At 76.2% G+C, this 56876-nt stretch carries 52 protein-coding genes and 1 tRNA gene (1 of these 53 running past the window's edge); 33 read left to right on the forward strand and 20 right to left on the reverse strand.

The features are described from left to right. Positions 1 to 39 precede the first annotated feature (39 nt). The 4 genes from MF406_RS02815 to MF406_RS02830 form a co-directional block, all read right to left on the reverse strand. Complete coding sequence (locus MF406_RS02815) at positions 40 to 723, reverse strand: hypothetical protein (protein ID WP_242896502.1); 684 nt, start codon at positions 721 to 723, stop codon at positions 40 to 42. Between the two features lie 125 nt (positions 724 to 848). Then, positions 849 to 1226 carry a hypothetical protein gene (locus MF406_RS02820; RefSeq protein ID WP_242896503.1) on the reverse strand — a complete coding sequence of 126 codons (378 nt, stop codon included), beginning with the start codon at positions 1224 to 1226 and terminating at the stop codon, positions 849 to 851. Positions 1227 to 1452: 226 nt separating this feature from the next. Continuing rightward, positions 1453 to 2406 (reverse strand): metallophosphoesterase, encoded by a 954-nt coding sequence (locus MF406_RS02825; RefSeq protein WP_371744647.1) that lies wholly within the window; start codon positions 2404 to 2406, stop codon positions 1453 to 1455. Beyond that, positions 2403 to 4859, reverse strand: coding sequence for a transglycosylase domain-containing protein (locus tag MF406_RS02830; RefSeq protein WP_242896504.1), 2457 nt, complete (start codon positions 4857 to 4859; stop codon positions 2403 to 2405). Before MF406_RS02830 ends, MF406_RS02825 begins: the two co-directional genes overlap by 4 nt. Before the next feature lie 246 nt (positions 4860 to 5105). On the opposite strand from MF406_RS02830, the gene MF406_RS02835 reads away from it, so the two are divergent. The 3 genes from MF406_RS02835 to MF406_RS02845 all read left to right on the forward strand — a co-directional run bounded on the left by MF406_RS02835 (position 5106) and on the right by MF406_RS02845 (position 6542). Beyond that, a complete protein-coding gene (locus MF406_RS02835; protein WP_242896505.1) occupies positions 5106 to 5447 on the forward strand; it encodes a WhiB family transcriptional regulator in 342 nt (113 codons plus the stop codon). A gap of 472 nt (positions 5448 to 5919) precedes the next feature. Continuing rightward, positions 5920 to 6084 carry a DUF4177 domain-containing protein gene (locus tag MF406_RS02840; protein WP_242896506.1) on the forward strand — a complete coding sequence of 55 codons (165 nt, stop codon included), beginning with the start codon at positions 5920 to 5922 and terminating at the stop codon, positions 6082 to 6084. Next, complete coding sequence (locus MF406_RS02845; RefSeq protein WP_242896507.1) at positions 6081 to 6542, forward strand: RidA family protein; 462 nt, start codon at positions 6081 to 6083, stop codon at positions 6540 to 6542. The genes MF406_RS02840 and MF406_RS02845 overlap by 4 nt, the downstream gene beginning before the upstream one ends. Positions 6543 to 6625: 83 nt before the next feature. Here MF406_RS02845 and MF406_RS02850 read toward each other — a convergent pair whose 3' ends face one another. Beyond that, positions 6626 to 7303 (reverse strand): Crp/Fnr family transcriptional regulator, encoded by a 678-nt coding sequence (locus tag MF406_RS02850; RefSeq protein ID WP_242896508.1) that lies wholly within the window; start codon positions 7301 to 7303, stop codon positions 6626 to 6628. A gap of 216 nt (positions 7304 to 7519) precedes the next feature. Between MF406_RS02850 and nth the strand changes: the two genes are divergently transcribed. Further along, positions 7520 to 8221: an endonuclease III gene (gene nth / locus MF406_RS02855; protein WP_242896509.1), complete on the forward strand. Its 702-nt coding sequence runs from the start codon at positions 7520 to 7522 to the stop codon at positions 8219 to 8221. A gap of 90 nt (positions 8222 to 8311) precedes the next feature. Here the strand turns inward: nth and MF406_RS02860 are convergent, their stop codons facing one another. The 5 genes from MF406_RS02860 to MF406_RS02880 form a co-directional block, all read right to left on the reverse strand. Beyond that, entirely contained in the window at positions 8312 to 9223 is a 912-nt protein-coding gene (locus MF406_RS02860; RefSeq protein ID WP_242896510.1) for an alpha/beta fold hydrolase, read from the reverse strand. 114 nt (positions 9224 to 9337) lie between these two features. Beyond that, positions 9338 to 9661 carry a branched-chain amino acid transporter permease gene (locus tag MF406_RS02865; protein ID WP_242896511.1) on the reverse strand — a complete coding sequence of 108 codons (324 nt, stop codon included), beginning with the start codon at positions 9659 to 9661 and terminating at the stop codon, positions 9338 to 9340. Further along, complete coding sequence (locus MF406_RS02870; protein WP_242896512.1) at positions 9654 to 10505, reverse strand: AzlC family ABC transporter permease; 852 nt, start codon at positions 10503 to 10505, stop codon at positions 9654 to 9656. Before MF406_RS02870 ends, MF406_RS02865 begins: the two co-directional genes overlap by 8 nt. A gap of 35 nt (positions 10506 to 10540) precedes the next feature. Further along, on the reverse strand, positions 10541 to 12526 hold the full coding sequence (acs, locus tag MF406_RS02875; protein ID WP_242896513.1) for an acetate--CoA ligase: 1986 nt from the start codon (positions 12524 to 12526) through the stop codon (positions 10541 to 10543). 263 nt (positions 12527 to 12789) lie between these two features. After that, the gene (locus tag MF406_RS02880) at positions 12790 to 13860 is read right to left on the reverse strand and encodes a hypothetical protein (RefSeq protein WP_242896514.1); all 1071 of its coding nucleotides are present in this window, start codon (positions 13858 to 13860) and stop codon (positions 12790 to 12792) included. 89 nt (positions 13861 to 13949) lie between these two features. Between MF406_RS02880 and MF406_RS02885 the strand changes: the two genes are divergently transcribed. Beyond that, positions 13950 to 14873, forward strand: coding sequence for a cell filamentation protein Fic (locus MF406_RS02885; protein WP_242896515.1), 924 nt, complete (start codon positions 13950 to 13952; stop codon positions 14871 to 14873). A 108-nt stretch (positions 14874 to 14981) separates the two neighbouring features. On the opposite strand, the gene MF406_RS02890 is transcribed toward MF406_RS02885, so the two are convergent. Both MF406_RS02890 and MF406_RS02895 read right to left on the reverse strand, forming a co-directional pair. Next, positions 14982 to 16142: a YeiH family protein gene (locus tag MF406_RS02890; RefSeq protein ID WP_242896516.1), complete on the reverse strand. Its 1161-nt coding sequence runs from the start codon at positions 16140 to 16142 to the stop codon at positions 14982 to 14984. 64 nt (positions 16143 to 16206) lie between these two features. Next, positions 16207 to 16662: a helix-turn-helix domain-containing protein gene (locus tag MF406_RS02895; protein ID WP_242896517.1), complete on the reverse strand. Its 456-nt coding sequence runs from the start codon at positions 16660 to 16662 to the stop codon at positions 16207 to 16209. A gap of 378 nt (positions 16663 to 17040) precedes the next feature. Here MF406_RS02895 and ssd point away from each other — a divergent pair, with 378 nt between their 5' ends. The 6 genes from ssd (at position 17041) to MF406_RS02930 (ending at position 22160) form a co-directional block, all read left to right on the forward strand. Next, entirely contained in the window at positions 17041 to 18033 is a 993-nt protein-coding gene (gene ssd, locus MF406_RS02900; protein ID WP_242896518.1) for a septum site-determining protein Ssd, read from the forward strand. Continuing rightward, on the forward strand, positions 18030 to 20117 hold the full coding sequence (locus MF406_RS18990) for a TadA family conjugal transfer-associated ATPase (RefSeq protein ID WP_371744582.1): 2088 nt from the start codon (positions 18030 to 18032) through the stop codon (positions 20115 to 20117). The genes ssd and MF406_RS18990 overlap by 4 nt, the downstream gene beginning before the upstream one ends. Positions 20118 to 20232: 115 nt before the next feature. After that, the gene (locus MF406_RS02910; RefSeq protein ID WP_242896519.1) at positions 20233 to 20736 is read left to right on the forward strand and encodes a type II secretion system F family protein; all 504 of its coding nucleotides are present in this window, start codon (positions 20233 to 20235) and stop codon (positions 20734 to 20736) included. A 331-nt stretch (positions 20737 to 21067) separates the two neighbouring features. Then, positions 21068 to 21289: a DUF4244 domain-containing protein gene (locus tag MF406_RS02915; RefSeq protein ID WP_242896520.1), complete on the forward strand. Its 222-nt coding sequence runs from the start codon at positions 21068 to 21070 to the stop codon at positions 21287 to 21289. Further along, the gene (locus tag MF406_RS18835; protein WP_305852982.1) at positions 21286 to 21708 is read left to right on the forward strand and encodes a TadE family type IV pilus minor pilin; all 423 of its coding nucleotides are present in this window, start codon (positions 21286 to 21288) and stop codon (positions 21706 to 21708) included. Before MF406_RS02915 ends, MF406_RS18835 begins: the two co-directional genes overlap by 4 nt. Next, complete coding sequence (locus MF406_RS02930; RefSeq protein ID WP_242897666.1) at positions 21705 to 22160, forward strand: Rv3654c family TadE-like protein; 456 nt, start codon at positions 21705 to 21707, stop codon at positions 22158 to 22160. The genes MF406_RS18835 and MF406_RS02930 overlap by 4 nt, the downstream gene beginning before the upstream one ends. Before the next feature lie 86 nt (positions 22161 to 22246). Here MF406_RS02930 and MF406_RS02935 read toward each other — a convergent pair whose 3' ends face one another. Further along, positions 22247 to 24997, reverse strand: a complete 2751-nt coding sequence (locus tag MF406_RS02935; protein WP_242896521.1) for a DEAD/DEAH box helicase — start codon at positions 24995 to 24997, stop codon at positions 22247 to 22249. 248 nt (positions 24998 to 25245) lie between these two features. Here MF406_RS02935 and MF406_RS02940 point away from each other — a divergent pair, with 248 nt between their 5' ends. Next, positions 25246 to 27558, forward strand: coding sequence for a sodium-translocating pyrophosphatase (locus tag MF406_RS02940; RefSeq protein WP_242896522.1), 2313 nt, complete (start codon positions 25246 to 25248; stop codon positions 27556 to 27558). Positions 27559 to 27701: 143 nt separating this feature from the next. Here the strand turns inward: MF406_RS02940 and MF406_RS02945 are convergent, their stop codons facing one another. Continuing rightward, on the reverse strand, positions 27702 to 29537 hold the full coding sequence (locus MF406_RS02945; protein WP_242896523.1) for a BCCT family transporter: 1836 nt from the start codon (positions 29535 to 29537) through the stop codon (positions 27702 to 27704). Positions 29538 to 29683: 146 nt separating this feature from the next. Between MF406_RS02945 and MF406_RS02950 the strand changes: the two genes are divergently transcribed. After that, positions 29684 to 31252, forward strand: a complete 1569-nt coding sequence (locus MF406_RS02950; RefSeq protein ID WP_242896524.1) for a methyltransferase — start codon at positions 29684 to 29686, stop codon at positions 31250 to 31252. A gap of 258 nt (positions 31253 to 31510) precedes the next feature. Here MF406_RS02950 and MF406_RS02955 read toward each other — a convergent pair whose 3' ends face one another. Beyond that, positions 31511 to 32380, reverse strand: a complete 870-nt coding sequence (locus MF406_RS02955) for a DUF2382 domain-containing protein (protein WP_242896525.1) — start codon at positions 32378 to 32380, stop codon at positions 31511 to 31513. A gap of 376 nt (positions 32381 to 32756) precedes the next feature. On the opposite strand from MF406_RS02955, the gene MF406_RS02960 reads away from it, so the two are divergent. Next, positions 32757 to 33260, forward strand: coding sequence for a GNAT family N-acetyltransferase (locus MF406_RS02960; RefSeq protein ID WP_242896526.1), 504 nt, complete (start codon positions 32757 to 32759; stop codon positions 33258 to 33260). Between the two features lie 143 nt (positions 33261 to 33403). On the opposite strand, the gene MF406_RS02965 is transcribed toward MF406_RS02960, so the two are convergent. Beyond that, a complete protein-coding gene (locus MF406_RS02965; RefSeq protein ID WP_242896527.1) occupies positions 33404 to 33994 on the reverse strand; it encodes a sugar MFS transporter in 591 nt (196 codons plus the stop codon). Between the two features lie 281 nt (positions 33995 to 34275). Between MF406_RS02965 and MF406_RS02970 the strand changes: the two genes are divergently transcribed. The 7 genes from MF406_RS02970 to MF406_RS03000 all read left to right on the forward strand — a co-directional run bounded on the left by MF406_RS02970 (position 34276) and on the right by MF406_RS03000 (position 42780). Beyond that, the gene (locus tag MF406_RS02970) at positions 34276 to 34458 is read left to right on the forward strand and encodes a hypothetical protein (protein ID WP_242897937.1); all 183 of its coding nucleotides are present in this window, start codon (positions 34276 to 34278) and stop codon (positions 34456 to 34458) included. 55 nt (positions 34459 to 34513) lie between these two features. Next, complete coding sequence (locus MF406_RS02975) at positions 34514 to 34801, forward strand: hypothetical protein (protein ID WP_242896528.1); 288 nt, start codon at positions 34514 to 34516, stop codon at positions 34799 to 34801. Positions 34802 to 34929: 128 nt separating this feature from the next. Then, on the forward strand, positions 34930 to 35778 hold the full coding sequence (locus tag MF406_RS02980) for an SDR family oxidoreductase (protein ID WP_242896529.1): 849 nt from the start codon (positions 34930 to 34932) through the stop codon (positions 35776 to 35778). A gap of 52 nt (positions 35779 to 35830) precedes the next feature. Then, entirely contained in the window at positions 35831 to 36544 is a 714-nt protein-coding gene (locus MF406_RS02985) for a YqjF family protein (RefSeq protein ID WP_242896530.1), read from the forward strand. A 581-nt stretch (positions 36545 to 37125) separates the two neighbouring features. Beyond that, positions 37126 to 38052: a phosphatase PAP2 family protein gene (locus MF406_RS02990; protein WP_242896531.1), complete on the forward strand. Its 927-nt coding sequence runs from the start codon at positions 37126 to 37128 to the stop codon at positions 38050 to 38052. A gap of 232 nt (positions 38053 to 38284) precedes the next feature. Further along, complete coding sequence (gene topA, locus MF406_RS02995) at positions 38285 to 41029, forward strand: type I DNA topoisomerase (RefSeq protein ID WP_242896532.1); 2745 nt, start codon at positions 38285 to 38287, stop codon at positions 41027 to 41029. A gap of 257 nt (positions 41030 to 41286) precedes the next feature. Beyond that, positions 41287 to 42780, forward strand: a complete 1494-nt coding sequence (locus MF406_RS03000; protein WP_256463928.1) for a peptide MFS transporter — start codon at positions 41287 to 41289, stop codon at positions 42778 to 42780. Positions 42781 to 42869: 89 nt separating this feature from the next. Here the strand turns inward: MF406_RS03000 and MF406_RS03005 are convergent, their stop codons facing one another. Further along, on the reverse strand, positions 42870 to 43589 hold the full coding sequence (locus MF406_RS03005; RefSeq protein ID WP_242896533.1) for a hypothetical protein: 720 nt from the start codon (positions 43587 to 43589) through the stop codon (positions 42870 to 42872). 295 nt (positions 43590 to 43884) lie between these two features. On the opposite strand from MF406_RS03005, the gene MF406_RS03010 reads away from it, so the two are divergent. From MF406_RS03010 to MF406_RS03045, 8 genes are all read left to right on the forward strand, one after another. Beyond that, on the forward strand, positions 43885 to 44934 hold the full coding sequence (locus MF406_RS03010) for a Gfo/Idh/MocA family protein (protein WP_242896534.1): 1050 nt from the start codon (positions 43885 to 43887) through the stop codon (positions 44932 to 44934). Positions 44935 to 45112: 178 nt separating this feature from the next. After that, on the forward strand, positions 45113 to 45793 hold the full coding sequence (gene tmk, locus MF406_RS03015) for a dTMP kinase (protein WP_242896535.1): 681 nt from the start codon (positions 45113 to 45115) through the stop codon (positions 45791 to 45793). Beyond that, positions 45790 to 46959: a DNA polymerase III subunit delta' gene (locus tag MF406_RS03020; protein WP_242896536.1), complete on the forward strand. Its 1170-nt coding sequence runs from the start codon at positions 45790 to 45792 to the stop codon at positions 46957 to 46959. The genes tmk and MF406_RS03020 overlap by 4 nt, the downstream gene beginning before the upstream one ends. Before the next feature lie 185 nt (positions 46960 to 47144). Continuing rightward, complete coding sequence (locus MF406_RS03025) at positions 47145 to 48635, forward strand: alpha/beta hydrolase (protein WP_371744648.1); 1491 nt, start codon at positions 47145 to 47147, stop codon at positions 48633 to 48635. Positions 48636 to 48813: 178 nt separating this feature from the next. Further along, positions 48814 to 48889: transfer RNA gene (locus tag MF406_RS03030), tRNA-Thr, on the forward strand. Positions 48890 to 49702: 813 nt separating this feature from the next. Next, a complete protein-coding gene (locus MF406_RS03035) occupies positions 49703 to 49861 on the forward strand; it encodes a hypothetical protein (RefSeq protein ID WP_242896538.1) in 159 nt (52 codons plus the stop codon). A gap of 113 nt (positions 49862 to 49974) precedes the next feature. After that, positions 49975 to 50328, forward strand: a complete 354-nt coding sequence (locus MF406_RS03040; RefSeq protein WP_242896539.1) for an Lsr2 family protein — start codon at positions 49975 to 49977, stop codon at positions 50326 to 50328. A 331-nt stretch (positions 50329 to 50659) separates the two neighbouring features. After that, complete coding sequence (locus tag MF406_RS03045; RefSeq protein WP_242897668.1) at positions 50660 to 51397, forward strand: phosphoglyceromutase; 738 nt, start codon at positions 50660 to 50662, stop codon at positions 51395 to 51397. 153 nt (positions 51398 to 51550) lie between these two features. Here the strand turns inward: MF406_RS03045 and phoU are convergent, their stop codons facing one another. Further along, positions 51551 to 52240, reverse strand: a complete 690-nt coding sequence (gene phoU, locus MF406_RS03050; protein ID WP_242896540.1) for a phosphate signaling complex protein PhoU — start codon at positions 52238 to 52240, stop codon at positions 51551 to 51553. A 154-nt stretch (positions 52241 to 52394) separates the two neighbouring features. On the opposite strand from phoU, the gene MF406_RS03055 reads away from it, so the two are divergent. Together MF406_RS03055 and MF406_RS03060 are read left to right on the forward strand one after the other, a co-directional pair. Further along, complete coding sequence (locus tag MF406_RS03055) at positions 52395 to 53678, forward strand: cell wall metabolism sensor histidine kinase WalK (RefSeq protein ID WP_242896541.1); 1284 nt, start codon at positions 52395 to 52397, stop codon at positions 53676 to 53678. Then, a complete protein-coding gene (locus MF406_RS03060) occupies positions 53675 to 54367 on the forward strand; it encodes a response regulator (protein ID WP_242896542.1) in 693 nt (230 codons plus the stop codon). Before MF406_RS03055 ends, MF406_RS03060 begins: the two co-directional genes overlap by 4 nt. A 118-nt stretch (positions 54368 to 54485) precedes the next feature. Here the strand turns inward: MF406_RS03060 and MF406_RS03065 are convergent, their stop codons facing one another. Then, a complete protein-coding gene (locus MF406_RS03065) occupies positions 54486 to 54968 on the reverse strand; it encodes a hypothetical protein (RefSeq protein ID WP_242896543.1) in 483 nt (160 codons plus the stop codon). A gap of 395 nt (positions 54969 to 55363) precedes the next feature. Here MF406_RS03065 and MF406_RS03070 point away from each other — a divergent pair, with 395 nt between their 5' ends. Both MF406_RS03070 and ispD read left to right on the forward strand, forming a co-directional pair. Then, positions 55364 to 55846, forward strand: coding sequence for a CarD family transcriptional regulator (locus MF406_RS03070; RefSeq protein ID WP_242896544.1), 483 nt, complete (start codon positions 55364 to 55366; stop codon positions 55844 to 55846). A 31-nt stretch (positions 55847 to 55877) separates the two neighbouring features. Then, complete coding sequence (gene ispD, locus MF406_RS03075) at positions 55878 to 56666, forward strand: 2-C-methyl-D-erythritol 4-phosphate cytidylyltransferase (protein ID WP_242896545.1); 789 nt, start codon at positions 55878 to 55880, stop codon at positions 56664 to 56666. A gap of 84 nt (positions 56667 to 56750) precedes the next feature. Here the strand turns inward: ispD and MF406_RS03080 are convergent, their stop codons facing one another. Next, positions 56751 to 56876, reverse strand: the 3' portion of a protein-coding gene (locus MF406_RS03080; RefSeq protein WP_242896546.1) for a hypothetical protein. Its footprint extends 57 nt past the window's final position; only the last 126 of its 183 coding nucleotides appear in the window; its start codon lies off the right edge, out of view; the stop codon is at positions 56751 to 56753.

Consider the following 56876-nt stretch of genomic DNA (forward strand, 5'->3'; position numbering starts at 1 on the left):
AGGAGGCGCCGGCGGGCCGGGCGTGGGATCGGTGGCCAGTCAGTAGCGCAGCGCGCCGGGGAGCACCTCGAGCTCCCAGTCTGTGGTGACGGCGCGGAACGGGGCGCCGTCGATGTTGAGGTCGTCGATGGTCTTGGGGTCGTTCTGTCCGGGCGTGAGGCCGTCGTCGGCTCTGCGGTCCCACCAGGCCCAGCAGGTGCCGTACCCGGTCGTGGAGGTGAACTGGATCCCGAGCGGGAGCGAGCCGTCGAAGAGCGTCTGGCCGCGGACGTGCTGCGCGAGGAGGGTGGTGACGGCACGGTTCTCACTGGTGGTTCCACTGAGAGTGAGCAGCGGGACCCCGGCCTGTCGTAGCGGTTCGGCAAGGTCCAGCCCAAGACGGTTGAGCGTGGTCCTGTGGTGGATGTGGACCCACCAGCCCTCGGCTGGCATGGCGACTCGGTGCAGGGAGCGGCTCATCTGCCAGTCCGCACTGACGGCCCAGGGGCGTTCCCGGCCGTTGACGGCAGCCTGGTCGCAGACGTTGGCGATGTACTCCTCCACGCTCATGCCGATGGCGTCGGCATCAGCCTGCAGGGCGACGCGGGCGGCCCGGAAGTCCTGGAGGACCTCAGCAAACGCGGTGCTCGCCCGCTCGGCGAAGTAGACCGTGCGCCCGATGGTGTCGAACCGGCCCCGTCGGTCGGGCAGCTCCGCGGGCAGCGGTCCAACATGCTCGTTCACGCGCACGGCAAGGATGCCGCCGGAGCGGGTGTAGCGCTCCTGGGCGACGCGCCAGCCGTCTTGGCCGCGGGCCGGCACGAGATAGAGGCCGGTGCAAGGACAGACACGGGACCGTGGGGCGGCGCTCACGCCGCCGGGGATCCGTCGATGAACGCCAGGGCGGCCCCGATCACCTCGGCGCTCTTGAGGTCACGCACGGCAGAGACGGGAGTGGTCTCACCGAGTCGTGGGTTGGCGCCAACGAGCCAGGCGAGGGCGACGTTACGTCCCTCTGCCTGGGCCATGAGGTGCCAGACGCGGTAGCCCAGTCGTAGCTGGTTGACCGTCTTGAGGCGGGGCTCGGGACCGTCGGCGCGCGCCCACGCGGCGGGCTGGCCGCGGTCCTTGGCGCCGGTCATCGCCTGTACGACGGTCGTGCCCACGTTCTCGTTGAGGATCCGCACCAGGTCATGGATGTCCAGCCGGGTGGCGTCGGCATGCGAGGCGACCACGTCGGATCTCATGGCCAAACACTACGGCGAAAGTGGCGGATTAGCCATCGCTAACCTGCAGGTTTTGCGTCGGCATACTGCCGGATGTGGTCTGAGCGGGCCTCTGCCGGGAGCGGATCGACAACGACCGCCAGCTCCGCGACCTCATCGCCCAGATGCTCGACGTGGCCGCCGAGGCCACCGCACTCATCCTCGACGACGCCACGGACGAGCCCAGCTCACAGGTCTGGACGCAGGCTCAGGACCCAGCCGGCACCAGGGTGAGCAGCGTGGCCTCCGGCAGGCAGGCGAACCGCACCGGGGCGTACGGGCTGGTGCCCAGGCCCGCGGAGACGTGCAGCCAGGTCGAGCCGGCCCCGCCGGGCCGGTCCGGGCGCGGGCCGGGCCAGCCGTGCAGCCCGGCCGCGCGGCCGGTGTCGAGGTCGCTGTTGGTCACCAGCGCCCCGATAAGGGGCACCCGGAGCTGCCCGCCGTGGGTGTGCCCGGCCAGCACCAGGTCGCAGCCGTCGGCGTGCATGGCGTCCAGGACCCGGGTGTAGGGGGCGTGCGCGACGCCCAGGTGCAGCCGGCCGCGCGGCCCGGTGGCGGCGGGGAAGCGGTCCCGGTCCAGGTGCGGGTCGTCCACGCCCACCAGCGAGACGTCCAGGCCGCCGAGCGCCACGGCGTCGCGCCGGTTGCTCAGGTCGCGCCACCCGGCCCGCCGGAACGCCTCGGCCAGCTCCGCCGCGGGCAGGTGCTCCTGGTCGGCGGTGCCGCTGCGGGCGTCGGGCTGGAGGTAGCGCAGGGGGTTCTTGGGCCGGGGCGCGAAGTAGTCGTTCGAGCCGAGCACGAACGCGCCGGGCAGCTCCAGCAACGGCGCGTAGGCCTCGAGCACGGTGGGCAGGGCGTCCCGGTGCGCCATGTTGTCCCCGGTGCTGATCACCAGGTCGGGCTCGAGCCAGGCGAGGTCGCGGACCCAGGCGACCTTGTCCCGCTGGGCCGGCGTCAGGTGCAGGTCGGAGACGTGCAGGACCCGCACCGGCGCGCTGCCGGGCGGGAGGACGGGGACGTCGTGGCGGCGCAGGGTGTACCGCAGCGGCTCGACCAGCGCCCACCCCAGGGCGGCCGCGGCCGCCGCGCCGGCGGTCGCGACCCCGACGGCGGCCCGCCGGGCACCGCGGCCGGTGGGGCCGGACGCGCCCGGCCGGCTCAGTCCTCCTCCTCGGCCGGGCCCGCGCCGTCCGCGTCCCCACCGTCCGGCGCCCCGGCCGCCGCCGCGGCGGCGCCGTCGCTCTCGCCGTCGCTCTCGCCGTCGCCCTGGTCCGGTGCCGCCTGGGTGGCGGTCCCGGCCGGCCCCGCGCTGGGCGTCAGGGTGACGGTGGACCGCGGCCGGACCTGCGCGCCGGCGCCGGGGTTCATCTGGGCCACCGCACCGGTGGGCACGTCCGAGGCGGCGGGCGGGCCGACCTCGACGTCGAGGCCGGCCGCCGTCAGCTGCGCCTCGGCGTCCGCCACTGCCGTGCCGAGCACGTTCGGCACGGTCACCCGGCCCCGGGCGGCGGTGAGCTGGTCCGGCGGGGGAGCGGCGAACGGCACGACCGGCGCGCCCTCGAGCGCGCGGACCATGTAGTCGTGCCAGGTCTGCGCGGGGTAGGAGCCGCCGTAGACGTACTTGTTGTACTTGCCGTTGATGGTCGCGCCGAGCATGGGCGTCAGCGCGGTGCTGTGACCCATCCAGACGGCGGAGGCCAGCTGGGGGGTGTAGCCGACGAACCAGGCGGCGGAGTCGTCGTTGGCGGTGCCGGTCTTGCCCGCGGCCGGCCGGTCCGGGAGCACCGCCCGGCTCCCGGTGGACCCGCGCTGCGGCGTGACCACCTGCTGGAGCGCGTAGTTGACGCCGTTGACGACGGACGGCTCGAGGACCTGCGTGCACGCGGACTTCGGGGCCGGGATCTCGTTGCCGGCCCGGTCGGTGATGCCGGTGATGGCGACCGGCTCGCAGGAGACCCCGCCGGCGGCCAGGGTGGCGAAGGCCCGCGCCATGCTCAGCGGGGTGACGTTGTTCGCGCCCAGGACGGCGCTGGGGTACGGCTCGAGCTCGGCACCCGCCTCGCCCCGCTGCACCCCCATCGTGGCCGCGTTGTCCATGATGGCGCACAGGTCCATCTGGTTGGCCATCTGCACGAAGCTGAGGTTGACCGACTGCCGGGTCGCCTCCACCACGCGCATCCGGGGCCCGCCGACGCCCTCCAGGTTCTTCGGGTTGTAGTCGCTGGCCATGGTGGGGTTGCAGGGGATGTTCCAGGACCGGCGCGGGTAGTTCCGCTTGTTGGAGACCACCTGCTCGTTCAGGGAGTGGCCGGTCTCCAGCCACTCCACCAGGGTGAAGACCTTGAACGTGGACCCGGACTGGAACCCGATCCCGCCGCCGTGGGAGGTGCCGACGTTGAAGTTCAGCGTGGTGGCGCCGGGGTCGGCGTCGGTCGGCTCGCCGTAGTTGGTGTTCTGCGCCATCGCCCGGATGTACCCGGTGCCCGGCTCGACCGAGGACAGCGCCATGTCCACCCCGGAGGGGTCGTTGGCCGGGACGTTGGCGGTCACCGACTCGTAGGCCATCTGCTGCTTGGCCGGGTCCAGCGTGGTCTGGATGACGAGCCCGCCGCGGTAGAGCATCCGCTGGCGGTCCTCGGCGTCCTTGCCCCAGGCCTCGTTGCGGAGCAGGTCCTTGACCACGTACTCGCAGAAGTACGCGGCCGTGCCGGCCTGCGCACAGCCGTTGGGGGTGTTGGAGACGTTGAGCATGGCCTCGAGCGGGACCGCCACGGCCTCGTCGTACTCGGCCTGGGTGATGTACCCCTGGTCCCGCATGGCACCCAGGACGACGTTCCGGCGCTCGACGGCGCTGTCCGGGTTGCGCACCGGGTCGTGCTTTCCGGGGGACTGGGTGATGCCGGCGAGCAGCGCCGCCTCGCTGATGGTGAGGTCCTTGGCGCTCTTGGAGAAGTAGTGCTGGGCGGCGGCCTCCACCCCGTACTGGGACGGGCCGAACGGGGCGATGTTGAGGTAGCCGGCGAGGATGTCCTCCTTGCTCACCTGCTGCTCCAGGCCGATCGCGAGACGGGCCTCCTCGAGCTTGCGCCCCACGCTCCGCTCGGTGGCGGCGTCGACCGCCTCCTCGTCCCCGGCGACCCGGCCGGCGTCGATCAGGACGTTCTTGACGTACTGCTGGGTGAGGGTGGAGGCCCCCTCGAGCTCCCCGCCGGTGGCGTTGTTCACCGCGGCGCGCATGATGCCCTCGGGGTCGACGCCCTTGTGCTCGTAGAAGCGCCGGTCCTCGATGGCCACGACGGCGTGCTGCAGGTGCGGGGAGATCTGGTCCAGGCCCACCACCACCCGGTTGTCGGCGTAGATCCGGGCCATCACGCCACCAGTGGCGTCGAGGATGACGCTCTGCTGGGAGGGCTCCGGGATGGCGAGCTCGCTCGGCAGGTCCTCGAACAGGTCGGTGCTGGCCTGGGTCACCCGGCCGACCGCGCCGACGGCGGGCATGACCAGGCCCGTGCCCAGCAGCCCGCCGATGCCCGCGACGAGCACGAAGGCGAGCAGCATGGTCACGAGCTGCGCCGGCTTGACGGCCCGCCCCGACGGCGGAGGTGGCGACGACATGGCTCCTAGGGTACGTGCCGGCCCCCAGAACGGTGGAGGCCCGGCCGTATCACGCCTCGCGTTATCGACGACGCCGCGGGCCCCGGTCAGGGACGCCGCAGACCCCGGCCAGGACGGCAAAGGTCCCGATCAGGTCACGGCCCTTCCCCGGCACCGCCGGGGCGGATAGCGTCAGCTGTAGGCAAAAACTCCCCCGGTCAGGGGGCCGGGTACACGGGAGCTCTTGCCCGGGGTCAGGAGGCTGTCTTGGCTGTCAACGATGACCAGTCGTGGGCTACGCGAGCTGCATGCGTGGGCCGCGACCCCGATGCCCTGTTCGTGCGCGGGGCCGCCCAGCGCCAGGTGCGCGAGCTGTGCTTCGGCTGCCCGGTCCGGCTCGAGTGCCTGGCCGACGCGCTCGACTCCGGCACCACTTTCGGGGTGTGGGGCGGGCTGACCGAGCGGGAGCGGCGCGCTCTGCTGCGCCAGTACCCGCACGTCACGGACTGGGCTGCGTGGCTGCAGAGCGAGGACGACGAGCTCGTCGCCGAGCTCCGCGCCGACCGTGCGCCGCGGATCCTCGCCCTGATGCGCCGCCAGTCCGCCTGACCGGTCCCGGGGGCCGGCGGGCGCCGGCACGACGGCGTGACCTCGCACCGCCCGACCGGTCCCCGGGGCCCTCGGGTTCCGCACACGCCGGCGTGACCCCACGCCGGCGGAGGCTGCCCGTGTGGGGACGTGCCCGCGGCGGTGCCTGGTCGGTGCCCGAGCATGTACATGTCCCAACGGGTGGCTGCGCGGGTGGCCGGACGGTGGGTGTTCGCGAACGACCACAATCGGCCCCAGCGGACCGGTGTCGGCTGGGTGGTTTCCGCGTGATCGTGCGGACCGACAGGGGCGCACGTCCGGCCCGGCGGGGACTTTGTGGTCGCTGATGTGCACTCCCCGGGGCTGCACGTGCGCTTCGGACGGTCCGCGGGGCTGCACGTGCGCCCCGGGCGGTCCGCCCGGCCGGCGCGGTGCCGGCGCGGGGAGCCGCCGTGCGCCGGTGCCCGGGCGCCGTCGTCCCTAGGATGGCGCAATGACCACCTGGGAGTACGCGACGATTCCGCTCTTGATCCACAACACCAAGGCGATCCTGGACCAGTGGGGCAGCGACGGGTGGGAGCTCGTCCAGGTCGTGCCCGGCCCGGCCGGCTCGAACAACCTGGTGGCCTACCTCAAGCGGCCCACGGGGGAGCGGTGAGCGGGCCGGCCCAGCGGCTCGCCGACCTCGGCCTGGAGCTGCCGCCGGTCGCCGCGCCGGTCGCGTCCTACGTGCCCGCGGTGCGCCAGGGGAACCTCGTGCACACCTCCGGCCAGCTCCCGCTCGTCGGCGGGGCGCTCGCGGTCACCGGGAAGGTGGGGGCCGCCGTCGGACCGGAGCAGGCCGCCGACGCCGCCCGCACCTGCGCGCTGAACGCCCTCGCCGCCGTCGCCGACCTCGTCGGCGGCCTGGACCAGGTGGTCCGGGTGGTCAGGGTGACCGGCTTCGTGGCCAGCGACCCCGGCTTCACCGGCCAGCCCGCCGTCGTCAACGGCGCCTCGGACCTGCTCGGGGAGGTCTTCGGCGACGCCGGCCGGCACGCCCGTTCGGCGGTAGGCGTAGCCGTGCTGCCGCTGGACGCCCCGGTCGAGGTGGAGATCACCGTCGAGGTGCGCTGACGGCTGGCGCCGAGCCGCAGTCAGCGGCTCGGCTCCGGACGGTCAGCGGCTCGGGACCGGCCGGGCAGGGGCTCGACCGGCCGTCAGCGGGCGCGGCGGCGCAGCCGGTCCAGGTCGAGCAGCACCACGGCCCGGCCCTCCAGCCGGATCCAGCCGCGGGAGACGAACTCGGCGAGTGACTTGTTCACCGTCTCCCGGGAGGCGCCGACGAGCTGGGCGAGCTCCTCCTGGGTGAGGTCGTGCGGGACGTGCACCCCCTCCTCGGTCCGGGTACCGAACCGGTCGGCCAGGTCGAGCAGGGCCTTGGCCACCCGGCCCGGCACGTCGGAGAAGACGAGGTCCGCCAGCGCGGTGTTGGTCCGGCGCAGGCGCTGGGCCAGGGCCTTGAGCATGTGCTTGGCCAGCCCGGGGCGGGTGTCCAGGAAACTCATCAGGTCCGCGTGCTGGAGCTCCAGCAGCGTGGTGGGGGCCACCGCGGTCGCCGTCGTCGACCGCGGGCCCGGGTCGAAGAGGGTGAGCTCGCCGAGGATCTCGCCGGGGCCGAGCACGGCGAGGAGGTTCTCGCGGCCGTCCGGGGCGGTGTGTCCGAGCTTGACCTTGCCCTCGGTGACGATGAACAGCCGGTCCCCCGGGTCGCCCTCGTTGAACAGCGTCTCGCCGCGGCGCACGGTCGTCTCCGTCATCACGGCCCGGAGCGCGGCGCGGTCGTCCTCGTCCAGCGCCTCGAACAGCGGTACGGAGCCGATCACGTTCTCTTCCACAGGTGGGGTCCCAATCTGCCGGTGACGTCGCACGTCCAGGGGCGCGGCCGGGCCGCGCACCGGCCCCATCCTGCCACCTGGCGTGACCACCGGCACACCGGTCGGGCGGCTGAGCCTCGAGCCGTGGGGCGGTCGGGGACGCACGCGGCTGGGCCGCGGGTCCGCCCAGACGACCGAGAGGTCTCCGCCGTCGGTGCGGGCACCTACCCTGGCCGGGTGGACCCAGCCGACCGGCGGCCCCCCGCCGGCACCCCGGAGCAGGCGCTCGCCGTCGACGACCGCCTGGCCGAGGCCTGGCCGGACGCGCGCTGCGAGCTGGACTTCACCAACCCGCTCGGGCTGCTCGTGGCCACCGTCCTGTCCGCCCAGACCACCGACCGGCGTGTCAACGCGGTCACCCCCACGCTCTTCGCCCGCTACCCCCACGCCGCCGCCTACGCCGGCGCCCAACGGGAGGACCTCGAGGAGCTCCTGCGCCCGCTCGGGTTCTTCCGGGCCAAGGCCGGGACGCTGCAGCGCCTCGGTGCTGCGCTCGTCGAGGACCACGACGGCGCCGTGCCCGCCACGCTGCCCGAGCTCGTGCGGCTGCCCGGGGTGGGCCGCAAGACCGCCAACGTCGTCCTCGGCAACGCCTTCGGGGTCCCGGGGATCACCGTGGACACCCACGTCGGCCGGCTCGCCCGCCGGCTGGGCTGGAGCACGCAGCAGGACCCGGTCAAGGTCGAGCAGGACATCGCGGCGCTGCTGCCGGCGGAGCGCTGGACGATGGCCTGCCACCGGCTGATCTTCCACGGCCGCCGGGTCTGCCACGCCCGCCGCCCCGCCTGCGGCGCCTGCGTGCTGGCCGACCTGTGCCCGTCCTACGGCACCGGCGAGACCGACCCGGAGCGGGCGGCCGCCCTGGTCACCGTGCCCTGAGCGAAGTGTCCGCGGCGGGGATCCGGCGCGCCCTGACCGGCCCCGCCATGACCGGCCCAGCCATGACCGGCCCAGCCATGACCGGCCAGGTCAGCGGACAACGTCGGCCAGGAAGCCCAGCAGCGCCTCGGTGACCTCCGCCGGGGCCTCCTCGGGCAGGAAGTGCCCGGCGCGGTCCAGCACCACCTGCTGGAGCGGGCCGTCCACGTAGCAGGCGTCCCGGCGGAAGGCGCGGGCGCCCATGAGCGGGTCCTGCCCGCCCCGGACGGTGAGCACCGGTGCCGTCACCGGGGTGCGCAGCGCCGCCAGGTACCGCCGGCCGTCGGGCCGCGGGGTGGAGCGGACCAGCCAGCGGAAGTGCTCCATGGTGCTGTGCGCGGCGAACGGCAGCCCCATCGCCTCGGTGTACAGGTCGGCGTGGGCGGCGGCGCCGTCGTTGCCCGGCGCCGACCACGCCCGCAGCAGGCGGGCCACCAGGTCCCCCCTGGTGAGGGCCTGCTCGGGGAACCAGGGCACCTGGAACCGCAGCAGGGGACCCAGGGCCCGGGCCGGGACCGTGCGCAGGGTGTGCAGGGGCACCGGGTGCGGGTTGGCCAGCACGGCCACCGCCCGGGTCACCGCCGGCGCAAAGGTGGGCATGGACCACGCCACCGTGCCGCCGAACCCGTGCCCGACGACGACGGCCCCGGCGGCCCCGAGGGACCGGATCACCCCCGCGACGTCCCGGGCCAGGACGTCGGTCTCGTGCCGGCGCGGCGGCTTGTCCGAGCCGGCGAAGCCGCGCAGGTCCATCGCGGCCACCCGGTAGCCGGCCTCGGCCAGCGGCGGGATCTGGTGGCGCCAGGCCCACCAGAACTGCGGGAAGGCGTGCAGCAGGACCACCAGCGGCCGGTCGGGGTCGGGCGGGCCGGCCAGGGCGACGTGGAACTGGGCGCCGTTGGCGGCCACGTCCCGGTGCTCCCAGGGGCCGGGGACGAGCACGCAGCTGGAGTCGGCGACCACGACCGGCACCGTACCGGGTGCCGCCGCCCGCCCCGCCGCGTCCCGCCCCTGCCGCCTGCCCGGCCGCGCCCGGCCGCGCCGCCCGGACCGCGCCGGCGACGGCCCGGCCGGCGGCTACAGCAGGGCCAGCAGCAGCATGTACGTGCCGGTGCCCGCGACGATGCTGAGCAGGGCGTTGCGCCGCCACAGGTGCACCGCCGCGGTGACGACGACGGCGAGGAGCTCGGGCAGCCCGTGCGGGGCGACGGTGACGTCCACCGTCGCGAGGGTGTAGACCACCAGGATCGCCATGACCCCCAGCGGCATGGTCCGGCCGAGATAACGGACCAGCCGGGACTCCCCGGTGCGGCGCAGGAGCAGGAACGGCGCCAGGCGCAGCGCGTAGGTCACCGCGAAGATGACCAGAAGGGTGAGCAGGACGTCGCCGGGGCTAACCACCGCGGCCCTCCGGTTGGTCGCCGTGCTGATCGGGCCCGGCGTCCTGCTCCGGGCCGGCGCCGTCGTGACCCGGTCCGCCAGCGTGACCCGGCCGGCCGCCGTCGTGCCGGGACGCCAGGGCGAACCGGACCATGAGCACCACCACGAAGGCTCCGAGCGCCAGGACGAGCATGCTCCCCGGGGCGACGGCCAGGGCGAGGCCGGCGCAGGCGAGCGCAACCACCAGCGTGACCGGGTCGGGGCTGGCGCGGAAGGCGTCGATGGTGAGCACCACGAACAGGGCGGTCAGCGCGAAGCCCAGGCCGGCCGGGTCCCAGTCCAGCCGGGCGCCCAGCAGCGCCCCGGCGGTGGACCCGGTGAGCCAGTACAGGTGGCACAGGACCTCGGTGGCCAGCACCCGCCGGCCGGTCAGCTCCTGCCGCGGCCGGGTGGCCAGCAGGGCGTAGGCCTCGTCGGTCAGGGCGTGCACGCCGTACGCCCGGCCCAGGCCCGAGCGGATCTTCAGCAGCGGGAAGCTCAGCCCGTAGAAGATGTGCCGGAAGTTGACGAAGAAGGTGGTCACCGCGACCTGGGCGAGGCCGACCCCGCCGGTGACCAGCCCGATGGCGAGGAACTCCATCGACCCGGCGTAGATGAGGACGGAGAACACCGGCGCCCACCACCACGCCAGGCCGCTGGTGACCAGCAGCATCCCGAACGCGGCCCCGAGCGGCAGGTACCCCATGCCGACGCCGGCCGTGTCGCGGGTGGCGACGGCGACGTCGTGCCGCCAGCCGGCCGGTCCGCCGGCGCCGCCGAGCGGCCCGCGCCCACCCGTCGAGGGGTCGGGGAGGGGCGCGGGCACGCTCCGACTGTAGGACGCCCGCCGGGGTGGGGTGGCTACCGGTGCATGCCCCGGCTGATCTGCTCCATCACCGAGGAGTCGGCAAGGGTGGTGACGTCCCCGGCCGGCCGGCCCTCGGCGATGTCCCGCAGCAGCCGGCGCATGATCTTCCCCGACCGGGTCTTCGGCAGCTCGGCCACCACCAGGATCGAGCGCGGCTTGGCGATCGGCCCGATCTCCCGGGCCACGTGCGCCCGGAGCTCGGCCACGATGTCGGCGCCCTCGCCCTGCTGCTCGGCCCGCTCGAGGTACTCGGCACGCAGGATGACGAAGGCGACCACCGCTTGCCCGGTGGTGTCGTCAGTGGCGCCGACGACGGCGGCCTCGGCGACGGCGTCGTGGGAGACCAGCGCGGACTCGATCTCTGTGGTGGAGAGCCGGTGCCCGGAGACGTTCATGACGTCGTCGACCCGCCCGAGGAGCCAGATGTCGCCGTCGTCGTCCTTCTTGGCGCCGTCGCCGGCGAAGTACATCCCCTCGAACCGGGACCAGTAGGTGTCGTAGAACCGCTGCGGGTCCCCCCAGATGCCGCGGAGCATCGCCGGCCACGGCTCGGTCAGGACCAGGTACCCGCCGCCGCCGTTGGGCACCGGCTGCCCGGCCTCGTCCAGGACCTCGGCGCTGATCCCGGGCAGCGGGCGCATGGCCGAGCCCGGCTTGGCCGCGGTCACCCCGGGCAGCGGGGAGATCATGATCGCGCCGGTCTCGGTCTGCCACCAGGTGTCCACCACCGGGGTGCGGTCCCCGCCGACGACCCGCCGGTACCACATCCACGCCTCGGGGTTGATCGGCTCGCCCACGCTGCCGAGCACCCGGAGGGAGGACAGGTCGTGCCGGCCGGGGAACTCCTCGCCCCACTTCATGCAGGTGCGGATGGCGGTGGGCGCGGTGTAGAGGATGGAGACCTTGTACTTCTCCACGATCTGCCACCAGCGGTCCTTGTCCGGGGTGTCCGGGGTGCCCTCGTAGATGACCTGGGTGGCGCCGTTGAGCAGCGGGCCGTAGGTGATGTAGCTGTGCCCGGTCACCCAGCCGATGTCCGCGGTGCACCAGTACACGTCCGTCTCGGGCTTGAGGTCGAAGACGTACCTGTGGGTGAAGGCGCACTGGGTGAGGTACCCGCCGGTGGTGTGCATGATGCCCTTGGGCTTGCCGGTGGTGCCGGAGGTGTACAGCACGTACAGCGGGTGCTCGGCCTCCACCGGGACGGGGGTGTGCTCGGGGGAGGCGGCGGCCAGCGCCTCCTCCCAGGACACGTCGCGGCCCTCGGTCCAGGCCACCTCCTGGCCGGTGCGGTGCACGACCAGGACCCGCTCGACCGGGGTGCCCTTGGCCAGCGCCTCGTCGACGGCGGGCTTGAGCGCCATCGGCTTGCCGCGGCGGTACCCGCCGTCGGCGGTGATGACGACGCGGGCCTCGGCGTCGTTGATGCGGCTGTGCAGGGCCTCGGCGGAGAACCCGCCGAAGACCACCGAGTGCGGGGCGCCGATCCGGGCGCAGGCGAGCATGGCGATGACCGCCTCGGGGATCATCGGCAGGTAGATCGCCACCCGGTCCCCGGTCCGCACGCCCAGCTCGGTCAGGGCGTTGGCGGCCCGGGATACCTCGTCCTTCAGGTCGGCGTAGGTCAGCGTGCGGGTGTCGCCCGGCTCGCCCTCGAAGTGGATGGCCACCCGCTCCCCCCGGCCGGCGGCGACGTGCCGGTCGACGGCGTTGTAGGCGGCGTTGAGGGTGCCGTCGGCGAACCAGCGGGCCACCGGGGCGGCGGAGAAGTCCAGCACCTGGGTGAAGTCCTTCGACCAGGTCAGCAGTTCGCGGGCCTGCTCCGCCCAGAACGCCTCGCGGTCGGCGGCCCGCTCGTAGAGGTCGGGCTGGGCGTTCGCCTGGGCGGCGAACTCCGGGCTGGGCGGGAACGAGCGGTCCTCGTGCAGCAGGTTCGCCAGGCCGCCCTCGGCGGTGGCGGTGACGTCGGGCTGGGACATCGATGTCCTCCTGGTCTCGTGCGGTCCGGGGAGGGGCGGTCGCTGTGCTTCCGCTCACAGTCTGTCGACGTCAAGATATCCGAGCTGGGGGCCGGGGTACACCCGGGTGCCGCCACGGCGTCAACGAGGGGCGCGCATCCTGTGTAGTCGTTGAAGCGCTTTCCCGTCGACGGGAAAGCGCTTCAACGACTACACAGGATGATCGGCTCCCCCTCCGAGGCTTGAGCACAGGCTCATCCGGCTGGGCGCAATGCGGGGACGGGTCAGGGCGCGTCGGGGCCGGTGGCCCGGCGGCTGCGCTCGTAGGCGCTGCGCCGACGTTCCTCGGTGCGTCCCTGGCGGCGGGCGCCGTGGGAGACGATGCCGGTGCACAGCAGCGCGAGGCCGTACAGCGCCAGCCGGGCCGAGCCGGCGTCGGCCAGCAGGTGCTGGGCGGCGTTCGTGCCGAGCTGGCCGAGGCCGCGCAGCCGGTCCGCGACCTGCTCGAGCACCTCGCGCGCCTCGGCCGGGAAGGCCACCACGGCGATGCCGGCGAGCAGGACGAGGGCGCCGACGACCAGCGCGCCGACCGAGGACCACCGGGCCGCCAGCAGCACCACGGCGGTGAGCACGAGGCCGCAGGCGAGCTCGGCGATGGCGGCCAGGTTCCGGGTGCCGGTGTCCCACGGGGCGCCGTCGGCGAGGAACAGCCGGGCGCCGCCGTCGGCCACGAGGTACCACGCGATGGGGGCCAGCACGAGGGTGACGACGGCGGCCCAGAGGTGGGCGGCGGCGCGGGAGCGGGGCCGGGCCTGGGTCGCGCCGGCCAGCGCGACGTCGGCCGCCGGGCCGGGGGCGTCCCGGCGGGCTTCCGGGCCGGGGGCGTCCCGGCGGGCTTCCGGGCCGGGTGCGTCGCGCCGGGGTGCCGGGTCCGGTGCCTCCCGCCGGGCGGCCGGGCCGGGTGCGTCCCGCCAGCCCGACGTGGTCCCTGCTGCCGCCCCCGCCGCCGGGGTGCGGTCGCCCACCGGGAGGTGCTCCGTCGGACGGTCATAGCCGGCCGCGCCGGCCGGGCCGTGCGGCGGCTGGCCGGCGGCACTGGCCCCGGACGGGCGGACGGGGGCGTCCCTGCCGGTTGCCTGCTCCTCGTCGGGCGTGCGCGGGTCGTGCACGCCGAGGAAGCCGCGCCGGCGCTCGGCCGTCGTCAGCTGCTCCGGCTCGCTGGTCGGGCCGCGGTCTCCTGCCGGGCGCGGCACCGCCGTCGCCCCGCCGGTCTGCGGCGGGCCGGCCTGGGTCGGCCCGCCCACGGGTCCGTCGCCGGCGGTGGGGCGGCGATCGTCCTGCGGCTGCTGCGTCACGTTGGCCTCCTCGGGTCGCCTCACGGTATGGCAGCGGCCGGCCGGGGCGGGGGAGCCGCGCCGGGGGATCCGGCGCCTACGGTGAGGGGATGGCCGCCGACGTCTCCGCCGCGCTCGCCCGGCTCGCCGCCCTGGACGGGGTCCCCGCGGCGGCCGCGGAGGCCGCCGCGGCGGCGGCCGCGGTGCGCTGGCACCCCGGCCTGCGGCGCCGGTGGCGGGAGGCGCGGGCGGAGACCGCGGTGCGGTCCGCCGTCGCGAGCGGCGCCGTCGAGGGGGCGCACGTGCCGGTGGACTGGCTGCGGGCGGTGGTCGCGGCCGGCCCGCCCGCCGGGTCCGGCGACCGGCCGGGCGAGGCGGGAGATGACGGGCCGCGCGGGGCGGGGGAGGGGCCGGCAGGGGACGGTGACGGGCCCGCCGAGGCCACGGTCCGGGCCGCCTGGCGGGCGCAGGTCCACGTCGGGGACCTCCTCGGCGACCTCGGCGCCCCCGGTCCCGCCCCGGTCGCTCCTGCCGCGCAGGTGCTCGCCGGGCTGCACCGCGACCTCACCGCCCACCTGGTCCCCGGCCACCTGTCCGCCGCGGTGGTGGGCCGCCCCCGTCCGGACGCCGTCGACCGGCTGGGGACGGTCCTCGAGGCGATGGACGCGACGGCGGCCCCGGCGCTCGTCCGGGTGGGCGTGGTGCACGCCGAGATCGTCACCGCGGCGCCGTTCGGCGTGGCCGACGGGCTGCTGGCCCGCGCCGTCGCCCGGCTGCTCGCGGTGCGCAGCGGCCTGGAGCCGACCGGCGTCGCCGTGCTGGACGCTCACCCCGCGGCCGACCCGGCCGGGTACCGCCGCGCCCTGGCCGGTTACGCCAGCGGCACGCCGGCGGGGGTGGCGTCCTGGCTGACCTACCAGGCTCAGGCGGTGGTCGTGGGTGCCGCCGCCGGGGCGGCGGTGGCCGACGCCGTGCTGGCCGGCCGCCTGGGCGCCGGTGACGAGGCCGCGGCGCCGCGCGAACCCGCGGGGTGAGCCGGCCCCGGCCGGCATTCGCCGGGCCAGCCGGACCAAGCCGGTCCGAGCCGGACCAGCCGGGCCTGGCCGGGTCGGACCCGTCGGCGCTCCCAGCTGTGCGCCCGGTCAGAGCGTCCCGGTGAGCGCCTGCAGCCCTAGGCTGCTCAGGGCGACGGCGACCCAGAGGATCCCGCCGAGCGCCAGGGGCCGCCAGCCGGACCGGCGCAGCGCGTCGATGGGCGTGAGCATCCCGATCGCCGTCATCGCCATCGTCGTCAGCAGGACCGTCAGCCACCTGATCGGTGCCTGCGCCCCGTCCGGCACCAGGCCCAGGCTGTTCACGGCCGCCGCGAGGAGGAAGAGGACGAGGAACGTCGGGACGAGCGTGCGCCACGGCAGGCGCCCCCGCCCGGTCGGCGGCCCCGTGGCGGTCCCCGCGGCTCCCGCCCCCGCGCCGGCCGGGCCGCCGGGCTGCCCACCGGCCTCGGCCGCGCCCGCCCGGGCCGCGCGGCTTGCCGCCAGGTGCGTCCGCACGGCCAGCCACACGGAGATCGGCACGATCAGGAGCGTCCGGGAGAGCTTGACGACGACGGCGTAGGAGGTGGCCGCCGCGCCGTAGACGGTCGCAGCCGCGACGACCGAGGAGGTGTCGTTGATCGCCGTCCCCGCCCACAGGCCGAAGGACTCCTGGCTCATGCCCAGCAGGTGACCGAGGAAGGGAAAGAGGACGGCGGCCAGGACGTTGAACACGAAGATCGTCGTCACCGCGAGCGAGATCGCCGTGCCGCCCGCACCGGTGACCGCGCTCACCGTGGCAATCGCCGAGGCGCCGCAGATGCCGGTCCCCACCCCGACGAGGGTGCGCGTCTCCTGGTCGACGCCGAGCCAGCGGCCGAGGAGCGCCGCGCCGGCGAGGGCCACCGCGATCGTGCCGACCATGACCGGCAACGAACCCACGCCGACCTCGAGCACCTCGCCCAGCGACAGCCCGAACCCGAGGAGGACGACGGCGGCCTGGAGCACCTTCTTGGACGTGAACGCCAGGCCCGGGCCCAGCGCGGACGTGCGCCGGCCGAGGACGCGGCCGAGGAGGAGACCGAGCAGGATCCCCACGACCGGCCCGCCCATGACGGGGACGAGCCCGCCGATGCCCATCGCCACGAGCGCGACGACGGCGCACAGCCCCACGCCCGCCCAGAACCCCCCGCGCTCCACCAAACGGGCAGGGCGCTGCTCCTGCTGCGGGGCGGGCTCTGGCGTCGGGCGGGCGGCCGGGGGCTGGGTCACCCGGCCAGGATCGTCCAGCGCCGCGCCCGAACGCCAGGCTGCGGTCACCGCCTCCGGGCCGCGACTACCCCCTCGCAGCAGGGCGCGGCTCCCTCCTGTCGACGGCGGCCCGCTGCACCACCCACGCGTTTCCGACCTTCTGCCCCGCCAGGCTCCCGGTCTCCAGGCGCTGGAGCACCGCCTGGCGCGACGTGCCCAGCTGCTCGGCCGCCTGGGTGACCGACAACAGCTCCGGCACCGGCTCCAGCCCGGCACGCGCGTAGAAGTCGTCGGTGGTCATGGCCGCCACCGCGACGACGGTGCGTCCGGTGCTGCTCTCGGCCACGGCCACGGCGGTGCGGACGGCCTGGGTGAGGCTGGCGGCGTCGACGGACAGGATGATCGCGAGGTGCCCGGTCGGGGCGGTGGTGACCGCGGCGGCGTACTCAGCGAGGTCGTCGATGACGTGCTCGACGAGAGAGTCGGGGGCCTTCCTGCCGAGCATGTCGAGCTCGACGGTGGCGTTGTAGCTGGTGCTCATGCTGGGGCTTCTTCTCTTCTGGTCGTGATAGGCAGCGGAAGGCACCTCCTTCGCGTCCCGCGCCACCCGGCCCCTTACCTCGGGGGCCAGTGAAACCCGCGCCGCCTGAGCGGTGCGAGCGAGCTGAGCCACGACCTCCGGTCGCTGGGTGTACCCGCGGACGTGGTCACGCGCTGGCCCTCTGCGTAGACGATCAGGTGCCCCTTGCTACTTGACGCGGGTGGTGTACCCAGCCCCAGAGCCGGCGAGTCCCGTCGTCCCGTCCCGCCGGCCCGGTCCCGTCCACACCCCGTCCGGACTGCTGCTGTCCACAGCCGGCCCCCGCGGACGCCGCGCCGAGGCGCAGCATCGTGCTCGTCGACGTCGAAAGGACTGCCCATGGCCCCCGCGGAGCACCCGCAGGTCCTCCTGCGCACCGACCAGCCGGACGTCCAGGCGCAGGTGCGCCGGCTCACCGACCTCGCCGGCCTGGACCTGATGGTGGTGGCCGCCGGCCGGGGCGGTCCGCCGGCCGCCGTCGTCCTGGACGACGACGGCACCGAGCTGCACCTGCGGGTGGACCCGGACCGGACCACTCCGCTGCCCGGCACCGGCCCGGTGCCGGCGACCGTCCGCCTGCCCCGCGACGCCGGCGCGCTGCTGGACGTGCTCGTCGCCGCCGGCACCCCCTACCGGGCCCGCACCGTGGGGGTGCTCGGCGCGCACGGCGGCGCCGGGGCGTCGGTGCTCGCCGCCGGCCTGGCCCGCGCCGCGGTGGCCGCCGGGGCGGCGACGGCGCTGGTGGACCTCGACCCGGCCGGCGGCGGGCTGGACGTCCTGCTCGGCCTCGAGCACGACCCGGGCCAGCGGTGGGGGGACCTGCAGGCCGAGCGCGGCGCGCTGCTGCCCGAGCGGCTCGCCCTCGCCCTGCCCACCTGGCAGCTGGTCCGGGTGCTCTCCGGGGACCGGCGCGGCGGCGTCACCCCCACCGGGCTGGTGGTCCGCTCGGCGGTCCGGGCCCTGGGCCAGGGGCACGACGTCGTCGTGCTGGACCTGCCGCGCGAGCTCCTCGCCGGCGGGCCGGCGGCCGAGCTGTGGCTGCCGTGGTGCGAGCACCTGCTGCTGCTCACCACCGGCGGGGTCCGCGGGTGGGCGGCCGCGCACGCCGCCGCGCAGGCCCTGCCCGGGCAGGACCTGCGCCTGGTGGTCCGCGGCGCCGCCGACGCCGACGCCCTGGCCGCCGCCGTCGGGCTGCCGCTGGCCGCGCACCTGCGGGAGGAGCGCAGCCTGCCCGGCGCCATCGAGCACGGCCTCACCCCCGGGGACCAGCGCCGCGGGCCGGTCCGGACCACCGCCCGGGCCCTGGTCGCCAGCCTGGGGCTGGTGCCGTGACCGCCGTCGGGCGGGTGCGCACCGCGGTGGCCCAGGGCGTCCCGCTGCCGGCCGCCCTCGCCGAGGGTGCCGACGGCGGGGCCGGCCCGCTGGGCGCCGGCGGGCTGCTGCGCCTGGACGCCGAGGTCCGCGCGCACCTGCGCGGCGCCGGGGAGCTCCAGCCGCTGCTGGAGGATCCGAGCGTGACCGACGTCCTGGTCAACGGCACCGAGGGGGTGTGGGTGGACCGCGGGCACGGGCTGGAGTCGGTGGCGCTGACGTTCCCCGACGCCGCCGCCGTCCGCGCGCTGGCCGCCCGGCTGGCCGCCGCCTGCGGGCAGCGGCTGGACGACGCCAGCCCGGTGGTGGACGGCTCGCTGCCCGATGGAACCCGGCTGCACGCCGTCCTGCCCCCGCTGTCCGCCACCGGCACGCTCATCTCGCTGCGCACCCACCGAGCCCATGGGCTCACCCTGGACGACCTCGTGCGCCTCGGCACCGTCCCCGCCCCGCTGGCGCCGGTGCTGCGCGCCCTGGTGGCCCGGCGCACCAACGTCCTGGTCTCCGGCGCCACCGGCTCGGGCAAGACCACGCTGCTGGCGGCGCTGCTGTCGCTGGCCGGCGGGGACGAGCGGATCGTGTGCATCGAAGAGTCCGCCGAGCTGCGCCCGGACCACCCGCACGTGGTGCACCTCCAGCTGCGCCGGGCGAACGTCCAGCAGGTCGGGGAGGTCCCGCTGAGCGAGCTGGTCCGCGCCGCGATGCGGATGCGGCCGGACCGGATCGTGCTCGGGGAGTGCCGCGGCGCCGAGGTCCGGGACGTGCTGGCCGCCCTGAACACCGGGCACGACGGCGGCTGGGCCACCGTGCACGCCAACGCCTGCGCCGACGTCCCCGCCCGGCTCGTCGCCCTCGGCGCGCTCGCCGGCCTGGCCGAGGCCACGGTCGCCGCCCAGGCCGCCAGCGCCCTGGACGCGGTGCTGCACCTGCGCCGGGACGACGCCGGCGCCCGGCGGCTGGTCGAGGTGGCCGTGCTGGGCCGGGCCGGGCCCGAGCTGCGCACCGAGCCGGCGCTGCTGGCCGACCGGGCCGGCCGGGTCCGCAGCGGCCCGGGCTGGGCCCGGCTCGCGGCCCGGCTGGGCCTGGACCCCGGCGCGGTCCCGGGCGCCGAGGTCGCGGCCTCCGGTCCCGTCCGGGCTCCCGTGCCGGCACCCGTCGACGGCGCCGCACCGGTCGACGTGCCGGCTCCCGTGCCGGCAGCCGGCGACGGCGCCGCACCGGTCGCCGTGCCGGCTCCCGTGACGGCACGCGGCGATGGCGCGGCATCCGTCGTCGGTGCGGCACCGGTCCACGGCGGGGCGCCGCGCCGTGGACCGGTGCCGGCACGCGGCGGGAGGCACCTGATGGCAGCGGCCGCCGTCGGGCTGCTGCTGGCGCTCGCCGCCCTGCTCCTCACCCGCGCCCCGGCCCGCCCGCCCCGGCGCCGCCGCCGGGCCCCCGGCCACCGCGCCGCCGGCCGGCGCGCCGCGCCCCGCTCGACCTGGGCGTCGTGGTCACCGAGGTCGCCACCCGGCTGCGCGCCGGGGCCGACGTCGAGTCGGCCTGGGCGGCCGCGCTGGCCCGGTCCGGGCTGCCCGACGCCGCCGGGGCCGCCGGGGCCGACGGGGCCACCGACCAGACCGGTGCGCCGACGGCGCTGCTCGCCCTGGCCGGCGCCGCCACCCGGTCCGGCCGGGTCCGGCGCCGCCTCGGCGAGGCGGCCCAGGCGCGCTGCCCGGCACCATCGCCGCCTGCCGGCTCACCGCCGAGATCGGGGCACCGCTGGCGGAGGTCCTCGACCGCTGCGCCCGCGGCCTGACCGAGGCCGGGCAGGCCCGGGCCGCCCGGGCGATCGCCCTCGCCGGGCCGCGGGCCACCGCCCGGCTGCTGGGCTGGCTGCCGCTGCTCGGGCTGATGCTGGGGGTGGCGGTCGGTGCCGACCCGCTCGCCGTCCTGCTCGGCGGCGGGGTCGGCACGGCGTGCCTCCTCGGCGGCGTCGGGCTCATGGTCGCCGGCCGGCGGTGGGCGGCCGCCCTGGAGCGGGCCGCCCGGCAGGCGGGGGATGAACGTGCCGGTCGGCGTGCTGCTCGTCCTCGCGCTGCTCGCCGCCCTGCCCTGGCTGCTGGCCCGGCCACCGGCGCGGGCGGGCGGCGGCGGTCCGGACCACGGCGCCGGGCCGGGGTGGTCGACGTCGCCGTCCTGCTCGACCTGGCCGACGCCGCGCTCGCCGCCGGCTCCTCCGTCCCGGGCACCCTGCAGGCCCTCGGTCGGGCGCTGGACCCCGGCCCGGCCGCGCCGGCGCGCCCGGCGGGGCCGTCCGGCCCGCTGCGGGCCCCTGGCGCCGGGCGCGACGGGGTCGAGGTGGCCGCCGCGCTGCGCCAGGCCGGGGCCGCGCTGCTGCTCGGCGCCGACTGGGCGGAGGCGTGGGCCGGAGCCCCGGCCGGGCTGGCCCCGCTCGCCGACGCCCTGCAGCCGGCCTGGGTCTCCGGCGCCGCCCCCGGGCCGTTGCTGCAGCGGGCCGCCGAGGCGCTGCGCGCCGGGCGCCACCAGCAGGCCCAGGAGGCGGCCGCCCGCCTCGGCGTCCGTCTCGTGCTGCCCCTCGGGCTGTGCTTCCTGCCGGCGTTCGTGCTCCTCGGCGTCGTCCCGGTGGTCATCGCCGCCGGCGGCCGGGTGCTCGGCGGCTGACCCGAGGCCGCACCCACGCCGCCGGGGGCCGTCGGTGGCCGACGAGCACCAGGACCCCCGTACCGGCGGCACCGCCTCGTACCGGCGGCACCGCCCGTGCCGGCGGCACCACCCCTGCCGGGGACACCCGCGTGCCCGCCGGAACCACTGGCCTGCCGGCGCCACCACCGGACCGCCGGCGGCGCCGTCGGCTCCACACGGCGGTCGGCGCTGTCGAGAGCTCCACAACGACGGCCCCGGCCCCGCCGGCGCGGCGGCACCGGCGCGCACCCTCTCAGGCAGACCGGCGCGGGCCGGTCCGCCCCGGACGGGGCCGACGAAGGGAGCGACCATGAAGACTGTTCGACGGCGGTGGGGCACGGTGCGGGTGGCGCTGGTGCGGCGGGTGGCCGCCGTGCGGGAGACCGGTGAGGCGGGCATGGCGACGGCGGAGTACGCCATCGGCACGGTCGCCGCCGCCTCCCTCGCGAGCATCCTGCTGTGGATCCTCAAGAGCGAGTGGGTGCGAGAGCTCATCTCGGACCTCATCCGCAAGGCGCTCGGGCTGGGATGAGCGGGCCCCACGCCCGGGTGGGTGGGCGCCGCGGCGCCCGCCCGCCCGGGCACCGCGGCGGACCGGGGCACCGGCCGACCGACCGGGGCGGCGTCACCGCCGAGCTGGCCCTGGTGCTGCCGGCGGTCGTGCTGCTCCTGGTGGTCCTGCTGGTGGCGGCCGCCGCCGCGGTCAGCCAGGTCCGCGTCGCCGACGCCGCCCGGGCGGGGGCCCGGGCGGCCGCCCTCGGCGAGCCGGCCGCGGTCATCACCTCGGTCGCCGAGCACCTGGCCGGGCCCGCCGCGACGGTCCGGGTGGGCCGGGACCAGGGCTACGTCGTCGTGACGGTCACCCGGGAGCTGCCCGGCCTGCTCGCGGTGACGGACCTGACCGCCCGGGCCACCGCCCGGGCCGTGCCGGAGCCCGGGGAGGGGCCGTGACCGGCCGCACCGGTAGCGGCGGCGTGGGGCGCGCCTGCTCCCGGCCCGGCACCCCGCCACGGGCCGGCGGCGTGCGGCGCCCCGGCCGGGACCGCGACCGCGGCTCCGGCACCGTGCTCGCGCTGGGCCTGATCGCGGTGCTCATGGTGCTCACCCTGGCCGTGGTGGGCCTGGCCCGCGCGGTCCACGCCCGCGGCACCGCGCAGACCGCGGCCGACCTCGGCGCGCTGGCCGCCGCCGCGGCGGTGCAGCGGCCCACCGGCACCGAGCCGTGCGTCGCCGCCCGGACGGTGGTGGCGGCCAACGACGCCGAGCTCACCGGCTGCACGGTGACCGGGGAGGTCGCGGTGGTCAGCACGGCTGCGGCGGTCGCCGGCGTCGGCGGTGGTGACGCGGGCGCCGGCGGCCGGCTGCTGGCGCGGGCCACCGCCCGAGCCGGCCCTGCGCCGTGACTCCCCGGCCGGCCCGGCGCCGTGACCCAGGCCGGCCCGGCGCCGTGACCCCGGCAACGGGGATCGCGCGCGCCCGCCCTGGGTGCTCAGGCCGGCGCGTGGCGCAGCAGCAGCCGCAGCAGCGTCACCGCCCCGGCCTTGTCCAGCGGGGAGTTGGCGTTGCCGCACTTGGGCGACTGCACGCAGCTGGGGCAGCCGTCCAGGCAGCCGCAGGAGGTGATGGCGTCGAGGGTGGCCCGCAGCCACGCCGCGGCCGCCCGGTAGCCGCGCTCGGCGAAGCCGGCCCCGCCGGGGTAGCCGTCGTGGACGAAGACGGTGGGCTGCCCGGTCTGCGGGTGCCGTGCGGTGGACAGCCCGCCGATGTCCCACCGGTCGCAGGTAGCCAGCAGGGGCAGCAGGCCGATCGAGGCGTGCTCGGCGGCGTGCAGCGACCCGGGCAGGCGGTCCGCGGTCAGCCCGGCGGCGCTGCACGCGGCCTCGCTGACCGTCCACCACACCGCCCGGGTCTCCAGCACCCGCTCGGGCATGTCGAGCGGGTAGGACCCGATGATGTCCAGGCCGGGCAGCCGACGGCGGTCGTACCCGGTGACCTGGCTGGTCACCTCCACGTCCCCGAAGGACCAGCGCACCCCGTCCGGAGCTTCGTCGGGCACGTCACCGGAGACCTCGGTCGGTACGCCGCCCGGGACGTCGGCCGGTGTCCGTTCCGGGCCCTGGGCCGGCGCGCCCGCCGCGACCTCGCCGCCCGCCCCGCCAGCCCCGCCCGGGCTCTCGGCCGCCACCCCGGCGCGCGGGGCGCCGGCGGGGACGGGACCGCCCGCGGCGGACCCGCCCCCGGCCGGCCACACCGCCGCGTCCCGCTCGGCAAGGATGCGCACCGATGAGGACCCCCGGGCCTTGGTCCGGTACCCCAGGTCCGCGGCGGGGTGGACCAGGGCGACGTCGTCGGTCAGCTCCTCCACCACGAACGTGCTGCCCTGGTGGACGTAGACCGCGCCGGGGTGGACGGTGGCGTCCGCCCGGTCGCCGTCGACCGTGCCGAGCACCGCCCCGGTCCCGGCCTCGACGACCGCCACCGGGGCCGCGTCCCCGCCGCGCAGCCCGGTCAGGTCCTGCGGCCGCTCCGGCCGGGCGATGTTCCAGAACCAGCCGGTCGGGCGGCGGCGCAGCAGGCCGCGGTCGACAAGCGCGGCGAGCAGGTCGGCGTCCGCCAGCCCGAACCGGGCGAGGTCCGGCTCGGTCAGCGCCAGCTCGGCGGCCGCCGCGCACAGGTGGGGCGCCAGCACGTAGGGGTTGGCGGGGTCGAACGTGGTGGCCTCCACGCCGGCGCCGAAGATCGCCTCGGGGTGGTGCACGAGGTAGGCGTCCAGCGGGTTCTCGCTCGCCACCAGCACCGCGACGCCCTCCGCGCCGGCGCGGCCGGCCCGGCCCGCCTGCTGCCAGAGGGAGACCCGGGTGCCCGGCCAGCCGGCGATGACGACGGCGTCCAGGCCGGCCACGTCCACCCCGAGCTCGAGGGCGTTGGTCGTCGCCAGCGCCAGCAGCTCCCCGGAGCGCAGCGCCCGCTCGAGGGCGCGGCGCTCCTCGGGCAGGTACCCGCCCCGGTAGGTGGCCACCCGCGCGGCCAGGTCGGGGTCCACCGGCCGGAGGCGGGTGCGGGCCTGCTCGGCGATCACCTCCGCCCCGGTCCGGGAGCGGACGAACACGAGCGTGCGGGCGCCGGCCCGGACGAGGTCGGCGAGCAGCTCGGCGGCCTCGGTGCCGGCGCTGCGGCGCGGCCCCTCGGTCTCCTCCGTGCCGGTCTCCGCCGTGCCGGCCGCCGCCGGGCCGGTCAGCACGTCCACGCCCTGCCCGGGCCAGGCCGCCGCCGCCCCCTCGGCGAGGGCCGGCTGCCACAGCGCCACCGCCCGCCGCCCGGCGGGCGCGGTGTCCTCGGTGACCGCGACGACGTCCTCGGGCGCCACCCCGACGAGCCGGGCGGCGGTCAGCGCCGGCTCGGCGGTGGTGGCCGAGGCGCACACCACCGTGGGCCGGGCGCCGTAGTGCTCGGCCAGGCGCAGCAGCCGCCGCAGCACCGCCGCGACGTGGGCGCCGAGCACCCCCCGGTAGGCGTGGCACTCGTCCACCACCACGTAGCGCAGCCCGCGCAGCAGCCGGTGCCAGCGCCGGTGCCCGGGCAGCAGCGAGTAGTGCAGGAAGTCGGGGTTGGACAGCACGACGTCGGCGTGCGCGCGGGCCCAGTCCCGCTCGGTCAGCGGGGTGTCCCCGTCGCAGGCGCTCACCCGGACCTCGTCGGCGAGGCCGGCGGCGGCGAGCAGGCGCTCCAGCCCGGCGAGCTGGTCGGCGGCCAGGGCCTTGGTCGGGGCGAGGTAGAGGGTGGTCGGGGAGCGGGTGCCGGCCGGGCGGCCGCGAGCCGCGACCCCGACGGCGCCCGCCCTGCCGGCGGCCCGCGCCGTACCGCCGTCGCCCGCCGCACCACGGCCACGCGGCCCGGCGCCGTCGGCGGCAGCACCGGCGGCCTGCGCCGCGCCGCCGGTCCGTCCAGCCTCGCGCACGGCGGACAGCGCCGGCAGCCAGGCGGCCAGGGACTTGCCGGACCCGGTGCCGGTGGCGATGACGGTGTGCCGGCCGGCCCAGGCCGCCTCCGCCGCCGCCACCTGGTGCACCCACGGGTGCGGCACGCCGGTGCGGCGGTACCCGGCGACGACGTCGGGGTCGGCCCAGGCCGGCCAGGGGGCGGTGGTGCCGGGCCGGGCGGGGAGCTGCTCGACGTGCACCAGCCGCCCGTCGTCGGCGCCCAGCCGGCGGAGCAGGGCGAGCAGGTCCGGTCCGGGCACCGCACCAGTGTGCGCCACCGCGGGGCCGGCCCGGGGCAGGCACCGAAGGTCCGCCCGGACCCGTCCCGCGGACCCGGCCCGCCGCCGTCGACGTGCCCGCTCGACGTAGCGGCGCCGCCTGGACCCGTCCCGCGGACCCGGCCCGCCGCCGTCGCGGTGCCCGGTAAGGTGCGACCACCAACCGCCGGGGGACCGTGCGGTGCCCGCTGCGCCGAGAACCGGCCAGCGCCTGCGCCAAGGGAGGCCACATGCTTGACCTGGGGGCCACGAGCCTGACGATCGTCGCGGTCATCGCCGGGATCGGCGTCGCCGCCATCGCGGTGGCGGTGGTGCTGCGACGACAGGTCCTCGCCGCGGACGAGGGCACGGTGCGGATGCGGGAGATCGCCGGCGCGATCCAGGAGGGCGCCAAGGCCTACCTGGCCCGGCAGTTCCGCACCCTGGCGATCTTCGCGGTCGTGGTCTTCGCCCTGCTCTTCCTGCTGCCCGGCGACGGCGGCATCAAGCTCGGCCGGGCCATCGCCTTCTTCGTCGGGGCCGGCTTCTCCGCCGCCATCGGCTACCTGGGGATGTCCCTGGCCGTCAAGGCCAACGTCCGGGTGGCCGCCGCCGCCACCCGGCCCGCCGGCCGCGCCGACGGCGCCCGGATCGCCTTCCGCACCGGCGGCGTCGTCGGCATGGCGGTGGTGGGCCTGGGCCTGCTCGGGGCCGCGGCCGTGGTGCTCATCTACCGGGCGGACGCCCCGGCCGTGCTGGAGGGCTTCGGCTTCGGCGCCGCGCTGCTGGCCATGTTCATGCGGGTCGGCGGGGGCATCTTCACCAAGGCCGCCGACGTCGGCGCGGACCTGGTCGGCAAGGTCGAGCAGGGCATCCCCGAGGACGACCCCCGCAACGCCGCCACCATCGCCGACAACGTCGGGGACAACGTCGGCGACTGCGCCGGCATGGCCGCCGACCTCTTCGAGTCCTACGCCGTCACCCTCGTCGCCTCCCTCATCCTGGGCAAGGCCGCGATGGGCGAGCAGGGCCTGGTCCTGCCGCTGATCGTCACCGCCGTCGGCGCCCTGGTCGCCCTCCTCGGCGTGGTCACCACCCGGGTGCGGGGGACGGAGTCCGGGCTGCGGGCGATCTACCGCGGCTTCTACCTCTCCGCGGTCGTCGGCGTCGTGCTCGCCGCCGTCGCCGCCTACGTCTACCTGCCCAGCACCTTCGCCGCCATCCCGGGCGTCAGCGACACCCTCGCCGGCCACGGCTCCGACCCCCGCCTGGTCGTCACCGCCGCCGTGCTGATCGGGGTCCTCCTCGCCGGGGTCATCCTCTGGCTGACCGGCTACTTCACCGGCACCACGTCCAAGCCCACCCTGCACGTGGCCGCCACCTCCCGCACCGGCGCCGCGACGGTCGTGCTGTCCGGCATCGGCGTCGGCTTCGAGTCGGCCGTCTACACCGCCGGCATCATCGCCGCCGCCATCTGCGGCACGTTCCTCATCGCCGGCGGATCGCTGTCCCTGGCGCTGTTCCTCGTCGCCCTGGCCGGCTGCGGCCTGCTCACCACTGTTGGCGTCATCGTCGCGATGGACACCTTCGGCCCGGTCTCGGACAACGCCCAGGGCATCGCGGAGATGTCCGGCGACGTCGACGCCGCCGGCGCCCAGGTCCTCACCGACCTCGACGCCGTCGGCAACACCACCAAGGCGATCACCAAGGGCATCGCCATCGCCACCGCCGTGCTTGCCGCCACCGCCCTCTTCGGCTCCTACGCCGACGCCGTCGGCCAGGCGATGGCGGACATCGTCGGCGCCGGCCAGCAGGTCGCCGGCGGCATCGTCGGCGCGATGGTGACCTACGAGATCATCTCCCCGATCACCCTCGTCGGGGTCATCCTCGGCGCCGCGACGGTGTTCCTGTTCTCCGGCCTGGCCATCGACGCGGTCACCCGGGCCGCCGGCGCGATCGTCTTCGAGGTGCGCCGCCAGTTCCGCGAGCTGCCCGGCATCATGACCGGACAGACCCGGCCGCAGTACGGGCGGGTGGTGGACATCTGCACCCGCGACTCCCTGCGCGAGCTCGCCACCCCCGGCCTCCTCGCCGCCTCCGCGCCGATCGCCGTCGGGTTCGGGCTGGGGGTGGGCCCGCTGGCCGGGTTCCTGGCCGGGGCGATCGGCGCGGGCGTGCTGATGGCCGTCTTCCTCGCCAACGCCGGCGGCGCGTGGGACAACGCCAAGAAGATCGTCGAGGACGGCCGGTACGGCGGCAAGGGCTCCGAGGCCCACGCCGCGACCGTCATCGGGGACACCGTCGGCGACCCGTTCAAGGACACCGCCGGCCCGGCGATCAACCCGCTGATCAAGGTGATGAACCTCGTCTCGGTGCTCATCGCCCCGGCCGTGGTGCAGATGTCCGTGCCGGCCGACGCCAACCACGCCCTGCGCATCGGGCTCGCGCTGGTCGCCGCGCTCGTCGCGTTCGGCGCGGTGATCAGCTCCCGGCTGCGGGCCGCGCGGGTGGACGCCGAGGTCGAGCGGGACGTCGCGCCGGCCGACGCCACCGTGGAGTCCTGAGCCGAGCCTGAGCCGGCCGACGGCGGGGCGGGGAGGATCGTCGTCGTCCTCGCCGTCGTCGAGTGCTGAGCCGGCCGACGGCGGGCTGCCCGTCGGGTGCTGAGCGGGCCGGCGGTGGGCCGCCCCGTCGGCGGCTGCCGTCGTCAGTCGGCCCGCTTGCGCCGCCCGGGCACCCGGGCCGCGATCGGGTCGGTCCGCCCGCCCCGGCCGGGCCCGCCCGGCCTGTCCGGCGCGGCCGGCTCGTCGGGTGCGGCAGGCCCGTCCGGCTCGGCGAGCACCGCCCGGACCCGGCTGTCCACCTGCTCGTCGATCCGCTCGTCCAGGCGCTCCGTCACGGCCGCGCTGACCTGCCTGCTCACCCGGGTGTCGATCCGGCGCGCGAGCTCCTCCCGCCGCTGGCGCCGCTCGGCCGCGACGAGCACCGCGTGCTCGGCGCGGAAGGCCCGGAAGGTGGCCACGCACATGCCGACCATCACCACGCTCACCGGCAGCGCGGTGAGGATCGCGGCCGTCTGCAGCGAGGACAGCCCGCCAGCGAGCAGCAGCGCGATCGCGACGGCGCCCTGCAGGGCCGCCCAGATCACCCGGGTCCACCGCGGCGGGTCGAGGTCCCCGCCGGAGCCGAGCATGGTCACCACCAGGGAGCCGGAGTCGGAGGAGGTGACGAAGAAGATCGCCACCAGCACGATGGCGATCACCGTCAGCAGGCCGCTGGCCGGGAACCCGGACAGCAGGTTGAACAGGACGTCCTCGGGGACGACCCCCTCGGCGGCGTCGAAGAGGCCACCGTTGAGGTCCGCCCAGGCCCGGTTGATCGCGGTGCCGCCCAGCACGGTGAACCACACCAGGGTGACCGCCGTCGGCACCAGCAGCACCCCGAGGATGAACTCGCGCACGGTCCGGCCGCGGGAGATCCGGGCGATGAAGACCCCGACGAACGGCGCCCAGGAGATCCACCAGCCCCAGTAGAAGATCGTCCAGGAGCCCTGCCACTCCAGCCCCTCCGCACCGGTGTAGGTCGAGGCGTGGAAGGTGAGCGGGACGATGTTCTGCAGGTAGTTGCCGAAGGACTGCACCAGGTCGCGCAGCAGGTACAGCGTCGGCCCGAGCAGCAGCAGGGCGACCAGGAAGGCACCGGCCATCCCCAGGTTGATGTTGGACAGCCACTTGATGCCCCGGCCCACCCCGCTGGCCACCGAGACGAGGGCGATCAGGCTGACGACGATGATGAGGACGATGAGCAGCGGCTGAGTCACCCGGTCGACCAGCCCGAGCTGGGCCAGGCCGGCGGAGATCTGCTGCACGCCCAGCCCCAGGGAGGTGGCCACCCCGAAGAGGGTGCCGACCATGGCGACGACGTCGATGGCGTCCCCGAGGCGCCCGCGGACCCGGTCCCCGAGCAGCGGCTCGAGCGCCCACCGGATGGAGACCGGGCGGCCCCGGCGGTGGACGGCGTAGGCCAGGGCGAGCCCGATCACGGCGTAGGTCGCCCACGCGTGGAAGCCCCAGTGCAGGAACGTCTGGGACATCGCCGCCTCCGCCCGTTCCACCCGGGTGGCCGGGTCCACGCCGGGCTTGGGGTCGACGAAGAAGGTCAGCGGCTCGGCGGCGCCCCAGAAGACCAGCCCGATGCCCATGCCGGCGGCGAAGAGCATCGCGAACCAGGACAGCAGGCCGAACTCCGGCTCGTCCTCGTCCTGGCCGAGCTTGATGTCCCCGAACCGGCTCACGCCCATGGCGACGGCGAAGACGACGAAGCCGGCCACGACGACCAGCAGGTACGGGGTGAAGCCGGCGACGACGCCGCGCTGGAGGGTGCTCAGCACGTCGGCGGTGCCGGCCGGGAAGGCGATGGCGAGGGCGACCGCGGCGAGGATGATCCCCAGCGCCGGGTAGAACACCCGCGGGGCCGGCACCCGCCGCCGGGGCGGGACGGGCCGGGTGCTCGGCCCGGCCGGGCTGGGTGGGGTGGATGTCATGACTGGCTTCCTCGGTCTCCGGGTCGGGGGCGGGGACGGTTCGGCTGCGGCGCTCGACGCTAGTGCGCTCGCCGCCGCGGCACCAGCTGAGGCGGCCGGTCCTGCCGCCCGGCCGCCGCCAGCGGTGGCCGCTATAGCCTCGCCCGATGAGCCAGCCCCCGGTGCACCTGCCCCCGCCCGCCGGGACGCCCGGCCAGGTCGCCGACCTCCGGGCGGACCTGGGCGCGGCTGGGTACACCGTCGACGGCGTCGCCGAACTCCTCGGCCCGGTCGCCGGCGCCGCGCTGCACCGCGAGCAGCGCCTCCCGGCGCTGCTGGCCGCCCGCCGCGCCGGCACCCCGGCGGCCACCCTGCTGCGCGCGTTCGGGCTCGGCGACGAGGTGACCGTGGCGGAGCTCGACGCCGCCCTGCCCGCCACCCGGGCCGCCGGCGCCGCCGCCCTGGGCCTGGTCGCGCTCGCCGGCGCCGGACCGTCGGACGCCGTCCGCGCCGCCGTCGACCTGCGGCCCTACGCCGCCCAGGACGCCGCCGGGCCCGCCCACTGGTGGCTGGCCTCCGACCTCGGCGAGAGCGTCACCGGCCGGCCACTGACTCCCGACCACGTCCTGGGCGTGGGCGGGGCGTCCCTGACCCTGGCCCAGGCCACCGTCCGGGACCCGCGCCGCGCGACGCTCGACCTGGGCACGGGCTGCGGGGTCCAGGCGCTCCACGCCGCCCGGCACTCCGCCCGGGTCGTCGCCACCGACGTCTCCGCCCGGGCCCTCGCCTTCGCCGCCCTGAACGCGGGCCTGGCCGGGGTGGCGGTGGACCTGCGGGCCGGGTCGCTGCTGGACCCGGTGGCGGGGGAGACGTTCGACCTGGTGGTGTCCAACCCGCCGTTCGTCATCACCCCGGCCGCCGCCTACGCCGCCGGCCTGCCGCGGATGTCCTACCGCGACGGCGGCCGCGCCGGGGACGACCTCGTCCGGGACCTGGTCACCGGGCTCGGCCCGCACCTCGCCCCCGGCGGCGTGGCGCAGCTGCTCGGCAACTGGGAGCACCACGCCGGCGAGGGCTGGGCCGAGCGGGTGCAGGGCTGGCTGGCCGACGCCGGGCTGGACGGCTGGGTGGTCCAGCGCGAGGTGCAGGACCCGGCCGAGTACGCCGAGCTCTGGCTGAGCGACGGCGGGCTGCGGCCGGAGCGGGACCGGGCCGGGTACGAGGCGGCCTACGCCGCCTGGCTGGCCGACTTCACCGCCCGCGGGGTGACCGGCATCGGCTTCGGCCACGTCCTGCTGCGCCGGCCGGTCGCCGGCGGGACGAGCCCCTGGCGGCGGGTGGAGGAGCTCACCGGGCCGGTCCGTCAGCCGCTCGGCGGGCACGTCGCCTCGGTCCTGGCCGCCCACGACTGGCTCGCCGCCCGGGACGACGCCGCCCTGGCCGGTGCCCGGCTGGTCGTCGCGGCAGACGTCACCGAGGAGCGCTACCTCGTCCCGGGCGCCGCCGACCCGCAGGTCCTCCAGCTGCGCCAGGGCGGCGGCTACGGCCGGGTGGTGCGCCCCGGCTCGTTGGTGGCCGGGGCGGTGGGGGCGTGCGACGGCGAGCTCACCCTCGCCCAGATCGTCGCCGCGCTCGCCCAGGTGCTCGACCTGCCGGCGCCCGACGTCGCCGCCGAGGTCCTCCCGGCCGCGCGGGGCCTCGTGCTGGACGGCTTCCTCCACCCGGTCGAGAGCTAGCCGAGAGCTAGCCGGGGCACAGCCGCGCCGCTGCGGACCGGGGGTCCGCAGCGGCGGGATGGCGTGATGGCGGCGGTGGTCCGGGCTCGAACCCGGCGCTGGCGCCACCGGTCCGGGCTCGAACCCCGCGGAGGAGTCAGCGGCGGGATGCCGGTGCGTGCACCGGCGGAGCGCCGACCGGGCCACCGGCGAGGGGCGGCGCCGGTGCGGCGCCGCCCCCGCCGCCGCCGTCGGCGGCCGGCCCGGGACGTGCCCGGGTCAGCGGGCGTCGCGGCCGCGGTCGCGGTCGGTCTCGGTCTCCACCTGCTCCTTGCGGACCTGCTCGGTGACCTGCTGGTCCTCGGTGACGGTGTCGGTGTCGAGGCGGACCTTCTCCACCGGGACGGCCCGCTTGTCCGTGACGACCTCGTCCTCGTGCAGGGTGACCTCGGCGGTGTCCTCGCCCAGATCGGCGTTGACGGTGTCCCCTGCGGTCACCGGCTCGCGCTCGACCCGGACCTCCTCGCGGGTTACCGGGACGGTCTTGGTGACGTTCTCGGTGACCACGTACTTGCGCAGCCGGACCTTGCCGGCCTCGCGGCGGCGGGTGCCGACGTCGACCCGCTCCTCCGAGCGCACCAGCGTGTCGTCGTCGGTGTCGCCGGCGGCGTGCCGGCCCGCGGTGCCGGTGTCCGCGTACGTGGTGGTGGTGTCCGCGGTGCCGGTGCCCGCGTACCCGGCGGTGCCGGCGGTACCGGTGGTTGTGGTGTCGGTGGTGGTGGTGTCGGCGTACCCGGTCGTGGTGTCGGTGCCGGCGTAGCCACCGGCGGTGCTCTCCAGCCCGTAGTAGCGGTAGAGCTCGTCCTCCTCCTCCGGGCTCAGGTGCTGGTCGGCCTCGACGCGCGGGGCGCCCTTGATGAGGTCCTTGTCGTAGGGCACCTGGACGGTGGTGCCGCTGACGGTGGCGCGGTCCAGCGGCACGAACGTCTCGGAGGAGCCGAACAGGCCGGTCTTGACCGTCACCCAGCTCGGCTCGCCGGTCGCGTCGTCGAGGAAGACCTGGCCCACGGTACCGATCTTGTCGCCGCCGGTGGACTCCACGTTGGCCTTGTTGTCGAGCAGGGTCTGGACCTGGTCGGTGGTGATCACAGCATGCTCCTCGGTTCTGTCGGTAGGGCCCCCGGGTCCGGGGGCGTCCATCACGATGGAAACACCGCCCTTGTTCATCCGCCACCCGAACGCGCCAGAACCCGTTCAGGACCGCGCCAGTCGGATGCCGACGACGGCCGGTCGGGTGCCGACGCGGCTGCCGACGGCGGCCGGTCATCGGTGCCGGCGGCGGCCCGCCAGGAGCCCGACGCTGTGGCCGGTCCTGTCTGCCGAGGGCGGCCGCCCCGGACGCCCGGCGCCGGTGGGTCCGGTGCCGAGGCCGGACAGCCGGGCGGACCCGGAGGGTCGCCGTCGTCACCGCCGGAGGGGCGCAGCCGTGCCCGGCCGTCACTCCTGACGGCCTACCCTCGCGGCCATGGACCACCGGATCCACGTGCGCCGTGCGACCGACGAGGACTGGCCCGGCATCTGGCAGGCCCTCGAGCCGGTGCTGCGGGCCGGCGAGACCTACACCTACCCGCGCGACATCACCGAGGACGAGGCCCGCACCGTGTGGACCGGCACGCCCGGCGCACGGGTCCTCGTCGCCGCGGACGCCGCCGACGGGAGGGTGCTCGGCACCGCGAAGTACCTGCCCAACCACCCCGGCGCCGGCGCGCACGTCGCGAACGCCAGCTTCGTCGTCGCTCCGGACGCGGGCGGCCGCGGCGTCGGGCGCGCACTCGGCCACGCCGTCCTGGACGGCGCCCGGGCCGAGGGGTACCGGGCCATGGTGTTCAACGCCGTCGTCGAGACGAACGACCGCGCCGTAGCGCTGTGGCGGTCCCTCGGGTTCACGGTCCTGGCCACCGTCCCGGAGGCCTTCGACCACCCCACCCACGGGCTCGTCGGGCTGCACATCATGCACCGGACGCTCTGAGCGTCGACCCGGACGGGGGGCAGCAGGGAGCACGTCGGCGGGCCGGCACCTGCGGTCGCCGAGCCGCGTCGCGGCCCGCAGAAGCCTCCCGGCCCGCAGAAAAGGGCACTCCTGGGACGGCCTGGGTCCCGGGACGCGCGGCCTCATCGCTCCGCGACCCGTTGCGCCTCCCGGCCGCCGGCGCCGGCAGCCGCCCGCCGGCGGATGACGAGCGGCGCAAGGACCGCGAACGCCGCGACGAGCGCCGCGACGCCGACCATGGCGCCGCGCAGCCCGACCGCGCCGGCCAGCGCGCCGACGTACACCGGTCCGAGCACGAAGCCGAGGTAGGCCGTCGTGACCACGGCGGAGGTCGCTCGTCCGCGCCGGCCCGCCGGCACGTCCCGGGTGGCCCGGCTCAGCAGCGTCGGGAACAGGACCGACGTGCCGATCGCGGCCAGCGCGAGCCCGCCGAGGGCGAGCGGCAGGACCCGGCCGACGGCGACGACGAGCGTCCCGAGGGTCGCGACGACCGCGCACCCGACCAGCAGCGCGCTTGCCGGGATGCGGGTGAGGATGTCGGCGGCGACCCGCGTGACCGCCGCGAAGGCCGCGAACGTCGCGGGCGCGATCGCCGTCAGCCCCGGCGGGGCCCCGAGCTCGTCGCCGAGGAAGATGGCGCTCCAGCTCTGGTGTGCGTTCTCTGCGGCGAAGCCGAGCGCGCCGACGAGCCCCACCGCCACGAACGGCAGCATCGACCGGAGCCTGGCCCGCCGCGCCGGCCGCGCGCGCCCCGGCTCCGGACGTTCGCGGCACCCGGGCGGCCGGCTGCCGGTCGCCGCGCACGAGCGTGACCGTGCCCGCGAGGGCCATCAGCCCGCCGGCTGGGGCGAACACCGTCACGACGCCGGCCCCGGCGGCCGCGAGCGCTCCCGCGCCGAGTGCTCTGGACGACCGCCGACGACGACCCCGTGCTCGACGTCGTGGGCACGACCGGCCTGCCGCGGCGATCCAGGGCGGGCCGGCGGCGCCCGGCGTGCAGCTGGTGGCGGCCGGCGACCGGGCCGCCGCCCGAGCCGTCGCCGCGCACATGCTCATCGGCGCACGGGCCCCGCTCGTGCTGTCGCAGCCGTTGGACCGGGACCGGTGGTCCGGCCTGCTCCGGGGCCCGGCCACGGACGTGCCGTTCCCGGTGACCCGGGCCCGGCTGACCGGCTAACCGCGAGGCGGTGGAGGCGTCGGGCCGCGCGTGGGCAGAGGTGCCGGTCGCGGTGGTGGCGCGGCACAGCCGCCCGGACGGGCGCGCGGCCGCCGCGGCGGTCGCCGAGGAGGTCCGCCCGGACGTCGTCCTCGCCATGAGCGACCAGCTCGCGGCGGGCGCGCTCGATGCGCTGGGTCCGTCCGTGCGGGTCAGCGGCTGGGACGACAGCGACCTCGCGGGCGCGCTGGGCTTCCCGAGCGTGCGGCAGTCGCTGTTCGACCAGGGGGTGGCGTGCGCCCGCATCGCCGCCGGGCTGGCGGCGGACGCCGGGCCCGTGCCGTGGGAGCTCACGCTGCGGTAGGTGCCCCCGGCCGGCGCCGCCCGGGCACGCCTCCCGCCGCCGTCGCCGCCCCGGATGCGACCACCCGCCGTCGCCCCGCCGTCGCCGCCCCGGATGCGACCACCCGCCGTCGCCCCGAAGATGGGCGCATGGCACCCGAGATCCCCGCCCAGCAGCAGCAGTGGCCCGGCCGGACCACGGAGCTCAACCCCACCCCGGACCACGGCGAGCAGAGCTGGACCGGCCGCGGCCGGCTCACCGGGAAGAAGGCCCTGGTCACCGGTGGCGACTCCGGGATCGGGCGCGCCGTCGCCGTCCTCTTCGCCAAGGAGGGCGCCGACGTCGCCATCAGCTACCTGCCCGAGGAGCAGCCCGACGCCGACGAGACCCGCCGCGCCGTCGAGGCGGCCGGCCGCACCTGCCACACCCTGCCGGCCGACCTGCGCACCCAGGACGCGGCCGCCACCGTGGTCCGGGACGCGGCCACCGCCCTCGGCGGGCTCGACGTGCTGGTCAGCAACGCCGGCTTCCAGATGGCCCACCAGGACCTGGGCAGCTTCCCGCCGGACCAGATCGAGCGCACCTTCGCCACCAACGTCTTCGCCACCTTCTGGCTGGTCCAGGCCGCCGCCGAGCACCTGAAGCCGGGCTCCGCCGTCGTGATCACGACGTCGATCCAGGCCTTCCAGCCCTCCGAGCCCCTGCTGGACTACGCGGCCACCAAGGCGGCGCTGAACAACCTCACCGTCAACCTCGCCGCCCAGCTCGGCCCGCAGGGCGTCCGGGTCAACGCCGTCGCGCCCGGGCCGATCTGGACCCCGCTGATCCCCAGCACGTTCCCGCCCGAGCGGGTCGAGGGCTTCGGGTCGGACACCCCGCTGGGCCGGGCCGGGCAGCCGGTGGAGGTCGCCTCCGCGTACGTCTTCCTGGCCAGCGACGAGGCCAGCTTCGTCTCGGGCACGGTGCTCGGGGTGACCGGGGGCCGGCCCGTCTTCTGACCGGCGCGGAGGACCGGAGCGGGGCGGAGGACCTGACCGGCGAGGGGGACCGATGAGCGGACGGGAACCGGACCAGCCCGTGCGGCTCCCGGTGAACCTGCAGCGCTGGGAGCGGCTGACCTTCCTGCACTGGCGCTATGACCCCGCCGCCGTCCGGCCCCTCCTCCCGCCGGGCCTGGTGGTGGACACCTTCGACGGCGCGGCCTGGGTGGGCGTCACCCCGTTCCGGATGCGCGGGGTGCGCCCGCCGCTGCTGCCGGCGGTGCCGCACCTGTCCAGCTTCCCCGAGGTCAACGTCCGCACCTACGTCCGCACGCCGGCCGGGGTCAGCGGGCTGTGGTTCCTCTCCCTGGACTGCCCGCGGCTGCCGGTCGTCGCCGGCATGCGGGCGCTCGGGCTGCCCTACCAGCCCGCCCGGATGCACATCGACCGGCGCGACTTCGACGACGGCTGGGTCAGCTACCGCAGCGCCCGGCCCGGCGGGCGGGCCCGGATGCGGGCCACCGTGCGGGTGGGTGCGGAGATCACCGCGCCGACCGCGCTGGTGAACTTCCTCACCGGCCGGTGGAACGCGTTCACCCGGCAGGCCGGGCGGCTGTGGCGCGTCCCGGCCGAGCACGACCCGTGGCCGCTCCACGCCGCGAGCGCGGTCGCCGACGTCGGCGAGCTGGTCGCCGCCGGCGGCCTGCCCGCCCCGGTGGGGGAGCCGCTGGTGCACTTCTCGCCGGGCGTCCACGCCCGCCTGGGCGCCCCGCGCCCCGCGTGAGATCGGGGTCTTCCCCGCGCCTGCGCCCTGGGCCCTGCCCCTGGGCCTGGTCCTGCGCCCTGGCCCTGCGCCCGGTGCCGGCTTGGCGGCGCTCTCCGGAGTCGATCCCGGTGACCAAAACCCACTCCGGAGTTGATCCCAGTCACATGGCACACAATTTCCCCTCCGGAGCGGATCGTGGTGACAAGGAGCCTCTCCGGAGTCGATCCCGGTGACCAAAATCCACTCCGGAGTGGATCTCAGTCACATAGCGCACAATTTCCCCTCCGGAGTGGATATTGGTCGTGGTCTGGTGGCGGCCTGGGCGGAATCACGAGCTCGAGGCCAGACCACGGGCCTCCCACGTGGATCGCCCCGAGCCGCCCGAGCCGCCCGAGCCGCCCGAGCCGCCCGAGCTGTCCGGGCCGTCCGAGCCGCCCGCGCCGTCCGAGCCGTCCGAGCCGCGCCACCCTGCCCTGGAGCGGGCAGCAGCGCAGATCACCGCGCTGCCCCGAGCCGCCCCACCCGGCGCCGCGCCTGTGCGGCCCGTCACGAGCACGTGGTCCGGCGACAGCTCAGCCGCGTCTCGTACCGTTGAAGGCGTGACGCCCCGCCCAGCCCCCCGGACCGCCGCCCGTGCCCTCGCCCTGGCGGTGCTCTGCGCGGCCGGGGTCATGGTGACCTGGTGGTTCTTCGTCACCACGCCCGTCGGCCAGACCCTCGACAGCCGCTCCTACGACGCCTCGGTGCTCGGCCGCGCCGAGCTCGCCGGCCACGCGCGCACCGTCCTCGACGTCGTGTCCGTCCCGTTCCTCGCCCTCGCCGCGGCGGTGGCGGCCGGGGTCGCGCTGGCCCGCGGCCGGTGGGGCACCGCCGTCGCCGTCGTCGCCCTGATCGGCGGGGTGAACCTGGCCACCCAGCTCCTCAAGGAGCACCTGGACCGGCCCGACTTCGGTATCGCCGGGCCGGCCGCCAACTCCCTGCCCAGCGGCCACACCACGGTGGCCGCGTCCGTGGCCGCCGTCGCCGTGCTCGCCGTCCCGCCCCGCGCGCGCCCGCTGACCATCCTGCTCGGGGCCGGGTACACCGCCGCCACCGGCGTGGCGACCATGGTCGGCGGCTGGCATCGAGCCTCCGACGTCGTCGCCGCCGTCCTCCTGGTGGCGGCCGGCACGTTCCTCGCCCTGGCGCTCCTCGCCCGGGGTGGCCCGGGCCGGCCGGCGGCGCCGCCCGGGCCCGGGACGGGCGCCGCCGGGGGAGCCCCGGGCCACGGAATGGTGCGCGGGCTGCTGGCGTTGGTGACCGTGGGTGGGGCGGGCGTCGCGGTCCTCGCCCTGGTCGTGACCGCCGCCGCCGACGGCGACCTCGGTCGTTCCCAGGCGCTGCTCGCCTACGGCGGGGCGGTGGCCGGGGCCGTCGCCGTCACCGCGGCGGTCGGCCTCGGGCTGCTCGCCGTGCTGGCGACGCCGTCGCCCCGGCCGACGCGGCGGGTACCGGTCCCCGGCCCCGCAGCCCCGGTGCGGCGCTGACGGCGGCTCGCCGGCGGCAGGGACCATTGGGTGGGGCGCCGACCTCCGGCAGCCGCGGACCGCTGACCGGCGGCCTGACCACCGGCTGGCGCCGACCGCCGCCGACCCCGCCCGACCCCCCGGCGGTGCCGATCCATGTACCGTCAGCCGCGAACCCCGCCGGCCGCTCCCGCCGGCCACCCCAGGAACGAACGCCGGCCGCTCCCGCGCCGGCCACCCCACGAAGGAACTCATGCCCACGTCCCGCAAGCTCGTCATCGTCGAGTCCCCGACCAAGGCCCGCACCATCCGCGGGTACCTCGGCCCGGACTTCGACGTCGAGGCCAGCGTCGGTCACATCCGGGACCTCCCGCAGCCCTCAGAGCTGCCCCCGGAGATGAAGAAGGGCCCGTACGGCAAGTTCGCCGTCGACGTCGAGGGCAACTTCGACCCCTACTACGTCGTCGATGCCGACAAGAAAAAGAAGGTCACCGAGCTCCGGCGCGCCCTGAAGGACTCCGACGAGCTCTACCTCGCCACCGACGAGGACCGCGAGGGCGAGGCTATCGCCTGGCACCTCCTCGACGTCCTCAAGCCCAAGGTCCCGGTCAAGCGGATGGTCTTCCACGAGATCACCCAGGAGGCCATCGCCCGCGCCCTGGCCCAGCCCCGCGACCTGGACACCCGGCTCGTCGATGCCCAGGAGACCCGCCGCATCCTCGACCGGCTGGTCGGCTACGAGGTCTCCCCGCTGCTCTGGCGCAAGATCAAGCCGGGCATCTCCGCCGGCCGGGTGCAGTCCGTCGCCACCCGCCTGGTGGTCCAGCGCGAGCGGGAGCGGATGGCCTTCCGGGCCGCCGCGTACTGGGACGTCACCGGCACCTTCACCGGCGGCCCGGCCGAGGACCGCGCCCAGTTCGCCGCCCGGCTGGTGTCCCTGGACGGCAAGCGGGTGGCCACCGGCCGGGACTTCGGCGACGACGGCGCGCTGCGCCCGGCCGCCGTCAGGGCCGGCACGGTGCACCTGGACCAGGCCCGCGCCACCGCGCTGGCCACCGCCCTGGAGCAGGTCCCGGCCCGGGTGGTCGGGATGGAGACCAAGCCCTACACCCGCCGCCCGGCGGCCCCGTTCACCACCTCCACCCTGCAGCAGGAGGCCTCCCGCAAGCTGCGGATGAGCTCCCGGGAGACCATGCGCACCGCGCAGGGGCTCTACGAGAACGGCTACATCACCTACATGCGCACCGACTCCCCGACGCTGTCCGGGCAGGCGGTCGCCGCCGCCCGCCGGCAGGCCGGGGAGCTCTACGGCGCCGAGTACGTCCCGGACAAGCCCCGGGTCTACGGCGCCAAGGCCAAGGGCGCCCAGGAGGCGCACGAGGCCATCCGGCCCGCCGGGGACTCCTTCCGCACCCCCGCGCAGGTGGCCGGGGAGCTCACCGGCGCCCAGTTCCGCCTCTACGAGCTCATCTGGAAGCGGACGGTCGCCTCCCAGATGGCCGACGCCCGCGGGTCCACCGCCACCGTGCGGGTGGGCGCCGAGCCCACGGTGGACGGCGCCGCCGTCCCCGCCGAGCTGACCGCCTCGGGCACCGTGATCACCTTCCGCGGCTTCCTCGCCGCCTACGAGGAGGGCCGCGACGCCGACCGGTACGAGACCGGGGAGAAGGACACCCGGCTGCCGGTGGTCGCCGAGGGCGACGCCGTCGTCACCGACGCGGTCACCGCCGACGGGCACGAGACCACCCCGCCGCCGCGGTACACCGAGGCCAGCCTGGTCAAGGCGCTGGAGGAGCGCGGGATCGGCCGCCCGTCCACCTACGCCGCGACCATCTCGGTCATCACCGACCGCGGGTACGTCGAGCGCCGCGGCCAGGCGCTGGTGCCCACCTGGCTCGCGTTCTCCGTGGTGCGGCTGCTGGAGGAGAACCTCCCGCGGCTGGTCGACTACGACTTCACCGCCGAGATGGAGTCGGACCTGGACCGCATCGCCGCCGGCGCCGAGGACCGGGTGGACTGGCTCGCCCGGTTCTACCGTGGCGACGGCGCCGCCGACCACCCCGGGCTGCGCGGCCTGGTCGAGGGGCTGGGGGACATCGACGCCCGCGCGGTCAACAGCATCGACATCGGCGACGGCATCACCCTGCGGGTGGGCCGGTACGGCCCGTACCTGGAGACCGCCGCCACCGACGGTCAGGAGGGCCGGCGGGCCGCCGTCCCGGATGACGTCGCCCCCGACGAGCTCACCGTGGCCAAGGCCCACGAGCTGCTCGAGCGGCAGTCCGACGACGGCCGCGAGCTCGGCACCGACCCGGCCACCGGGCACACGATCGTGGTGAAGAACGGCCGGTTCGGGCCCTACGTCACCGAGGTCCTGCCCGAGGCCGACGACGACGCCGCCGCGGCGCCGTCGGGCAAGAAGGCGGCGAAGAAGACCGCCGCCAAGCCGCGCACGGCCTCCCTGTTCAAGTCCATGCAGATGGAGACGGTCACCCTGGCGGACGCGCTGCGGCTGCTGTCGCTGCCCCGGGTGGTCGGCACCGACCCCGAGGGGGTGGAGATCACCGCCCAGAACGGCCGGTACGGGCCCTACCTCAAGCGGGGCACCGACTCCCGGTCGCTGGAGAACGAGGAGCAGATCTTCGACATCACCGTGGACGAGGCCCTCGCGATCTACGCCCAGCCCAAGCGCGGGCGCGGGGCCACCACCCGCCCGCCGCTGCGCGAGCTGGGCACCGACCCGGTGACCGAGAGGCCGGTCGTGGTCAAGGACGGCCGGTTCGGCCCCTACGTCACCGACGGGCAGACCAACGCGACCCTGCGCAAGGACGACCCGGTGGAGTCCCTCACCGCCGAGCGGGCCTACGAGCTCCTCGCGGAGAAGCGGGCCAAGGGCCCGGCCAAGAAGCCGGCCCGGAAGACCGCGGCGAGCACCCGGAAGCCAGCGTCGGGCACCCGGAAGGCCGGGACCAGCCGGAAGGCCGCGGCGGAGAAGTAGTCAGGTGCGCGCGGGCTGAACGTCCCGGGCACGGCACCTTCCGCGCCGGGGTCGCTGCCGCGCCTGGGTCGCCGCCGCGCGTGGGCCGCCGCCGCGCCGGGCCCCCGCCGCGCCTGGCCCGGCGCCGCGCCTGGGTCGCCGCCGCGCCTGGGTCGCTGCCGCGCCAGCCAGGCCGTGGCGGTGATCTGCCTCGCACTCCGCCGCCGTCGGGATATGGCCAGCTGGCGTCGGGGCAGCCGCGGTGCCAGAGTCCCCGGGTGGACAGCGACACGACGCAGACGACCACACCACCGCCCGGCCCGGCCCCAGCGGGACGGCAGCGGACCTTCTTCGGCCACCCGCTCGGCCTGGCGAACCTCGCCGGCGTGGAGATGTGGGAGCGGTTCAGCTTCTACGGGATGCAGGGCATCCTCGTCTACTACCTGTACTACTCGGCCACCGAGGGCGGGCTCGGCCTGAGCGAGGCGGAGGCCACCTCGATCGTCGGTGCGTACGGCGGGCTGGTGTACCTCTCGTCGGTCCTCGGCGCCTGGGTCGCCGACCGGCTGCTCGGCGCCGAACGCACCCTGACCAGCGCCGCCGTCCTCATCATGCTCGGGCACATCTCGCTGGCCGTGATCCCCAGCTTCCTCGGCGTCGGCGTCGGGCTGGTCTGCGTCGCCCTCGGCGCGGGCACCCTGAAGGCGACGACGAGCGCGGTGCTCGGCGACATGTACGCGTCGGGGGACGACCGCCGCGACGCCGGGTTCTCCATCTACTACATGGCCGTCAACCTCGGCGCCCTCTTCGGTCCGCTGCTCACCGGCCTGCTCTGGGACATGCGCGGCTTCCACTGGGGCTTCGGCCTCGCCGCCCTGGGCATGGCGGCCGGGCTCGTGCAGTACCTCCTGCTGCGCCGCTCCACCGTCGGCTCGGCCGGCCGGGAGGTGCCCAACCCGCTGCCGGCCGCCCAGCGCGTCCGGTACGCCGGGCTCGTCCTCGCGGTGCTGGCCGTCGTCGCGGTGCTGTCCGTGGTCGGGGTGATCACCGCGGCCCGGCTGTCCGGGATCGTCGTCGTGCTGACCCTGCTGGCCGCCGTCGGCCTCTTCGCGCTCATGCTCACCTCGCGGAAGATCTCCGACGTGGAGCGCAGCCGGGTCGTCTCGTTCATCCCGATGTTCGTCGCGAGCGCGGCGTTCTGGTCGCTGTTCCAGCAGCAGTTCACGGTGGTCGCGGTCTACTCCGACCAGCGGCTGGACCGGACGCTCTTCGGCTGGGAGATGCCGCCGAGCTGGGTGACGTCGATCAACCCGATCTTCATCATCGTCTTCGCCGGCGTCTTCGCCGCGATGTGGCAGCGGCTCGGGCCCCGGCAGCCCTCGACGCCGTGGAAGTTCGCCATCGGCACCACCGTCATGGGCGCCGCGTTCCTGCTGTTCATCCCGTACGCCGGCGGCGGGCCCAACAGCACCCCGCTGCTGTGGCTGGTGCTCATCCTCTTCCTGTTCACCATCGCCGAGCTGTGCCTGTCGCCGGTCGGGCAGTCCCTGTCGACGAAGCTCGCGCCGCAGGCGTTCCACACCCAGATGATCGCCCTGTACTTCCTCTCGGTCGCCGTCGGCTCGGCGGCCTCGGGGTGGCTGGCCCGGTTCTACGACCCGAGCCACGAGGTGCCGTACTTCCTCGTCCTCGGCGGCGCCTCGGTGCTCGTCGGGCTCGTCATCGCGCTGACGAACGGGTGGATCAGCAAGAAGATGGCGGGCGTGCGGTAGGGGCGCGGGCTGGCGCGGGCAGGCGCCGGACGCCGGACCCGCACGCCGGACCCGGGCGCCGGACCCGCACGCCGGGCGCAGCCCCGCGCTCAGGGCGTCTCGGCGGTGCCAGCGTCGGCCGTGCGCCCGGGCGCGCCGATCGCGCCGGCGATGCGCTGCTCGAAGGACTCGGTCGTGGCGTCGGGCAGCACGACCAGCCCCTGCAGCTCCTTGGTGGCGCGGCGGTACGCCGACTGCCGCTCGGCGTAGGTGGCGCCCGGGTCGTCGGCCAGAGCGATGAGCCGCTTGGCCCGCACCAGGGCCTGCTGCTCGGCGACCGAGAAGCCCGACGCCCGCCGGCGCCGGGCCTCCTGCTCGGCGACGCTGAAGGCGGTCTCGAACCGGCGGACGGCGTCGCGGTACTCGGCCAGGCGGTGCGGGTCCTCCAGCTCGGCGGGGTCCTCGGGGCGGGCCGCGTCCGCGTCCCGCCGGGCGCGGTGGAAGTCCACCGTGAGCGGCTCGCGCATGTCGGTCATCAGCGGGTAGTCGATGAGCTTGGCGATGTCGAGCTCGTAGTCGAGCCACCGGCTGTTGACCGCGTCGTGCCGGGCCAGGGTGCGGTCGATCTCGCCCCGGGTGACCCGGGCCCGCTCGGCCTCCTCGGCGCGGGCGCCGTACTTGATCCGGGCGAGCTCGATCTTGTCCCGCCGACGGCGCTCGTCCCACTTCCGCACGCCCTTGACGAACCCGGTGACGGCACCGCCGACGGCGGGGCCGAGCGGGAAGACGAGCCACCAGAAGTCGCCCGCGAACTGCAGGATGGCGTCCACCCGGCGAAGTCTAGGCAGTGGCGTAGATCGCGAGCCGGGGTTTCGGGCGCCGTGACGCCGACGGCGGCCGCGGCGGGAGGCCGACGGCGGCACCCGCGCGGGCGTACCGGGCGGCACCCGCGTACGCCTGCGGGACGCGAGCCGCGCAGGCCGACCGGGCGGCACCCGCGCAAGCCGACCCGGCAGCCGCGGATGCCTACAAGGCGGCAGCCGTGCGGGCCGACCGGGCGGCGGCCGCGCATGCCGACCGGGCGGCAGCTGGGCGCCTTCCCGGCGGCGCCCGTACGCTGCCCGGGTGACCGTGGACACCCCCGCCCCCGCCCCTGCCCTGCCCGCTCCGCCCGACCCGGCCGCCGCCCCGCCGGTGCGCTGGGGCATCCTCGGCCCGGGCGGCATCGCCCGGAAGTTCGCCCGCGAGGTGCCCGCCCGCACGGCCAGCCGCGTGGTCGCCGTCGGTTCCCGCAGCGCCGACCGGGCGGCGGCCTTCGCCGCCGAGCACGGGATCGAGCACAGCCACGGCAGCTATGCGGACCTGGTGGCCGACGACGACGTCGACGCGGTCTACGTGGCGAGCCCGCACTCCGCCCACCGCGACCACGCCCTCCTCGCGCTGGAGGCCGGCAAGCCCGTGCTGGTGGAGAAGGCGTTCACCCGCAACGCCGCCGAGGCGCGGGAGGTCTTCGCCGCCGCCCGGGCCCGCGGCCTGTTCGCCATGGAGGCGATGTGGAGCCGCTTCCTGCCCCACCAGGTGGCGCTGCGCGCGGTGGTCGCCTCGGGCGAGCTCGGCGAGGTGCTCGCCGTCGCCGCCGACCACGGCCAGCGGCTGGACCAGGTCGAGCGGCTGCGCGCCCCCCAGCTGGCCGGCGGCGCCCTGCTCGACCTGGGGGTCTACCCGATCTCCTTCACCCACAGCCTGCTCGGCCCACCGGCCGGCGTGCACGCCGCCGGGGCGCTGACCGACCTGGGCGTGGACGCGCACGAGGCCGTCACCCTGACCTACGCCGACGCCCACCCCCGCACCGTGGCGGTGTGCACCGCGAACATGTGGGCCCGCACGCCCACCACGGCGACGGTGGCCGGGACCGAGGCCCGGATCGACGTCCACAGCCGCTTCTACGCGCCCAGCACCTTCACCGTCACGGCCACCGACGGGCGCGCCTGGCGGTGGACCCCGTCGGCCGACGCCGAGCCGGCCGGGTTCGAGCACGAGGCCGCCGAGGTGGCCCGGTGCCTGGCCGAGGGTCGCACCGAGTCGGCAGTGATGCCGTGGCAGGCGACCCTGGAGGTCATGGAGACCATGGACGAGGTGCGGCGCCAGCTCGGCGTGGTCTACCCGGGGGAGTAGCCGCGGGACGCGGCGCCGCCGGGCCGGGCCGCCGAGATCAGCGGTGCTGACGCCGAGACTGCCAAGACGGCCGTCCGGGGCGACCATCGTGACGGTCTCGCCCCGGCCGGGGCCGGTACCGCCCCCGGCCGGGGGATCGCCGGCCGGGGCCGTCGGCGCCGGCGGATACCCTGGCGGCGTGCCACGCCCGCCGAGCCCGCCCGCCGCCGCGCCGCCCCACCGGGGCTGCTTCGTGGCGCTCGAGGGCGGCGACGGCGCGGGCAAGACCACCCAGCGGGACCTCCTCGGCAGCTGGCTGCGCGGCCTGGGCCACGAGGTGGTCCTCACCCGCGAGCCGGGCGGCACCCCGCTCGGGCGGGTGCTGCGCGACGCCGTCCTGCACGGGGAGGACGTGGACCCGCGCACCGAGGCGCTGCTCTACGCCACCGACCGGGCCCACCACGTCCACAGCCTGGTCCGGCCCGCGCTGGCCCGCGGCGCCGTCGTCATCACCGACCGCTACCTCGACTCCTCGGTGGCCTACCAGGGCAGCGGCCGGGGCCTCGGCCCGGCCGAGATCCGGGACCTGTCCCTATGGGCGGCCGAGGGGCTGGTGCCGGACCTGACCATCCTGCTCGACGTCGACCCGGCCACCGGCGACGCCCGCCGCACCGGGGACCCGGACCGGATCGAGCGGGAGCCGACCGAGTTCCACCGGCAGGTCCGCCACCACTTCCTGGACCTGGCCGCGGCCGCGCCGGAGCGCTACCTCGTGCTCGACGCGGCGCTGCCCCGCGAGCAGATCCACGCGGCCGCCCGGGCCCGGGTGGCCGGGCTGCTCCCCGCGCCCGGCCCGGCGCTCACCGGGCGGCAGCGGTGAGCGTCTGGGACGACGTCGTCGGCCAGGACGTCGTCGTCGCCACCCTGCGGGCGGCCGCCGCGGCCGGCCGGGCCCCGGGCGAGGCGGACCGGCGGGCGCTGGCCCACGCCTGGCTCATCACCGGGCCGCCGGGGTCCGGCCGGTCGGTCGCCGCCCGGGCCCTGGCCGCCGCCCTGCAGTGCACCGACCCGGGGGAGCCCGGCTGCGGGCGCTGCGCCGCGTGCCGGACGGTCCTGGCCGGCACCCACCCCGACGTCACCCTGGTCGGCACCGAGAAGGTCGTCTTCAGCATCGAGGAGATCCGCCCGCTCGTCGCCCAGGCCCAGCGCGCCCCGGCCCAGGGCCGGTGGCGGGTGATGCTCATGGAGGACGCCGACCGCATGGTCGAGCGCACCTCCAACGTCCTCCTCAAGGCGGTCGAGGAGCCGCCGCCCCGGACCGTGTGGCTGCTGTGCGCCCCGAGCCCCGAGGACGTCCTGACCACCATCCGGTCCCGGTGCCGGGCCGTCCACCTGCGCGTGCCGGACCCCCGCGCGGTCGCCGACCTGCTCGTCCACCGCGACGGCGCGGACCCGGCCATCGCGCTGGCCGCCGCCCGGGCCGCGCAGTCCCACGTCGGGCTGGCCCGGCGGCTGGCCCGCAGCCCCGAGGCCCGGGAGCGGCGCCGCCGCCTGCTCGCCGTGCCCGCCGCCATCCGCGGCGTGGGCGACGCCGTCCTAGCCGCCGCCGACCTCATCGAGCTCTCGGCGGCCGACGCCAGGGCCGGTACCGAGGAGCGCGACGCCGCCGAGAAGGCCGAGCTGCTCCGCACCCTCGGCGTCGAGGCCGGCGCCCGGGTCCCGCCGGCGCTACGCGGCCAGGTCCGCCAGCTGGAGGAGGAGCAGAAGCGCCGGGCCACCCGGGCGCAGCGGGATGTGCTCGACCGGGCGATGGTGGACCTGCTCGCGCTCTACCGGGACGTCCTCGTGGTCCAGCTCGGCGCCGACGTCGAGCTCGTCAACACCGACCTGGCTGAGGAGGTCCGGCGCCTCGCCGCCGGGTCCAGCCCCGAGCAGACCGTCCGGCGGATGGACGCCGTCGGCGTCGCCCGTGAGCGCCTGGCCGGGAACGTCGCCCCGCTGCTCGCGGTCGAGGCCATGATGGTGGGCCTGCGGCCGCAGGCCTGACCGCGCCCTCGGCACCGGCCGGCAGCCCGGAGCCCCGCCTCAGCACCGGGCTAGCAGCCCGGCGCCCGCACCCCGGCGCCGGCCGGCAGCTGTGGGCGGCCGTCGGCGCGGCGGGCGCCAGCGGGTAGCGTGACTAGGTGCGCCGACTCGCCCCTCCGCTCGCCGCCCTGGCCGGGCTCGCCGTCGTGCTCGCCGGCTGCAACCAGGTCACCGCGCCCCCGGAGACGCCCACTGCCTCCGCGTCCCCGTCCGCGCCCGCGTCCCCGCCCGCGGACCTGCCGGCCGGGCTGGACCGGTTCTACACCCAGGACGTCGCGTGGGAGGAGTGCGGGCAGGACGCCGAGTGCGCGGACGTCACCGTCCCGCTCGACTACGACGACCCCGACGCCGGGGAGATCACCCTGGCCGTCAAGCGGCTGCGCAGCGCGGGCGCGGACCGGGTCGGGTCCCTCCTGATCAACCCGGGCGGGCCCGGCGGCTCCGGGATCGAGCTCGTCGACGCCGCCCAGGGCTACTTCAGCGAGGACCTCCTCGGCGCCTACGACCTCGTCGGCTTCGACCCCCGCGGCGTCGACGCCTCCACCGCCATCGACTGCGTGGACGACGCCGAGCTCGACCGGCTCCGCAGCGCCGAGTACGACCTCACCACCGACGCCGGCCTGAGCGCCTACCAGGACGACCTCGGCATCGTCCGGGAGGGCTGCGCCGCCCGGTCCGGGGACCTCCTCGGCCACGTCGACACCGAGTCCGCGGCCCGGGACATGGACGTGCTGCGGCACCTGCTGGGCGAGCCGGAGCTGGACTACCTGGGCTTCTCCTACGGCACCTTCCTCGGCGCCACCTACGCCGAGCTGTTCCCCGACCGGGTCGGCAACCTCGTGCTCGACGGCGCGATGGACCCCGCGCTGGACACGCACGGGATCGTCCTCGGCCAGGCCGCCGGGTTCGAGGACGCCCTGCGCGCCTACGTCGCGGACTGCCAGTCCGGCTCCGACTGCCCGCTCACCGGCGGGGTGGAGGAGGGGGTCGCCCAGGTGCAGCGGCTGCTGGAGGTGGCCCGGGCGACCCCACTGCCCACCGCCTCGGACCGGCCGCTGACGGCCTCGCTGGCGTTCTCCGGCATCATCACCCCGCTCTACGACGACGCGACCTGGTTCGTGCTGACCACCGCCCTGGACCAGGCGATCAACCAGCGGGACGGCTCCCAGCTGCTCTACCTGGCCGACCTGACGGCCGGCCGGGAGAGCGACGGCACCTACTCCAACAACAGCGTCGAGGCCAACTGGGCCATCAACTGCCTGGACTTCCCGGCCCGGGGCGACCTCGCCCAGTGGCAGGAGGAGGCCGAGGAGCTGCGCGCCACCGCCCCGGTCCTCGGGGAGTTCCTCGCCTTCGGGGACATGCTGTGCGACCAGTGGCCGGTCGACGGCGGCCGGGAGCCGGCCCCCGTGGACGCCGACGGCGCCGGGCCCATCATGGTCGTCGGTACCACCGGGGACCCCGCCACGCCCTACCCGTGGTCCGAGAGCCTGACAGAGGAGCTGGCGGAGGGGTTCCTGGTCACCTACGACGGCGAGGGCCACACCGCCTACGGCTCGTCCAACGAGTGCGTGACCGACGCCGTGGACGCCTTCCTCATCGAGGGCACCCGACCCGAGGGGGACCTGCGCTGCTGACGGTCCGGCCTGCCGTCGGTCCGGTGCGGCCGGCGGTCCTCGACTGCTGACCGTGCCGGCGGCGGTCCTCGGCTGCTGACTGTCCGATGTGACCGTCGCGGGCGCAGCTCCCGCGGCGCGCAGGGCCGGCTTTGAGCCCCCGCGGCGTCCCCGGTACAGTGGTGGGGCCGTGCGGCGCGCCGCCTTAGCTCAGTCGGCAGAGCGATTCACTCGTAATGAATAGGTCGTGGGTTCGATTCCCACAGGCGGCTCCATCAGCACCCCGCTGGCCTGCACCGCCGGCGGGGTGCACCGGTGAGGGCCCGGGGCCGTGAACGGCAGCAGTGACCGTCCCGTGGTGCTCCACCTGGTCCATCGTCCGCCGCCGGCGTTGATCGGCTGGGCGACCTCAGCCCGCTGAAGCTCGGCCGGTGAAGCTCACCCCGTTTGAAGTCGGACTCCTAGGGTCGGTCCGTTCTCGACGCCGAGTCCGGTTCGATGCAGACGCCCGACGTCTAGAACCCCTCTTCCGGGTCATACCGAGCCACGCCCACCATCCGACGGAGCCGGTCCCGACTACCAGCGGCGCGTGGATATGGCGCGGGTGATGCGGAACACCCGAGCTATGGGAACCGGCATTTCCCCCCGACGAGCAAGCGCACCGGTGCCCGCTCCTCGTGGCCCTAAGGCGCCCGCTCACCGTGACCTAACGGTCCTCGCTCTCCGTGGGCCTAACGGCCCCGCGTGCGGTGCTCAACCGACAACGTCCGGCACAATCCCCTGCCTCCCCCCAGGGCCGGCCCAGGACCGTCCACCGCCGTCTACCTGTAACAACCGCCCCGCGCCAACCGTGTGACGGTGCGTCAAGTCCCCTCGGCGACCGGGCCGTCGACCAGCGCGCCCAGTCGCGGCCGGGCTGGTTCCACGGCCAGGTGGAGGCGGTGGCCCGCCGGCCGAGCGTTGTTACGCGACGGGTCTCAGGAACTTTCCCCATTCGCCTGTCGTTGCAGCCCCGGCGGGCACCCGCGCCTGGTACTGCCAGATCTGGCGCCGGGTCCGGCACCGGTGGCCCGGCGTAGACTCGGCCCATGGAGTACGTCCTCGCCCTCGTGCCCTCCATCGGGACGGCAATCCTCTTCTACGTCGTCGTCCGGGCGATGATCAACGCGGACCGCAATGAACGGGCCGCGCTCAGGCGGCTCGACGCCGAGGCGGAGGCAAAGGAGCAGGCCAACCCTCCCCGCTGACGTGACAATCAGCGGCCGGCCAATTATGCTTCTCTGCAGCGTGATCCCCTGTCGCGTCGGCGGAGGTCTCCCTCCGCAATCGAAGATTCACCGGAAGGAAGCGCGGTCCAGCCATGGCCCAGAAGGTTCAAGTCACCCTGATCGATGACACCGACGGTACGGAGGCTGTGGACACGGTCTCGTTCGGCCTCGACGGTGTCAGCTACGAGATCGACCTCAGCGAGGAGAACGCCCAGGCCCTACGCGACGCCCTCGCCCCCTACGTCGCGAACGCCCGGCGCGAGACCGGCCGTCGTCGGTCCCGGACGCCCCGTGGCGGCGGCGCTGGCGGTGCCGGCGGCCGTGGCCGCCCCGTCTCCGACGCCGGCAAGATCCGCGAGTGGGCGCGGGCCAACGGCTACGAGGTCTCCGAGCGCGGCCGCATCTCCGCGGACGTCCGCGAGGCGTACGAGCTCGCCAACGCCTGAGGCTGACAGGACGCACCCGAACGGCCGGCACGCCCCAGCGGCGGGCCGGCCGTTCGTCGTCCTCCGCCCACGGCTCGCCTCCACCGCCGGCTTGCCTTCGCCCCTGACGGCGGGCGGCCGCTCGCCCAGCCGGTGAGGAAACCGGAGGCCACACGCCCCTGCCGGCGAGTGACCGGGGCCACTGGCCAAGACGGTCCCGAACGGGAACCTCCCGGTGGGGGACCGCCGCCCGGCCAGTGGGGGACCGGGGCGCCGCACGTCCGGGCTAGAAGGTCGCGGTCCCGGACGACGGTCCCGGCGGGGCTCCCACCACGATGGAACAATGGCCACCATGACCTACACCCTGGTAATGCTCCGTCACGGCGAGAGCGACTGGAACGCCAAGAACCTGTTCACCGGCTGGGTGGACGTGCCGCTGTCCGAGAAGGGCGTGGCAGAGGCCACGCGGGCCGGTGATCTCCTCCGCGAGGAGGGCATCGCGCCCGACGTCGTGCACACCTCGCTGCTGCGGCGGGCTATCTCCACCGCCAACATCGCCCTGGACCGGGCCGACTTCCACTGGATCCCCGTCAAGCGCAGCTGGCGCCTCAACGAGCGGCACTACGGCGCGCTGCAGGGCAAGAACAAGAAGGAGATCCGCGAGGAGTACGGCGAGGAGCAGTTCATGACCTGGCGGCGCTCCTACGACGTCCCGCCGCCGGAGATCGAGCTCGGCTCGCCGTACTCCCAGGACGCCGACCGCCGCTACGCCGGCGAGCCGATCCCGCGCACCGAGTGCCTCAAGGACGTGCTGGAGCGGGCCCTGCCGTACTGGGAGGCCGAGATCGTGCCCGACCTGCGGGCCGGCAAGACGGTCCTCGTCGCGGCGCACGGCAACTCCGAGCGCGCGATCATCAAGCACCTCGACGGCATCGACGACCAGACCATCGCCGGCATCAACGTCCCCACCGGCATTCCGCTGCTGTACGAGCTCGACGAGGACCTGCGGCCGATCACCCCCGGCGGCCGGTACCTCGACCCCGAGGCCGCGGCCGAGTCCATCAAGGCGGTCGCCAACCAGGGCAAGTAGTCCGGAACGACGGCGACGGCGAGGGTCCCGCTCACGGGCCCCTCGCCGTCGCGCCGGGGTGCCTCGCCCGTCGTCGGCGCGGGAGCGCCGCGCGCCGCACGGACTGTCGCCGTCCCGACGGCGGGCCGGCGCCGGCCCGTCCCCGGGCGGCGGTCAGTCCCGGTGCGGCCCCTGCCCGCCCTCGACCACGTGGTGCGCGGCCCGCGTCGCGTCCCCGGTGACCAGGAAGGTGATCCGCCGGGCCACCGAGACCCCGTGGTCGCCGAAGCGCTCGAGGTAGCGGCCCAGCAGCACCGCGTCGACGATCTGCTGCCGGGTCATCGCCACGCCGTCGTCCAGGACGATCTCGAAGGACCGGCGGTGCAGGCGGTCCAGCACGTCGTCGTCGCGCTCGATTGCCGCACCGAGCTGGAGGTCGCGCGTCTCGAGCAGCCGGACGACCTGCCGGGCGACCTTGGTGGCCTGCTCGCCCATCTCGGTCAGCAGGTCGTGCATCGGCCCGGTCGTGGCCGTCTCCGGGTACCGCCCGCGGGCCACGTAGGCGACGTGCCGGGCCAGGTCCCCCATCCGCTCCACGGTGGCCGAGAGCCGCAGCCCGGAGACGACCACGCGCAGGTCGGTGGCCACCGGCTGCTGCCGGGCGAGCAGGGAGATGCCCTGGTCGTCCAGGGTCGCCTCGAGCCGGTCGATCTGCCGGTCGGCGTCGATGACCTCCTCGGCGAGGGTGAGGTCGGCCGTGCGCAGGGCGGTGGTCGCCTTGTCGATCGCGACGGCGACCTGCTCGGCCATCTGCAGCAGGTCCTGCCCCAGCTGCTCCATCTCTTGCTTGAAGACTTGTCGCACCCCGGCTCCTCGTGTCTCGCTCGGCCCGGGTCCACGGGCACCTCCACCGTAGCCAACCTGGCACGGGTGTACGACCGGTGACGGGTAGGTGAACGGCGCGGGGCTGATGGCCCGCCTCGGTGCCGGGACGCCGTCGGCCCCTACCCTGGTCGGCGTGGGAGAGGTGTGGCTGCTCGCCGTCGTGGCGCTGGTCGGCGTCGCCGTCGGCGCTGCCGCCATGCTGGCCGCCCGGGTGACCGAGCGCGAGCGCCGGGCGGGCGCGCCGCCGCCGCCCACCGGCGGGATGGACGACGACGTGCTGGCCGTGCTGTCGGTGCTGCCGCAGATCGTCATCGTCCTGGAGGCCGACGACGAGGTGCTGCGGGCCAGCCCGGCCGCGCACAGCTTCGGCCTGGTCCGCGCCGACGCCCTGGCCCACCCCGAGCTCCGCGCGCTCGTCGCCGGGCTGCGCCGGGACGGCCGGATCCGCGACCAGGAGGTGCTGCTCGCCCGCGGCCCGGTGAGCGGGGCCGGCACGCTCACCATGCAGGTCCGGGTGGCGCCGCTGAAGGCCGGCCGCGTCCTCGTCCTGGTGGCCGACCGCACCAAGGAGCGGCGGGTGGAGGAGATGCGCCGGGACTTCACCGCCAACGTCTCCCACGAGCTCAAGACGCCGGTGGGGGCGCTCGCCCTGCTGGCCGAGACCGTCGCCGAGGCCGCGGACGACCCCGGGACGGTGCGCCGCTTCGCCGAGCAGATGCGCACCGAGGCCCGCCGGCTGGGCGACCTCGTCCAGGAGATCATCGAGCTCTCCCGGCTCCAGGAGCCGGACGCCCTCGCCGGGTCCGCCCCGGTCGCCGTCGACGACGTGGTCGCCGAGGCCGTCGCCCGGGTCGAGGTCGAGGCCCGGTCCCGGCACGTCACGCTCGTCCGGGGCGGGACCCCGGGCCTGCAGGTGTACGGCGACGCCGCCCTGCTGACGACGGCGGTGCGCAACCTCCTCGACAACGCCGTCCGGCACTCCCCGCCCGCCTCCCGGGTCTCGGTGGGTGTCTCCAGCCGGGACGCCCTGGTGCGGATCGCCGTCGTCGACCAGGGCGAGGGGATCCCCGCCGACCAGCGCGAGCGGGTCTTCGAGCGCTTCTTCCGCGGGGACGAGGCCCGCTCCCGGCAGACCGGGGGCAGCGGGCTCGGGCTGAGCATCGTCAAGCACGTGGTGCGCGACCACGGCGGGGACGTCGAGCTGTGGTCGACCGAGGGCAAGGGCTCCACCTTCACCCTCGTGCTCCCCGAGGCCCGGGGCCCGGTCCCGGCCGGGGAGCCCGCGGAGGCGGGGCAGCCCGCGGGCGCGGAGCCGCCCGCAGGCGCGGGGCAGCCCGCCGTCGCCGAGCAGCAGGATGCGGCCGGTCGGCCGGGAACCCCGGAGCGACGGACGCCGGCCCCTGAGGAGGTCCCGTGACGAAGATCCTGGTCGTGGAGGACGAGCCCGCGCTGCGGGACCCGCTGGCCTACCGGCTCCAGCGCGACGGCTTCGACGTCGTCGCCGTGGCGGACGGTCCGGCCGCGCTCGACGCGCACGCGCGCGGCGGCGTCGACCTCGTCCTGCTCGACCTGATGCTGCCCGGCCTGTCCGGCCTGGAGGTGTGCCGGCAGCTGCGGCGCCGCGGCGACGTCCCGATCATCATGCTGACCGCCAAGGACAGCGAGACCGACAAGGTGGTCGGGCTCGAGCTCGGCGCCGACGACTACGTCACCAAGCCCTACTCCTACCGCGAGCTCCTCGCCCGCGTGCACGCCGTGCTGCGCCGCGGCGCGGCCGACCCGGCGCCGGAGGCCCCGGTGCTGGCCGTGGGCCCGGTGCGGATGGACGTCGAGCGGCACGAGGTGACGGTGGCGGGGCAGCCGGTGGCGGTGCCGCTGCGCGAGTTCGAGCTGCTCGAGCTCTTCCTCCGCAACCCCGACCGGGTCCTGACCCGCGGGCAGATCCTGGACCGGGTCTGGGGGCCGGGCTACGTGGGGGACACCAAGACCCTCGACGTCCACGTCAAGCGGGTGCGGGCCAAGATCGAGCCGGACCCGGCCCGGCCGGAGCTCATCCAGACGGTCCGCGGCCTGGGCTACAAGCTGGTCAGCCCGGCGGGCGGCTGAGTGTCCTGATCAACGGCGGGCGGCCCGGCGAGCGGCCGAGCGTCGCACCGCCCGGCGGGCTGCCGCGGCCGCGGCCCGAGACGGGGCACGGGACCGGGCATGGCCGGGCGTTGTCGGCCTACGCCGCGGCGGCGCCGGTGACCTCGTCGAGGTAGTGCTCGTACTCCGGCAGGGTGCCGTCGAGCACGGGGACCTGCACCTCGGTCCCGCCCACGCCGGACGCGCCCACGGTGGCCGGCAGCATGCTGCCCGGCACGGCCTCGACGTCGACCGTCACCCCCTCCTCGGACAGGCGGACCGTCTCGTCGGCGCCGACCCGGACCGGGACCTCCGCGCCGGCCTCGCCGAACCGGAGGCTGACCTCGGCGTCCTCCCCGGAGTGGTTCACCACGGCGCCCAGGACGTGCGCCGGGGCACCCTCGCCCTCGGTGAGGACGAGGAGGTTCTCCACCCGGACCTCCTCGGTCAGCCCCACCCGGACGCCGTCGCTGGGGGCGTAGGAGTACTGCGTGGTGATGGGGTTGCTGGCGGAGCAGCCGCCGAGCGTCGCGGCGACCCCGAGGCAAGCGGCGGCGAGCAGCCGGGAACGTGCGTGAGCCACGAGGCCTCTCCTTCGTCGGTACCGGGAGCCGCGGCACCGGCCCCAGCCGGAGCGTACCGGCTACCGCTGGGCGGGCACCCCGCGCACGCGCCCACGGGCCCGACGGCGGCCCGGCAGGTCGCCTTCACCGGGCCTGACGGCGGCCCGGTAGGGGGCCTTCACCGGGTCCGTCGGCGGCTGGGCAGGTGGCCTCCACCGGCCCGTCGGCGGCTGGGCGGGTGGCCCCCACCGGCCCCGACGGCGGCTGGGCAGGTGACCTCTACCGTCCCGACGGCGGCCCGGAAGACGGTCCGGACGAGCCCGCCGGGCGCCGTCGGCCCGTCCAAGATCCCGCGGAATCTCGCCGTTTCTGCGTGGTAGACTAGGTGCCCTCACGACCCAAGGAGCAACTCGACATGACCTTCGCTGTCGGCGAGACCGTCGTCTACCCGCACCATGGAGCCGCCCTCATCGAGGACATCTCGACCCGGGTCATCCGCGGGGAGGAGAAGCTCTACCTGCACCTGCGGGTCGCCCAGGGAGACCTCTCCATCCAGGTCCCGGCGGAGAACGTCGACCTCGTCGGGGTCCGCGACGTCGTCGGCAAGGAGGGCCTGGAGCGCGTCTTCGAGGTGCTCCGCGCCCCCTACACCGAGGAGCCGACCAACTGGTCGCGCCGGTACAAGGCCAACGTCGAGAAGATCGCGTCCGGCGACGTGATCAAGGTCGCCGAGGTCGTGCGCGACCTGTCCCGGCGCGACTCCGACCGGGGCCTGTCCGCGGGCGAGAAGCGCATGCTCGCCAAGGCCCGCCAGATCCTCGTCTCCGAGCTCGCGCTGGCCGAGAAGACCGAGGAGGTCCGGGCCGAGGCCATGCTGGACGAGGTCCTCGCCTCCTGACGCCGCGGCACCGACCGCGGCGCGCCCGCCGATGACCAGCGCGGCCGTCCTCACCGCCGCCGGCTCCGGGACCCGGCTCGGCACACCCGTCCCGAAGGCGCTCGTCCCGCTCGACGGGGTCCCCCTGGTCCTGCACGCCGCCCGCGGCCTGGCCGACGCCGGCTGCCTGGGCGCCGTCGTCCTCACCGTCCCCGCCGGCCACGTCGCCGCCTTCGCCGAGCTCTTCCCCGACGGCCGGGTGCCCGGCACCGCGCTGCCCGTCACGGTGGTCCCCGGCGGCCCCACCCGGCAGGCCTCGGTCGCGGCGGGGCTGGCCGCCCTCCCGGACGCCGTCGACGTCGTCCTGGTGCACGACGCCGCCCGGTGCCTCACCCCGCCGGCGCTGGTCCGGGCGGTGGAGGCGGCCGTGCGCGGCGGGCACCGCGCCGTCGTGCCGGCCCTGCCCGTCACCGACACCGTCAAGCGGGTCGGGCCGCCGGACGCCGCCGGCGCCGAGCCGGTCCTGGCCACCCCGGACCGCGGGGCGCTGCGCGCCGTGCAGACCCCGCAGGGGTTCGACCGCGACCTCCTGGCCCGCGCGCACGGCGCCGCCCGTGCCCGCGCCGGCCGGGAGGGCACGGCGGCCAGCGACGACGCCGCCCTGGTGGAGGCGCTCGGCGAGACCGTGTGGGCGGTGCCGGGCCACGAGCTGGCGCTGAAGATCACCACCGCGCGCGACCTCGCCCTCGCCGAGGTGCTGCTCGCCGGTGCCGACGTCGACCCTGCGGCCGGCGCGGCCGCAGCCGGTGGCGTCGGCGGCCAGAGCCAGGCGGGGACCTGAGCTAGGACGGCCGAGCCGGCGGGCGGAAGCGGCCCGGGGACCTGAACCAAGGACGCCTCCGGACGCCGTCGACCGTGACAACCCTCACCGGACGCCGTCGCCCCAGAACCCGCCGCGCGGTGCGACACTGGACGGCAGGGAGCCCACGGGCCTCCCGACATCGCACAGCACGGCTACAGCGCCGGCGGCCCGGCCGCCGAGGACGCAGAC

Source organism: Georgenia sp. TF02-10 (genome assembly GCF_022759505.1).
Lineage (GTDB): Bacteria > Actinomycetota > Actinomycetes > Actinomycetales > Actinomycetaceae > TF02-10.

Excerpts from the sequence above, each read along its gene's own strand:
- MF406_RS02820 (WP_242896503.1), bottom strand. The coding sequence starts at position 1,226 with ATGAGATCCGACGTGGTCGCCTCGCATGCCGACGCCACCCGGCTGGAC.
- MF406_RS02830 (WP_242896504.1), bottom strand. The coding sequence starts at position 4,859 with ATGTCGTCGCCACCTCCGCCGTCGGGGCGGGCCGTCAAGCCGGCGCAG.
- MF406_RS02840 (WP_242896506.1), top strand. The coding sequence starts at position 5,920 with ATGACCACCTGGGAGTACGCGACGATTCCGCTCTTGATCCACAACACC.
- acs (WP_242896513.1), bottom strand. The coding sequence starts at position 12,526 with ATGTCCCAGCCCGACGTCACCGCCACCGCCGAGGGCGGCCTGGCGAAC.
- MF406_RS02885 (WP_242896515.1), top strand. The coding sequence starts at position 13,950 with ATGGCCGCCGACGTCTCCGCCGCGCTCGCCCGGCTCGCCGCCCTGGAC.
- MF406_RS02895 (WP_242896517.1), bottom strand. The coding sequence starts at position 16,662 with ATGAGCACCAGCTACAACGCCACCGTCGAGCTCGACATGCTCGGCAGG.
- ssd (WP_242896518.1), top strand. The coding sequence starts at position 17,041 with ATGGCCCCCGCGGAGCACCCGCAGGTCCTCCTGCGCACCGACCAGCCG.
- MF406_RS02915 (WP_242896520.1), top strand. The coding sequence starts at position 21,068 with ATGAAGACTGTTCGACGGCGGTGGGGCACGGTGCGGGTGGCGCTGGTG.
- MF406_RS18835 (WP_305852982.1), top strand. The coding sequence starts at position 21,286 with ATGAGCGGGCCCCACGCCCGGGTGGGTGGGCGCCGCGGCGCCCGCCCG.
- MF406_RS02940 (WP_242896522.1), top strand. The coding sequence starts at position 25,246 with ATGCTTGACCTGGGGGCCACGAGCCTGACGATCGTCGCGGTCATCGCC.
- MF406_RS02945 (WP_242896523.1), bottom strand. The coding sequence starts at position 29,537 with ATGACATCCACCCCACCCAGCCCGGCCGGGCCGAGCACCCGGCCCGTC.
- MF406_RS02950 (WP_242896524.1), top strand. The coding sequence starts at position 29,684 with ATGAGCCAGCCCCCGGTGCACCTGCCCCCGCCCGCCGGGACGCCCGGC.
- MF406_RS02960 (WP_242896526.1), top strand. The coding sequence starts at position 32,757 with ATGGACCACCGGATCCACGTGCGCCGTGCGACCGACGAGGACTGGCCC.
- MF406_RS02965 (WP_242896527.1), bottom strand. The coding sequence starts at position 33,994 with ATGCTGCCGTTCGTGGCGGTGGGGCTCGTCGGCGCGCTCGGCTTCGCC.
- MF406_RS02980 (WP_242896529.1), top strand. The coding sequence starts at position 34,930 with ATGGCACCCGAGATCCCCGCCCAGCAGCAGCAGTGGCCCGGCCGGACC.
- MF406_RS02985 (WP_242896530.1), top strand. The coding sequence starts at position 35,831 with ATGAGCGGACGGGAACCGGACCAGCCCGTGCGGCTCCCGGTGAACCTG.
- topA (WP_242896532.1), top strand. The coding sequence starts at position 38,285 with ATGCCCACGTCCCGCAAGCTCGTCATCGTCGAGTCCCCGACCAAGGCC.
- MF406_RS03035 (WP_242896538.1), top strand. The coding sequence starts at position 49,703 with ATGGAGTACGTCCTCGCCCTCGTGCCCTCCATCGGGACGGCAATCCTC.
- MF406_RS03040 (WP_242896539.1), top strand. The coding sequence starts at position 49,975 with ATGGCCCAGAAGGTTCAAGTCACCCTGATCGATGACACCGACGGTACG.
- MF406_RS03045 (WP_242897668.1), top strand. The coding sequence starts at position 50,660 with ATGACCTACACCCTGGTAATGCTCCGTCACGGCGAGAGCGACTGGAAC.
- MF406_RS03070 (WP_242896544.1), top strand. The coding sequence starts at position 55,364 with ATGACCTTCGCTGTCGGCGAGACCGTCGTCTACCCGCACCATGGAGCC.
- ispD (WP_242896545.1), top strand. The coding sequence starts at position 55,878 with ATGACCAGCGCGGCCGTCCTCACCGCCGCCGGCTCCGGGACCCGGCTC.